Source organism: Streptomyces sp. NPDC041191, from assembly GCF_055591945.1.
The window spans coordinates 55,685-96,923 of sequence record NZ_JBVIZC010000017.1; the positions used below are offsets into that span (position 1 = coordinate 55,685).

35 protein-coding genes and 2 pseudogenes (1 of these 37 only partly in view) are annotated in these 41,239 nt (G+C 75.4%); 10 read left to right on the forward strand and 27 right to left on the reverse strand.

Annotated elements, in window-relative coordinates:
- The 3 genes from ACZ6AQ_RS27530 to ACZ6AQ_RS27540 form a co-directional block, all read left to right on the forward strand.
- On the forward strand, positions 1 to 20 hold the end of the coding sequence (locus tag ACZ6AQ_RS27530) for a phytoene desaturase family protein (protein WP_468763321.1). 1,561 nt of this gene lie to the left of the window's left edge; the window shows 20 of its 1,581 coding nt (coding positions 1,562-1,581); the start codon falls outside the window, past its left edge; it ends in the stop codon at positions 18 to 20.
- A 171-nt stretch (positions 21 to 191) separates the two neighbouring features.
- A complete protein-coding gene (locus ACZ6AQ_RS27535) occupies positions 192 to 482 on the forward strand; it encodes a hypothetical protein (RefSeq protein ID WP_468763323.1) in 291 nt (96 codons plus the stop codon).
- A gap of 167 nt (positions 483 to 649) precedes the next feature.
- Positions 650 to 937 (forward strand): WhiB family transcriptional regulator, encoded by a 288-nt coding sequence (locus ACZ6AQ_RS27540; protein WP_468763324.1) that lies wholly within the window; start codon positions 650 to 652, stop codon positions 935 to 937.
- Positions 938 to 1,165: 228 nt separating this feature from the next.
- On the opposite strand, the gene ACZ6AQ_RS27545 is transcribed toward ACZ6AQ_RS27540, so the two are convergent.
- Positions 1,166 to 1,534 (reverse strand): PRC-barrel domain-containing protein, encoded by a 369-nt coding sequence (locus tag ACZ6AQ_RS27545; RefSeq protein ID WP_388697989.1) that lies wholly within the window; start codon positions 1,532 to 1,534, stop codon positions 1,166 to 1,168.
- Positions 1,535 to 1,954: 420 nt separating this feature from the next.
- Between ACZ6AQ_RS27545 and ACZ6AQ_RS27550 the strand changes: the two genes are divergently transcribed.
- Positions 1,955 to 2,848, forward strand: coding sequence for an SDR family oxidoreductase (locus ACZ6AQ_RS27550; RefSeq protein ID WP_468763326.1), 894 nt, complete (start codon positions 1,955 to 1,957; stop codon positions 2,846 to 2,848).
- Between the two features lie 60 nt (positions 2,849 to 2,908).
- Here the strand turns inward: ACZ6AQ_RS27550 and ACZ6AQ_RS27555 are convergent, their stop codons facing one another.
- The 9 genes from ACZ6AQ_RS27555 to ACZ6AQ_RS27595 form a co-directional block, all read right to left on the reverse strand.
- Complete coding sequence (locus ACZ6AQ_RS27555; RefSeq protein ID WP_468763328.1) at positions 2,909 to 3,751, reverse strand: metallophosphoesterase family protein; 843 nt, start codon at positions 3,749 to 3,751, stop codon at positions 2,909 to 2,911.
- Positions 3,748 to 3,999, reverse strand: a complete 252-nt coding sequence (locus ACZ6AQ_RS27560) for a BON domain-containing protein (RefSeq protein WP_388697997.1) — start codon at positions 3,997 to 3,999, stop codon at positions 3,748 to 3,750. The genes ACZ6AQ_RS27555 and ACZ6AQ_RS27560 overlap by 4 nt, the downstream gene beginning before the upstream one ends.
- Positions 4,000 to 4,186: 187 nt before the next feature.
- A complete protein-coding gene (locus ACZ6AQ_RS27565) occupies positions 4,187 to 5,452 on the reverse strand; it encodes a cation:proton antiporter (protein ID WP_468763330.1) in 1,266 nt (421 codons plus the stop codon).
- Positions 5,449 to 6,393 (reverse strand): NrfD/PsrC family molybdoenzyme membrane anchor subunit, encoded by a 945-nt coding sequence (gene nrfD / locus ACZ6AQ_RS27570; protein WP_468763332.1) that lies wholly within the window; start codon positions 6,391 to 6,393, stop codon positions 5,449 to 5,451. Before nrfD ends, ACZ6AQ_RS27565 begins: the two co-directional genes overlap by 4 nt.
- Entirely contained in the window at positions 6,390 to 7,361 is a 972-nt protein-coding gene (locus ACZ6AQ_RS27575; RefSeq protein ID WP_468763334.1) for a 4Fe-4S dicluster domain-containing protein, read from the reverse strand. The genes nrfD and ACZ6AQ_RS27575 overlap by 4 nt, the downstream gene beginning before the upstream one ends.
- Positions 7,358 to 10,636, reverse strand: coding sequence for a formate dehydrogenase (gene fdh, locus ACZ6AQ_RS27580; protein ID WP_468763336.1), 3,279 nt, complete (start codon positions 10,634 to 10,636; stop codon positions 7,358 to 7,360). The genes ACZ6AQ_RS27575 and fdh overlap by 4 nt, the downstream gene beginning before the upstream one ends.
- A gap of 226 nt (positions 10,637 to 10,862) precedes the next feature.
- Positions 10,863 to 11,090, reverse strand: coding sequence for a hypothetical protein (locus tag ACZ6AQ_RS27585; protein ID WP_388698010.1), 228 nt, complete (start codon positions 11,088 to 11,090; stop codon positions 10,863 to 10,865).
- Between the two features lie 153 nt (positions 11,091 to 11,243).
- Positions 11,244 to 12,497, reverse strand: a complete 1,254-nt coding sequence (locus ACZ6AQ_RS27590) for a cytochrome P450 (RefSeq protein WP_468763371.1) — start codon at positions 12,495 to 12,497, stop codon at positions 11,244 to 11,246.
- Positions 12,498 to 12,623: 126 nt separating this feature from the next.
- Complete coding sequence (locus ACZ6AQ_RS27595; protein ID WP_388698012.1) at positions 12,624 to 13,814, reverse strand: zinc-dependent alcohol dehydrogenase; 1,191 nt, start codon at positions 13,812 to 13,814, stop codon at positions 12,624 to 12,626.
- Between the two features lie 180 nt (positions 13,815 to 13,994).
- On the opposite strand from ACZ6AQ_RS27595, the gene ligD reads away from it, so the two are divergent.
- Positions 13,995 to 14,915, forward strand: a complete 921-nt coding sequence (gene ligD / locus ACZ6AQ_RS27600) for a non-homologous end-joining DNA ligase (protein WP_468763338.1) — start codon at positions 13,995 to 13,997, stop codon at positions 14,913 to 14,915.
- Here the strand turns inward: ligD and ACZ6AQ_RS27605 are convergent.
- The 3 genes from ACZ6AQ_RS27605 to ACZ6AQ_RS27615 all read right to left on the reverse strand — a co-directional run bounded on the left by ACZ6AQ_RS27605 (position 14,863) and on the right by ACZ6AQ_RS27615 (position 17,258).
- Positions 14,863 to 15,258 (reverse strand): DUF6213 family protein, encoded by a 396-nt coding sequence (locus ACZ6AQ_RS27605; protein WP_468763340.1) that lies wholly within the window; start codon positions 15,256 to 15,258, stop codon positions 14,863 to 14,865. The genes ligD and ACZ6AQ_RS27605 overlap by 53 nt on opposite strands.
- 372 nt (positions 15,259 to 15,630) lie before the next feature.
- Complete coding sequence (locus tag ACZ6AQ_RS27610) at positions 15,631 to 16,233, reverse strand: cysteine hydrolase family protein (RefSeq protein WP_468763342.1); 603 nt, start codon at positions 16,231 to 16,233, stop codon at positions 15,631 to 15,633.
- A 38-nt stretch (positions 16,234 to 16,271) separates the two neighbouring features.
- Entirely contained in the window at positions 16,272 to 17,258 is a 987-nt protein-coding gene (locus ACZ6AQ_RS27615) for an AraC-like ligand-binding domain-containing protein (RefSeq protein WP_468763344.1), read from the reverse strand.
- A gap of 528 nt (positions 17,259 to 17,786) precedes the next feature.
- Between ACZ6AQ_RS27615 and ACZ6AQ_RS27620 the strand changes: the two genes are divergently transcribed.
- Positions 17,787 to 19,259 (forward strand): serine/threonine-protein kinase, encoded by a 1,473-nt coding sequence (locus ACZ6AQ_RS27620; RefSeq protein WP_468763346.1) that lies wholly within the window; start codon positions 17,787 to 17,789, stop codon positions 19,257 to 19,259.
- A 171-nt stretch (positions 19,260 to 19,430) separates the two neighbouring features.
- Here the strand turns inward: ACZ6AQ_RS27620 and ACZ6AQ_RS27625 are convergent, their stop codons facing one another.
- Positions 19,431 to 19,994 carry an SRPBCC family protein gene (locus ACZ6AQ_RS27625; RefSeq protein WP_468763347.1) on the reverse strand — a complete coding sequence of 188 codons (564 nt, stop codon included), beginning with the start codon at positions 19,992 to 19,994 and terminating at the stop codon, positions 19,431 to 19,433.
- Between the two features lie 359 nt (positions 19,995 to 20,353).
- Here ACZ6AQ_RS27625 and ACZ6AQ_RS27630 point away from each other — a divergent pair, with 359 nt between their 5' ends.
- Positions 20,354 to 20,647, forward strand: coding sequence for a hypothetical protein (locus ACZ6AQ_RS27630; protein WP_468763349.1), 294 nt, complete (start codon positions 20,354 to 20,356; stop codon positions 20,645 to 20,647).
- 73 nt (positions 20,648 to 20,720) lie between these two features.
- On the opposite strand, the gene ACZ6AQ_RS27635 is transcribed toward ACZ6AQ_RS27630, so the two are convergent.
- Complete coding sequence (locus ACZ6AQ_RS27635) at positions 20,721 to 20,900, reverse strand: hypothetical protein (RefSeq protein ID WP_468763351.1); 180 nt, start codon at positions 20,898 to 20,900, stop codon at positions 20,721 to 20,723.
- 445 nt (positions 20,901 to 21,345) lie between these two features.
- On the opposite strand from ACZ6AQ_RS27635, the gene ACZ6AQ_RS27640 reads away from it, so the two are divergent.
- Entirely contained in the window at positions 21,346 to 21,831 is a 486-nt protein-coding gene (locus ACZ6AQ_RS27640) for a flavin reductase family protein (RefSeq protein ID WP_468763352.1), read from the forward strand.
- Between the two features lie 61 nt (positions 21,832 to 21,892).
- On the opposite strand, the gene ACZ6AQ_RS27645 is transcribed toward ACZ6AQ_RS27640, so the two are convergent.
- The 8 genes from ACZ6AQ_RS27645 to ACZ6AQ_RS27680 all read right to left on the reverse strand — a co-directional run bounded on the left by ACZ6AQ_RS27645 (position 21,893) and on the right by ACZ6AQ_RS27680 (position 37,264).
- Complete coding sequence (locus ACZ6AQ_RS27645; RefSeq protein ID WP_468763354.1) at positions 21,893 to 23,767, reverse strand: hypothetical protein; 1,875 nt, start codon at positions 23,765 to 23,767, stop codon at positions 21,893 to 21,895.
- Entirely contained in the window at positions 23,764 to 27,705 is a 3,942-nt protein-coding gene (locus ACZ6AQ_RS27650; protein ID WP_468763355.1) for a vWA domain-containing protein, read from the reverse strand. The genes ACZ6AQ_RS27645 and ACZ6AQ_RS27650 overlap by 4 nt, the downstream gene beginning before the upstream one ends.
- Positions 27,702 to 28,856: an ATP-binding protein gene (locus ACZ6AQ_RS27655; protein WP_468763357.1), complete on the reverse strand. Its 1,155-nt coding sequence runs from the start codon at positions 28,854 to 28,856 to the stop codon at positions 27,702 to 27,704. Before ACZ6AQ_RS27655 ends, ACZ6AQ_RS27650 begins: the two co-directional genes overlap by 4 nt.
- 168 nt (positions 28,857 to 29,024) lie before the next feature.
- Positions 29,025 to 33,980 (reverse strand): DNA-binding protein, encoded by a 4,956-nt coding sequence (locus ACZ6AQ_RS27660; RefSeq protein ID WP_468763359.1) that lies wholly within the window; start codon positions 33,978 to 33,980, stop codon positions 29,025 to 29,027.
- On the reverse strand, positions 33,977 to 34,834 hold the full coding sequence (locus ACZ6AQ_RS27665) for a DUF4132 domain-containing protein (RefSeq protein ID WP_468763360.1): 858 nt from the start codon (positions 34,832 to 34,834) through the stop codon (positions 33,977 to 33,979). Before ACZ6AQ_RS27665 ends, ACZ6AQ_RS27660 begins: the two co-directional genes overlap by 4 nt.
- Positions 34,835 to 35,985: 1,151 nt before the next feature.
- Entirely contained in the window at positions 35,986 to 36,477 is a 492-nt protein-coding gene (locus tag ACZ6AQ_RS27670) for a DUF5709 domain-containing protein (protein ID WP_388698050.1), read from the reverse strand.
- Between the two features lie 66 nt (positions 36,478 to 36,543).
- Positions 36,544 to 36,780, reverse strand: a complete 237-nt coding sequence (locus ACZ6AQ_RS27675; RefSeq protein ID WP_388698052.1) for a DUF6480 family protein — start codon at positions 36,778 to 36,780, stop codon at positions 36,544 to 36,546.
- Between the two features lie 301 nt (positions 36,781 to 37,081).
- Positions 37,082 to 37,264: a hypothetical protein gene (locus ACZ6AQ_RS27680; RefSeq protein WP_388698055.1), complete on the reverse strand. Its 183-nt coding sequence runs from the start codon at positions 37,262 to 37,264 to the stop codon at positions 37,082 to 37,084.
- Between the two features lie 249 nt (positions 37,265 to 37,513).
- On the opposite strand from ACZ6AQ_RS27680, the gene ACZ6AQ_RS27685 reads away from it, so the two are divergent.
- A complete protein-coding gene (locus ACZ6AQ_RS27685) occupies positions 37,514 to 38,278 on the forward strand; it encodes a nucleotidyltransferase family protein (protein ID WP_468763362.1) in 765 nt (254 codons plus the stop codon).
- Positions 38,279 to 38,352: 74 nt separating this feature from the next.
- Here ACZ6AQ_RS27685 and ACZ6AQ_RS27690 read toward each other — a convergent pair.
- From ACZ6AQ_RS27690 to ACZ6AQ_RS27705, 4 genes and pseudogenes are all read right to left on the reverse strand, one after another.
- Positions 38,353 to 38,454 (reverse strand): annotated as a pseudogene (locus ACZ6AQ_RS27690) (IS5/IS1182 family transposase); the annotation flags it as partial.
- A gap of 91 nt (positions 38,455 to 38,545) precedes the next feature.
- A complete protein-coding gene (locus tag ACZ6AQ_RS27695; protein WP_468763363.1) occupies positions 38,546 to 38,791 on the reverse strand; it encodes a hypothetical protein in 246 nt (81 codons plus the stop codon).
- A 982-nt stretch (positions 38,792 to 39,773) separates the two neighbouring features.
- On the reverse strand, positions 39,774 to 40,349 hold the full coding sequence (locus ACZ6AQ_RS27700) for a type 1 glutamine amidotransferase domain-containing protein (protein WP_468763365.1): 576 nt from the start codon (positions 40,347 to 40,349) through the stop codon (positions 39,774 to 39,776).
- A 137-nt stretch (positions 40,350 to 40,486) separates the two neighbouring features.
- Entirely contained in the window at positions 40,487 to 40,831 is a 345-nt protein-coding gene (locus ACZ6AQ_RS27705; RefSeq protein ID WP_468763366.1) for a DUF3040 domain-containing protein, read from the reverse strand.
- Positions 40,832 to 41,035: 204 nt separating this feature from the next.
- Here ACZ6AQ_RS27705 and ACZ6AQ_RS27710 point away from each other — a divergent pair.
- Positions 41,036 to 41,239 (forward strand): annotated as a pseudogene (locus ACZ6AQ_RS27710) (hypothetical protein); the annotation flags it as partial.

A 41,239-nucleotide genomic window follows, 5' to 3' on the forward strand; every position in this document is an offset into this window, starting at 1 on the left:
TCCCCCGCCGGCGCCGCTGACGCGGGCCGGAGCCGGTGTCCGGGTGCCGTCCCTCCGCGCTTCCGGCGGCGGTGGACGCGCTCGGATGCCGTCCGGGGCGGGTCGTGATGTGCTGGCAGGGGGACGGTTCGCCGCCGCCCCGCCGCCGGGGAGGGCACGAGGCCCTGCCCGCCTCACGAGGAGGCACCGTCATGGCGCTCTTCGTCCACGCCGTCGTCCCGGGAATCACCACCGGGCAGTACGACGCCCTCCATTCCGCGCTCCAGGAGAAGCCCGGGATCTTCGAGGGGTGTCTGGCCCACGCGTGCGTGCCGACGGACGAGGGGATCGAGGTCTTCGACCTCTGGGAGTCCGAGCAGCACATGAACGCGTTCGTCGAGAAGATGATGCCCGTGGCCGTCGAACAGGGCTGGCCCGGGGCGGAGGTCGCCCCGCGCGTCCTGCGCGTCCACAACCACTGGGTCCCCGGCGCCGCCGGCTGACCCGCGCGCGCGAACGGCGCGCGCGTCCACCGCCCGTGGACCGGCCGGTGGCGGGGGACGTCGCGTGTTTTTTCCTTCACCGGGCCCCGGACGCGTTTCGAGGAGGACATCGCGGCCAGACGTTCCCCGAGACCGTCGGACGAACCGGCTGAAGGAGGACAACAGGGATGGCGAAGGTGTCGCGTCTGCCCGGCCGGGCGGAGCACCAGTGGAACTGGCAGATGTCGGCCGCGTGCCGGGGCGTGGGGACCGAGGTGTTCTTCCACCCCGAGGGCGAGCGGGGGCCGGACCGGGCCGCGCGCGAGGAGGCGGCCAAGGCCGTCTGCGCGACGTGCCCCGTACGGGCCCGCTGCCTGGAGCACGCTCTCAGCGTGGCGGAACCCTACGGGGTCTGGGGCGGTCTGACGGAACAGGAGCGCGAACTGCTGCTCCGCACCACCGCCACCGCGGCGTAGCGAGAACGCCCCGGAGCGGCCCACGGGCCCGATCCCCCAGGTGCGCCCCCGGTCCACGGACCGGAGACGCGCCTGGGGGATCGGGTCGTGTGCGTGACGGACACGACCACGTGGGCGGACACGCAGATCATCCGCAGATCCTCGGACATGCGAACACGCGGGCACGGCGGCACAGGACGGAGCGGGCCCGGACTCGGTGAGTCCGGGCCCGCTCCGTCCTCCGGGCCGTCAGACGACGCGGCCCCCGAACGGGCCGCCCAGGCCGTAGTACGTGCCCAGCTGCTCGCGGTAGGCGGGGTCCTCCAGGTGCTTGTCGCGCTGGAACTCGGGAGCGTCCTTGATCTGCTCCTTGGTCCGGTCGACGTAGATCTTCCGCTCCTCCGGGTCGATCCGGGTCACGGTGATCGCCGGGAGGAGGACCTCCTTGCCGAAGATCCACACCCCGGTGTCCACGACCAGATAGGCGTCGTTGACCTCGTCGGAGTGCTTGTCGACCTTGCCGATGCTGCCGTCGGTCGCCTCGACCTTGTATCCGGTCAGGTCGGCGCCGGCCAGGTGCCCCGCGGTCGACCGGTAACTCCACGCGTGCTCAGTCATGCGAAAACAACTCCTCCGATGGGGAAGGACGGCCGGTGTCCCGTCGCCGTCCTTCTGCTCCGTACGCGGTGCGCGGTGTCGTGCGCCGTTCCGTACGCGATGCCTCACTCGACGGAACCGTTCTCCGTCCGCACTCCGCCTGCCCCGGGCCCCGCGACTCATTCCCACGGACGCGGCGCGGGATGTTCCCGGCGGTACGGCACCCCGTTCGGCCCCTGTCCGGGGAGGAGGCGGGATACGGGCCGGGCGTCCGGGTAGCCGGACACCGTGGACGCCGTGGAGACCGAGAGGAACACCGCCCCGCGCCGTCGCGGGCGGGAACGGCGTCCGCGGGACCGGTGACGCACGACGGCCCGCGGCCCTCCCCCGGCCGCCCGCCGCCCGGTCCACGCTCATCCGCACCGCACGAAGGAACGGTTCATGTCACCTCAGGAAGCCCCCCGTCTGCCCGACCCGACCTCCCTCCACCCCGTCCCCCCGTTCCCGGAACAGGAGCAGGAGCACCCCGGCTCGACCGAGCGGATGGACCCCCGGCCCGACCACGGGGAGGACTCCTACCGGGGCCACGGCCTGCTCCCCGACCGCGCCGCGGTCGTCACCGGCGGGGATTCCGGGATCGGCAGGGCCGTCTGCCTGGCGTTCGCCCGCGAGGGCGCGGACGTCGTCTTCACCCACCTCCCCGAGGAGGCGGACGAGGCGGACGAGACGGCGCGCCTGGTCCGCGAGGCGGGACGCACGGCGGTGCCCGTCGCGTGCGACATCCGGGACGAGGAGCAGTGCAAGGCCCTGATCGGCCGGGCGGTGGACGAGCTGGGGCGCGTCGACCTCCTGGTCAACAACGCCGCCTACCAGATGTCCCAGCCGGACGGGATCGAGGCCGTCACCACGGAGCAGTTCGACCGGGTCATGAAGACCAACCTGTACGGGATGTTCTGGCTCACCCGCGAGGCGCTGGCCCACATGCCGCGCGGCGGATGCGTCATCAACACCACCTCCGTGCAGGGCTACCAGCCCAGTCCGCACCTCTTCGACTACGCGATGACGAAGGCGGCGATCGTCTCCTTCACCCACAGCATGGCCCGGCTCTTGGCCGAACGCGGCATCCGCGTCAACGCGGTCGCCCCCGGCCCGGTGTGGACCCCGCTCATCCCCGCGACGATGCCGAGCACGGAGGACTTCGGCGCCCAGTCGCCGCTGGGGCGCCCCGCCCAGCCGGCGGAACTGGCACCCGCGTACGTCTTCCTCGCCTCCCCCGGGGCGAGCTACATCACCGGCGAGGTCGTCAACGCCACCGGCGGCACCCCGCTGCCGTAGACCTCCGGACGTACGGGTGCCCCCGCCGGCGGCCGGCGGGGGCACCCGTACGTCCGGAGGTCACATGGGGGCGTCCACGGCCGGGGGCGGGGCGATCCGCCCGGTCCCCTCCCGGTCTCCCGTCCCCTCCCGGTCTCCCGTCTCCTTCCGGCCCCCCGCGAGCGGCAGGTGGTAGAGGGCGAACGCCTTCCGGATGACCGGCTGGGCGACGTTGCGGACGCGCACCCCGCCCGCCGTCATGCCGTGCTCGGTGCCCAGGTGGGCGTGGCCGTGCACCGCGAGGTCGGCGCCCGCGCCGTCGATGGCCTCGGCCAGGAGGTAGCTGCCCAGGAAGGCGTGGATCTCGACCGGTTCGCCCGCGAGCGTGTCGGGGACGGGCGAGAAGTGGGTGAGGGCGATCCGCGCCTCGCAGCCGGACAGGTCCTCCAGGGCACCGTGGAGGCTCTCAGCGGCGCGGCGCGTGGTGCGGACGAAGTCCTTCATCTCGCGTTCGCCGAACTCCCCGGCGCTGCGGCCCGCGAACCCGCCGCAGAAGCCCTTCACACCGGCGACGCCGAGCCGCCCGCCGTCCACCGGCAGGACCGCCGTGCCGCCCTCCAGGACGGTGACCCCCGCCTCGGTGAGGACGCGGGCGACGTCCGCCTCCCGGTCGGAGTGGTAGTCGTGGTTGCCGAGGACGGCCACGACGGGGACGCCGAGGTCGCGGACCTCGTCGGCGACGACCTCCGCCTCGGGGACCGTGCCGTGACGGGTCAGGTCGCCGGCGAGGAGGAGGACGTCCGCGCAGAGCGGCAGCGTCTCGAAGGAGGGGCGCAGCAGGCCCCGGCAGTCCGGGCCCAGATGGATGTCGCCGACGGCCGCCACCCGGACGGCGGGCCCCTCGGGCCGCTCCGGGGCCGTCACAGCAGCTCCTCGGGCCGCTCGGGGGGATCGACGCAGGCGACCACCAGGTCCGCGCGGACCGGGAGCCCGGCCAGTTCCTCCCGGGCGAGCCGGAGGACGGCCTCCCGGCCCTCGGCCGTCGGAACGGTGCCCGTCAGGAGCACGGCCGCGCCGCGCGCCTCGACGCGCACGCCGAGTTCGGCCGTGTCCTCGCGTGCGAGCCGGTCTCTGAACCTGGCGATCCGGTACTCGTTCTCGCCGGTGTCCATCGTGGTCCTCCGTCCTGCTGTCCCTGTCGCGTCCCCGTGGGCCCGGTCGCCGCCCGGGACGGACGTTCTCACCGTCGCGTCTCCCCCGTCCCGACCGCACCATTCCTCCCGTTCCGTCGCGGTGGGGAGGGCGGCGCAGCGCCTGCCCGACCGCGCCCCGCAGCGGTGCGTACGGGCCGACGGGCCCTCACGGGGGCGCGTGGGACGGCCGGATCTCGCGGAGGCGGTCCAGGTGACGGATGACCGGGGTGGCGCTCGCGCCGTGCAGCAGGACGGAGAGCGCCACCGTGGTGGCGGTCAGCACCCACAGCTCGTGGGCCCGCGCCTCGAACCCGTGGTGCCCGAGCGCGTACGAGAGGTAGAAGAGGGAGCCGATGCCGCGCAGGCCGAAGACGGCGGCGACGACGCGTTCCCGGGGGCCGGTGACGAAGCCGATCTGCGCGATCCACCCCGTCAACGGGCGGACGACCACGATCAGGGCGAGGGCGAGCAGGACCGTCCGCCAGGTCAGCGCCTCGATCCCGGTGGTGACGAGGTAGCGGCCGAGGAGGAAGAGCAGGGCGGCCGTCAGGAGGCGCTCGACCTGCTCGGTGAATCCGTGCAGCACCTTGTGGTAGCCGTGGCCGCGCTCGGCGGCCCGGACGGTGCAGGCGGTGACGAAGACGGCCACGAAGCCGTAGCCGTGGGCGAGTTCGGTGATTCCGTAGGAGAGGAAGGTGGCCGCGAGCGCGACGAAGCCCTCCATGTGTTCGGACAGCCGGAGCGAGGAGGTCCCGGCCCTGAAGAACATCCAGCCGAGGAGCCGCCCGAGGATCACCCCGACCGCGACGGCGACGGCCGCCCTGGCCAGGAGGTCGACGCCGAACCAGCGCCCCCAGTCCACCTCCGTGAGGACGCCGCCCGCGCCGGCGAGCGCGAGGGCGGCGAGGACGAAGGGGAAGGCCAGTCCGTCGTTGAGGCCGGCTTCGGCGGTGAGCGTGAAGCGGACCTCGTCCTCGTCGTCCTCCTCGTCGGTCGGCTCCCCCACCCGCACCTCCGCCGCGAGCACCGGGTCGGTGGGTGAGAGGAGGGCTCCCGCGAGCAGCGCGGTGGCCGCCGGCCAGTCGAGGAGCCACCACGCGAGCGCGGTGGTCGCGGCGACGGTCAGGGGGAGGGTGATGCCGAGGAGCCGCCAGGGCCCGGCCCAGGCGCGCAGCCCGAAGCGCCGGTTCAGCGCGAGTCCGGCGCCCATCAGCGAGACGATCACGCAGATCTCGGTGACGTGCTCGATCCAGACCCGGTCCGCCACGGGGTCGACGTCGGGCAGGGGGATGGGCAGCAGGCCGGAGAGGGCTCCGGCCGCCAGGAACACCATGGGCATGGACAGGGGTTTGCCGCTGACGAGCCGCGGCACCACCGCCGCCGCCAGTGCTCCGAGGCCCAGAACCGCGAACGTTATGTCGGAAGGGGTCATGGAGTCCTTGTGTCGGCGTCCGCTTCGAGGCGTGCGCGTTGGGGAACGACGGTGTACTTGGGGTCCTCGGCCGAGGCGATGCCCGCGGCGAAGACGCCGAAGCGGGTGCAGGCGGAGCCCGCGAGCAGCGCCAGGCCGCTCGTCAGGGCCGCCGTCCGGCTCCGGCCGGCGAAGAGGGCGGCTCCCGCGGCCCCGCCGGCCGTCAGGACCCGCGCGGCGCGCAGGAGCCGGCCCGCGCGCCCGGTCTTCCAGGTCTCGGCGACGACGGGGCCGAGGCCGCGTTCGGCGGCCCGGCTCGCCAGCCCCTCCCCCACCGCGGCGAGGACGGCGGCGCGGCGCGCGGGCCCGTTCTCCCCGCGGGGCCCGGCCGCGAGCGCCATGCCGGAGGCGGCGGCGGTCGCGGACGCGGCGAAGAGGTAGGGCAGTTCGCGGTGTGCGCCGTGCCAGGCCGGGACGGCGGTGTCCGCGACGAGGACGGCGGTGTACGTGGTCAGGAGCGGTCCGAGGAGCGCCGCCGTGCCCGTGGCGGCGGCTCCGGCCCGGGGCATCCGGCCGGTCACCGCGCTGAGGGCGGCGCCCCCGGCGGCGGGGCCGTACGCGGACAGGAGCCAGGAGCCCATGCTCATCGGGGAGGTGGGCTTGGCCACGCGCAACATGTGGGTGAAGCGGGCGGGCCGGCCGAGGTCGTGGACGAGGGCGGCGGCGGAGAGGGAGACCGCCGCCAGGGACGAGACCTTGAGCGCCTTCGCGGTGGTCTCCCGGCCGGTGAGCTGGGCGCCGGCGGCAAGGACCGAGCCGGCTCCGGCGAGGCCGCCGAGGAACAGGTAGCCTGCGATGTCCCGCGCGGACCAGGAGGGGGCCTTGATGACCGGCTTGCCGTAGTACGAGGTGAACTCGGCCCGCTCCACCATCAGCCGCTCGCCGCGCCGTCGTCCGCTCATCGGGTCGCCTTCTTCCGTGCGAGGGCCGGCAGGGCGAACGTGACGGCGCAGCCGGCGAGGAGGGAGAGGGCGGCCGCGCCGGCGTGCCGCCACATGGAGGGGAGGTCGCGGGTGGTGACCCGCGGGTCGGGCGGGAGTCCGTAGACCTCGGGTTCGGCGAGCAGCAGGAAGAACGCGCCGTCGCCGCCGACCCCGTCCTCCGGGTCGTGGCCGTACAGACGGGCGCCCGTGACACCGGCCTCCCGCAGCTCCTCCACACGGGCGGCGGCGCGTTCGCGGAGGTCGTCGAGCGGTCCGAAGGCGATGGACTCGGTGGGGCACGCCTTGGCGCAGGCGGGTTCCTGTCCGGCGCCGAGCCGGTCGTAGCAGAGGGTGCACTTGAAGGCGCGGCCGTCCTCGGGGCGTTGCTCGATGACTCCGTACGGGCAGGCGGGGACGCAGTAGCCGCAGCCGTTGCAGATGTCCTCCTGGACGACGACCGTGCCGAACTCGGTGCGGAAGAGGGAGCCGGTGGGGCAGACGTCGAGACAGGCGGCGTGGGTGCAGTGCTTGCACACGTCCGACGACATCAGCCAGCGCAGTTCGCCGGGTCCGGTCTCCCCCGCCGTCCTCCCGGCGCCGTCGAGGGGGCGTCCGGCGGGGGCCTCCGGCCCGTCCGCGAGGGGCAGTTCGGTGCGGCCCTCGGGGGCCGGGACGCGCTGTTCGACGAAGGCGACGTGGCGCCAGGTGGAGGCGCCGAGGGCCTGGGTGTTGTCGTACGACATGCCGGTGAGGGCCATGCCGTCCTCGGGGATCGCGTTCCACTCCTTGCAGGCGACCTCGCACGCCTTGCAGCCGATGCAGATCGAGGTGTCGGTGAAGAAGCCGACGCGGGGCGGCGGGTCGGGGTGGCCCGCGTCGCCCGCCGGGTCGGGTTCGGGTCCACTGAGCCGGTTGCCGGAGAAGAGTCCGCTGTCGAAGAGGTTCACGGGCGGGGCTCCGTTCCGGTGGTGGCGGTGATGCCGGCGCGGCGCCGGTAGTCGGCGACGAGCGCGGGCAGTGCCGGGCCGCGGGGACGGCGGCCGGGGCGGATGTCGGCGGTCAGCGCCTTGTCCTCCTGGATGTGGGCGTCCGGGTCGAGGGCGATGGCGACGAGTTCGTTGGCCGCGTCGCCGGTGGCGATCCCGTTGGGCCCCCAGTGGAAGGGGAGGCCGATCTGGTGGACGGTGCGGCCGTGGACGGTCAGCGGGACGATCCGCTCGGTCACCATCACCCGGGCCTCGACGGCGTTGCGGGCGGTGATGATCGTGGCCCAGCCGCCGTGTTCGAGGCCGCGTTCCTCGGCGAGCCGGGGCGAGACCTCGCAGAAGAACTCCGGCTGGAGTTCGGAGAGGTAGGGCGACCAGCGGCTCATGCCGCCCGCGGTGAAGTGCTCGGTGAGGCGGTGGGTGGTGACGACGTACGGGTACACGTCGGCGCCGGGCTCCCCGCCGCTGGGGTGGTAGCGGTTGCCCTCGCGGCTCTTGAGCTGCCGCACGGGTGACCGGGAGCGGTCCGGGTGGAGGGCGTTGGTGAAGGGCGAGTCCTGTGGTTCGTAGTGCGTGGGCAGGGGCCCGTCCTCCAGGCCGGCGGGGGCGAAGAGCCAGCCCTTGCCGTCGGCCTGCATGATGAACGGGTCGTCGCCGCGCAGCGCGTCGGGTCCGGTCGCCTCTTCGGGGGGTACGTGGTCGGGCGGCAGGTCCGGGATGAAGTCGGGCACGTCGGGCCCGGTCCAGCGTCCGGCGTCGGCGTCCCAGCGGAGGTACGCCTTCCGTTCGCTCCACGGGGTGCCGTCCGGGGCGGCCGAGGCCCGGTTGTAGAGGATGCGCCGGTTGGCGGGCCAGGCCCAGGCCCAGTCGGCGGCCACCCAGTCCTGCTCCGTGTGGGGGGTGCGGCGGGCGGCCCGGTTGACGCCGTCCGCGTACACGCCGCAGTAGATCCAGCAGCCGCAGGCGGTGGAGCCGTCGTCCTTCAGCTGCGTGTAGGCGTCGAGCGGGGCGCCGTCGGGGCCGCGTCCGTTGATCTCGGCGAGCACGGCCTCGGCGATCGGTTCCTCCAGGGGGCCGTCGACGGGGTAGTCCCAGGTGAGGTCCTGGATCGCCCGGTCCATCGGGTCGTCGGAGGAGGCGAGGCGTTCCTTGACGCGGCGGCCGAGGTGGTAGGTGAACCAGAGGTCGCTGCGGGCGTCGCCGGCCGGTTCGACGGCGGCGTGGTGCCACTGGAGCCAGCGGTTGGTGTTGGTGAAGGAGCCGGACTTCTCCGTGTGGGCGGCGGCCGGGAAGAAGAAGACCTCGGTGCCGATGTCCTCCGTGCGCAGTTCGCCGGTCTCGATCTCGGGGCCGTCCTTCCACCAGGTGGCGGACTCGATCAGGGAGAAGTCGCGGACGACGAGCCAGTCGAGCTTCGCCATGCCCAGGCGCTGCAGGCGGGTGTTGGCGGAGCCGACGGCGGGGTTCTCGCCCATCAGGAAGTAGCCCTTGCAGACGCCGTCGAGCTGGGCCATGACCGTGTCGTAGGTGCTGTGGGAGCCCGTCAGGCGGGGCAGGTGGCCGAAGCAGAAGTCGTTCTCCGCCGTGGCGGCGTCACCGTAGTAGGACTTCATGAGGGAGACGAAGTACGCCCGCATGTTGCCCCAGAAGCCCTTCTCGGTGCGGCCGGCGTCGATGAAGTCGTCCAGCGTCTCGTGGGCGTGGGCGTGCGGCATCGGCAGGTAGCCGGGGAGCAGGTTGAAGAGGGTGGGGATGTCGCTGGAGCCCTGGATGGAGGCGTGGCCGCGCAGGGCCTGGATGCCGCCGCCGGGGCGGCCGATGTTGCCCAGGAGGAGCTGGAGGATGCTCGCCGCCCGGATGTACTGCGAGCCGGTGGTGTGCTGCGTCCAGCCCACGGCGTACACGAAGGCGCTGGTCCGTTCGCGGCCGGAGTTGGAGGTCAGGGCGGAGCAGACCTTGCGGAAGGTCTCCTGCGGGACGCCGCAGACCTCCTCGACGAACTCCGGGGTGTAGCGGGCGTAGTGGCGCTTGAGGATCTGGTAGACGCAGCGGGGGTGCTGGAGGGTGTCGTCCCGCCGGGGCCAGGGATGGGCCTGGGGCCCGCCGGAACCGTGGGCCTCGGACTCGACCGGTTCACCGGTCTCGCCGGTCTCCCCGTCCCGGCCGCTCTCCCCGCGCCGTCCGTACTGCTCGTCGACCTCTCCGGTGGGCTGCTGGACCCGGCCGCCCTCGTACTGCCAGGAGGCCGGGTCGTAGTGCCGGTTCTCCTCGTCGAGGCCGGAGAAGATCCCGCCGAGGTCCTCGGTGTCCCGGTAGTCCTCGCCGATCAGGGTGGCGGCGTTGGTGTAGGCGAGGACGTACTCGCGGAAGTCCTTCTCCTCGCTCAGGACGTGGTGGATGATCCCGCCGAGGAAGGCGATGTCGCTGCCGGCGCGGATCGGGACGTGGAGGTCGGCCAGGGCGCTGGTGCGGGTGAAGCGGGGGTCCACGTGGATGACGGTGGCGCCGCGCGCCTTGGCCTCGGTGACCCACTGGAAGCCGACGGGGTGGGCCTCGGCGTAGTTGGAGCCCTGGATGACGATGCAGTCGGCGTGCTGGAGGTCCTGCATGAAGGTGGTCGCGCCGCCCCGGCCGAAGCTGGTGCCGAGGCCGGAGACGGTCGCGCTGTGGCAGACCCGGGCCTGGTTCTCCACCTGGACCACCCCGAGTCCGGTGAAGAGCTTCTTGATGAGGTAGTTCTCCTCGTTGTCGAGGGTCGCCCCGCCCAGGCTGGCGATGCCCATCGTGCGGGCGGTGCGCACCCCCTCGTGCTCCCACTCCCAGGTGCGCCGCCGGGTCTCGATCACCCGGTCCGCGACCATCTCCATCGCCGTGTCGAGGTCGAGCCGCTCCCAGTCGGTCGCGTACGGGCGCCGGTACAGCACCTCGTGGCGGCGGGCGGAGCCCGTGGTGAGCTGGAGGGTCGCGGAGCCCTTGGGGCAGAGGCGGCCCCGGCTGATCGGGGAGTCCGGGTCGCCCTCGATCTGCACGACCCGGTCGTCCTTCACGTACACCTGCTGGCCGCAGCCGACGGCGCAGTAGGGACAGACGGAGGGGACGACCCGGTCGGCGGTCGCGGTCCGGGGACGCAGTCCCTCGGTGCGCGGCGAGGTGGCGGCCCGGCCGCGGCCGAGGGGGTCGGCGCCGGTGAGCTGGCGGTATACGGGCCAGCGGCGCAACGGTTCGAACGCACCCATCTCCGTGTCCTCACGTCCTGACGTTTTCGCGCCTTCGCGCCTTCGCGTCCCGGCGCCTTCGCGTCTCGCGTCCGGGGCCGGTCTCCCTGGCGAGCACGGCTCCGGTCCAGGCTGCCCCGGCGGCGGGACTCCCGCGACCCGGAGGGCGCGGCCCGGTGACGGCGGCCCGGCCGGGTCGCGGTCCGGGGCCGCCGGGAGCGTCCCGGGCGGGCCCGGGACCGTCCGGTCAGTCGGCCGGTTCGTCGGGGGCGGGCTGCTCGGGATCGACGCCGCCGGTCTCCGGACGGCCCCGGGGCCCCGTACCGGACTCCTCGGTGTCCGGCAGGCCGCCGTCGCCACCCGGAACCTGGGGAAGGGGGATGGCCGACGGGTCCTCGCCCTCGACGGCCTGCTGGTCCTCGCGGTCGCGGGGGATCGGTTCCTCCGACTCCCCCGGCGTGTGCGGCTCGCGCATCCTGGTCTCCTCTCACCGGCCGCGACGACGGCGGCCTCGTACGGAAGGCGGGGCGGTCCGGCGCCCCGGGCACGGCCCGGGGCGCCGCCACCGGGTCCGCTGCTACCTCCGGTGTCCGGAACGCCGCCGGCCAAACGTCCGGCGGCCTTGCCGTCAGCCCACCGGGGCCGACGCCTCCGCGCGGACGCGCTCCATGACGTAGCCGCTGCGCGGGAGGGTCGGCACGCGGCTCAGGGGGATCGACAGGTCCTGGTCGGGCACCTCGTGGGGCAGCCGGGCGAGCCGCGGGACCAGGGCGGCCAGGAGGGCGAGGGTGATGTCCTCCCCGGGGCAGCGGTGGCCCGCCGCCGGGTCGCCCCCGCCCTGCGGGACGAGGTCGTCGCGTCCGATCACCACGCCCTCCCGGGTGAACCGGGCCGGGTCGAAGGAGTACGGGTCCGGCCACAGGTCCGGGTCGTGGTCGTGGCCGTACAGGTCGAGGAGGACCAGGCTGCCCTCCGGGATGGTGACGCCGCCCCACTCGGTGTCGGTCGCGGCGAGGCCGCCGGTGAACGGCGCGAAGGGGTAGAAGCGGCGGACCTCCTGCGCGAAGCCCCAGGCGTGGTGCTCGTCCGCCGCGAGGAGCGCGCGGTGTTCGGGCCACCGGTGCAGGGCGTGGGCGGAGAAGGTGAGGAACCAGGCGACCGCGACCGTGGGGCGGAGGACGTTCAGGAGTTCCACGGCCGCCGTGTGCGGATCGAGCCGCCGGCCGTCGGCGTCCACGTGCGCGGCGACCGCCCGGGCGATCGTGGCGTGCTCCGGCTCCGGCGGGAGGCCGGCTCTCCGGAGTTCCCCGATCAGCCGGGCGAGCCGCCCTTCCTGGCGCTTCCTGGCCAGCCGGGCGCGGACGTGCCGGGGGCCCACGGAGGCGAAGCCGTCCACCATGGCCACGAGGTCCCGGGCGGTGGCCTCCTCCTCGTCCGCGGGCAGCGGGACCCCGGCCCAGTCGTGCACGGCCCGGGTCAGGACGCGGGCGGACTCGTGGAAGAGGACCACCCGGTCCCGCCCCCGCCAGTCGGCCTCCGCCCGGTCCCACTCCTCCTGGGCCTTTCGCGCGAGGGCCGCGACCCGCGCCGGGTCCTTGAGCGTGTCCAGGAAGAGGGCCTTGCGCGCGCGGTGCGCCTCTCCGTCGAGGGTGTGGACGGCTCCGCGCCCGAAGAGGGTGTCCAGGACGGGCCCCGGCATGGCGTCGTGCCGGCGGACGTGCCTCTCGTCGTAGAAGAAGTCCACCGCCTCCTTGCCGTGCAGCGCGGTCCCCCGCTTCCCGAGGAGCCGTACCGGCACGGCCGGGGCGTCGTGGGCCCGCCGGCGCAGGTCGGGGAGCCATGCGTACCCCTTGAGGAGCAGAGGCGCGGTGCTGTCGGGCAGGGGGGTGCGCGTGCGGCCGGTCGTGTCCTGGGGTGCCGTGTCGAGGATCTTCATGAAGGACGACTTCCACGAAGTCATGACTTCACACCGTTTCTCCGGCGGACGGGTGGGCCGCGCGGGGCCCGGTCAGCGGCCGGGGGTCAGCACCGCCTTGACCATGCCGTCCTCCTTGGCCTGGAACGTCTTGTACGCCTGGGGCGCGTCCTCCAGGGGCAGGGTGTGGGTGGCGAAGCCGTCGACGCCGAGCGGGTCGGCGTCGTCGAGGAGCGGCAGGATGTCCTTCACCCACCGCCAGACGTTGGCCTGGCCCATGCGGAGCTGGATCTGCTTGTCGAAGAGGCTGAACATCGGGACGGGGTCCACGGCGCCGCCGTAGACGCCGGACAGGCTGATGGTGCCGCCCCGGCGGACCACGTCCACCGCCGTGTCGAAGGCGGCCATGCTGTCCATGCCGGCCCTGGTCATCAGCTTCTTGCCGAGGGCGTCGGGGAGGAAGCCCGGGATCTTCTGGGCTGCCTTGGTGAGCGGGGCGCCGTGCGCCTCCATGCCGACGGCGTCGATGACCGCGTCCGTGCCCCGGCCGTCCGTGAGGTCGCGCACCCGGTCGCCGAGGCCGTCGCCGAGCTCCTTGAGGTCGAGCGCCTCGACGCCGCGGTCCCGGGCGCGCCGGAGCCGGTCGGGGACGAGGTCCACGCCGATGACCTTGCTCGCGCCCCGGTGGAGCGCGATGCGGGCGGCCATGTCGCCGATGGGGCCGAGCCCGAGGACGGTCACGGTGCCGCCGGGCGGGACGTCGGCGTAGGCCACGGCCTGCCAGGCGGTCGGCAGCACGTCGGAGAGGTAGAGGTACCGCTGGTCGGGGGCGTCCCCGGACACCTTGACGGGCAGCGTGTCACCGAAGGGGACCCGCATGAACTCCGCCTGGCCACCGGGAACCTGCCCGTAGAGCTTGGTGTACCCGAAGAGGGAGGCGCCGGTCCCGTACTCCCTGACCTGGGTGGTCTCGCACTGCGACTGGAGCCCCTGGCCGCACGTCCAGCACGTGCCGCAGGAGACGTTGAACGGCACCACCACCCGGTCCCCGGGCCTGAGGTTCCTCACCTCGGGGCCCACCTCCTCCACGATGCCCATGGGCTCGTGGCCGAGGATGTCGCCGGGGTCCAGGAAGGGCCCGAACACCTCGTACAGGTGCAGGTCCGAGCCGCAGATGCCGCTGGAGGTGACCCGGATGATCACGTCCGTCGGATCGACGATCCGGGGGTCGGGCACGGTGTCCACCCTGACGTCGCGGTGTCCGTGCCAGGTCAGCGCCCTCATGGTCAAACTCCTCACGTACGGCTGCCGGGGACAGGTCGCGGCTGCCCCGGACGGCGGGGTCGTATGCGCTCCCCGGCCACGGCGTCCGGGGGAACACCGGTAGCGGCGCGTCCTCGCGGGTAGCGGTCCCACGGGGGCCCGCCCGTGGCGGACGGCGGAAGACAGAAGAAGGAGGACGCGATGGCGGACACGCGGAAGGTGCGGGCGGGCAGGCGCACCGTCACCATCGGCCGTCCGGAGAAGGTGCTCTTCCCCGGGGACGGCATCACCAAGGCCGGTCTCGCGGAGTACTACCGGGCCGTGGCGCCGAGGATGCTGCCGCACCTGCGGGGCCGACCGCTGACGATGGAGCGGCATCCGAACGGCATCGGCGACCGGGGCTTCTTCCAGAAGGAGGTGCCGGACCACTTCCCGGACTGGGTGCGGCGTGCCGAGATGCCGAAGGAGGACGGGACCGTCACGTACGTCCTGGGCGAGGACGCGGCCACCCTGGTCCTCCTCGCCGACCAGGGCTGCGTGACCCTGCACCGGTGGCTGTCCAGGATGGACCGCCCGCACCACCCGGACCGGCTGGTCTTCGACCTCGACCCGGCCGGGGAGGAGTTCGCGCCGGTCCGGGAGGCCGCGCGGTGGCTCCGCGGCCTGCTGGACGAGGTGGGGCTGCCGTCGCTGCTCATGGCCACCGGTTCACGGGGCCTGCACGTCCTGGTGCCGCTGGACCGGAGCGCCCCCTTCGACGACGTGCGCGCCTTCGCCTCCGGCGTCGCCGGGGTGCTCGCCTCCCGCCACCCCGACCGGCTCACCACCGAGGTGCGCAAGAAGGCGCGGGAGGGGCGTCTGTACCTCGACGTCCAGCGCAACGCGTACGGGCAGACGGCCGTGGCCCCGTACACGGTGCGGTCCCGGCCGGGCGCGCCCGTGGCCGCCCCGCTGGACTGGGACGACCTGGACGACCCGGAACTCGACGCGCGCCGCTGGCGCCTCGCGGACGTCGACGCGCTCCTGGCGAGGAACGATCCGTGGAGCCCGGCCCCGCGCCCCCGCTCGCTCAGGGCGGCGGCGGACCGTCTCCGTCGTACGGATCGCCGTACCGGTCCCTGAGGGGGTCGTCACCGGGAGAACCGGGACCGGCGGAGGGCCCCCCGCCGCCGAACGGGCCCCCGTGGCCGAAGGGCCCCCCGTCGTCGAAGGGGCCCCCGTCGTCGAACGGGTCCTCGCCCCCGGGCGGCGCGAGCGCGATGCACTCCACGTCGATCCGGTCGGCGACCTCCGTCAGGGCGCCCGCCAGGACCGCCACCGTCTCCGGGGCGAGGCCGGGATCGTCTTCCTCGCCGGTCGACTCCAGCCACCCGGCCGCGAGGTGCCGGAGCAGCCCGGTCACCTCGTCGGCGGGAAGCACGAGGTGGCCGTCCGGCAGGAGCACCAGGGACATGGACGCGTTCATGAGGATCCGACCTCCGTGTCGCCGACGTGTATCGGGGTGGGCCGCCCGCGGGCCGGACGCACCCGGCCGCCTCCGGGCGGACGGCGGCCCGGCAGGACGCGTGCGCGGCTCACCGCCGGCCCGCCCGGAAGGGCCGGCGCGGGAGCGCGTGCGACGTGCCGATGCCGGTGTTCATGCCGTACACCTTCTCCCTCGTGTGGGGGAGGACGGTCCGGTGGCGGCCGTGTCCGGCCCGCCCGCCGCCGGGAAGGATCTCTTCCGGTCCTCCCCGCCCCTACCCGGCGCCGCGTGCCGTACGCGCGGGCCCGCGCTCCCGTGTGGGAGCGGTCGTCCCCCGTGCCGTCCCGGCCCGGAAAACCGGGCCGGCGGCCGTCACCGGTCCGGGGCGTCCGTGGTGTCCGCCGTGTCCGCCGTGGCTGCGGTGTCCGCCGTGTCCGCGCTCTCCAGGGCTTCGTCGGCGGAGCAGATGCGCGCCCCCATGTTGACCTCCATCATGCGCAGGGCGGCGTCGGCCAGGTCCTCGTGGATGTGGGCCACGGCGTCCCGGGGGATCGTGACCGAGAGGTGCCGGATGTGGGCGTCGAGGGCGGAGTAGAGCACGCACTGCTCCGTGACCTGTCCGCAGAGCACGAGGTGGTCCACGCCGAGCGTTCCCAGCAGGTAGGTGAGCGGCGTCTCGAAGAAGATCGAGTGGCGCGCCTTCACGACGAAGTAGGACGTCTCGTCCGGCCGGACCGGATCGACCAGGTCGGCGCGCGGGCCGTCGAGCGCCGCCTCCAGGATCTCCCCGTGGTGGGAGCGCCATTTCCCGAAGTTGTCGTTGACGTAGATCACCGGGAGGTCCCGCTTCCGGGCGCGCTCCAGGAGGCGTTCCACCGCGGGGAGGGCCCGTTCCACCGAGGGGACGAGGAGTTCCGCGTCGGGGTGGTCGTAGGCGTTGAGCATGTCGATGATCACGAGGGCGGTCTTCGTCATGCTCCCCAAGTAACCAGATCTCCGGCCCGCACGCGTGTTCAGCCGCCTGCCGGGGAGCGTCCGCCGAGCGCGTCCTCCCGGTACTGGCGGGGGGTCGTCCCGAAGGCCCGGCGGAAGGAGCGGGTGAAGTCGGCCGGCCGGGGGAAGCCCCAGCGCGCCGCGACGGCCTGGACGGTGACGTCCCGGAGGGCGGGGTCGGCCAGGTCCCTGCGGCACTGCTCCAGACGGCGGCGCCTGATGTACGCGGCGACCGTTTCGCCCCGCTGCTGGAAGACGCGGTGGAGGTAGCGGACGGAGATGCCGTGGACCCCGGCGACGGCGGGCGGGGTGAGGTCCGGGCTGCCCAGGTGGCCGTCGATGAACGAGGTGATCCGGAGGAAGAGGACCTCCTGCCGGGATTCCCCGGGCACGGCGCGTTCCCGGTCGGCGTGATGGGCCAGGAGGGTCACCGCCAGGTCCACGAGGGTGGTGCCGAGGCGGGCCAGGTCGCCGGGGGTGCACCGGTCCTGCTCCTCGACGAGTCCGGTCACGAACCGGGCGTACAGGCTGCCGACCCCCTCCCTGCCGGACAGGGGGGTGGCGAGGAGCCCGCCGATGTGACGGCCCTGGAGGGGGACCATGCTCTTCGGGAACTGCAGCAGCACCGAGTCCGCCGCTCCCCCGTCCGTCTCGGCGCGGGCGTCGAACGGGAGGGAACTGTCGTAGAGCACCAGGTCCCCCGGCACGAGGAGGGCGCTGCGCCGGTCCTGTTCGATCGCCTGGCGCCCGGAGGTGATCAGGGCGAGCTGGTACTGCTCCGGGTCGCTCTTCCGGATCAGCGCGGGGCTGCGCTGGGAGACGAGCTCCGAGTACGACATCACCGTCAGGTCCGCCGCCCCGAGCGACACCCCGCGCAGGCGGCCGCCGAACCGCTCCGGGTCCGTGAAGCGGAACCTGGTCGGCACCAGGGCGAGGGCCGTGGTCTCCACCCAGGCGTCGATCCGTTCGTGGACGGGCAGCTCGAAGCTGTCGAAGATCGTCTGCATGCCGGCCCTCCCCCTGGCTCGTACGGTTCGCCCCCGCGATCCGCGCACCCCGGGCCAAGTGCACGGTGTGCCAACTGTAGTGCGCCGAATGCTAAGGACAAGCCCGTCCATGATCAGGCAGGCTCGGAACCGGGATGCGGAGCGCGGGGGTGCGCACTCCGGAACGGGTCCGGGCGGAGAGAGGCCCGGCTCCGGACCCGGGGTGCGGAACGCGCACCCCGGTGGGACGAAAGTGGAGAGTGGCTCATGACGAGCAACGGGGAACGGCCGCAGGAGCCGACGAGTTACGGGCTCCGACCGCCGGTTCCCGCGCCGCGGCCCGGCGATCCGGCCCGGCCGGCGCCCGCCGCGCCGCCGGGGTTCGGGACCCCGGTCGCGCCCGGCGCCCCGGCGGCCGAAACGGCCCCCCGGGCGCCGGAGCGCCCCCCGGGGGCGTCCGGGCGGGGTCCGGCGGAGCACGGGGGTGCCGCCGGCCCGCGCCCGGGGACGAAGGACGGCTCCCCGCCGGACACCGGGGCGGGCCGCCTCGTGGGCGGCCGCTACCGCCTGCTCGAACGGCTGGGCGCGGGCGGCATGGGCACGGTGTGGCGCGCACGCGACGAGGCCGTCGACCGCGACGTGGCCGTCAAGGAGCCCCGGGTCCCGGAGCACTTCTCCGCCGCGGAACGCGGCACCGCCCATCAGCGCATGCAGCGGGAGGCGCGGGCCGCGGCGCGGATCGACCACCCGTGCGTCGTCACCATCCACGACGTCGTCATGGAGGACGACCGGCCGTGGATCGTGATGGAGCTCCTGCGCGGAAGGTCGCTCGCCGAGATCCTCGACGAAGGCACCCTGGAGCCCCGGGAGGCGGCGCGGATCGGGCAGGCCGTCCTCGGCGCGCTCCACGCCGCCCACGAGGCCGGGGTCCTGCACCGGGACGTCAAGCCCGGCAACGTGATGGTCTGCCACCACCACCGGGTCGTCCTGACCGACTTCGGGATAGCCCAGGTGGAGGGCGAGCAGAAGCTCACCGAGACCGGGGCCTTCATCGGCTCCCCCGAGTACATCGCCCCCGAGCGGGTCCTGGGGCGCCGGCCGGGCCCGGAGTCCGACCTGTGGTCGCTCGGGATCATGCTCTACCAGGCGGTCGAGGGCGTGTCGCCGTTCCGCCGGCAGACCACTCCCTCGACCCTCCAGGCGATCCTGCTCTCGGAACTTCCGCCGCCGCAGCGTTCGGGCGAGATGACGGGGCTGATCACCGGACTGCTGCGCAAGGAGCCGGAGAACCGGCTCACCGCCCAGGCGGCGCAGCCCCTCCTGGGCGCCCTCGCCGCTCCTCCGTCCCGCCCCGTCCCCGAGAGGACGCCCACCGTCCTGGCGACGGGGACGGCGACGGAGACCGGCGGTCCTCCCGCTCCGCCCCTGGTCCGGTTCGCCCGGAGCCGCCGGGGGATCGCGGTCGGCGCGGCCGTCGCCCTGGCCCTGATCGCCGCCCTGGTGTTCCGGTTGACGGGCGACAAGGTGCCCGAGGGCTGGAAGCGGTACGACGAGTACCGGATGCGGCTGTCCGTCGCGGCCCCGTCCGACTGGAAGATCACCGTGTGGGAGGACCTGGACCCCACGAAGGAGGCGTACCGCAGCACGCGGTACACCTCGCCCAAGGGCGACCTGTGGATGGAGGTGGTCAGGAAGGAGAAGGCCACCGAGACCCCCCTGGCCATCGTGGACCGGTGGAAGAAGGAGCACGAGACGGCCTCCGTGCCGTCCGGGGGCACCGCCAGTGTCGCCGCGGTGGAACCGGCCACCCACCAGGGCCGTGACGCGGCGTTCCTCACCGAGAGCTACAGCAAGGAGGGCGAGGGCACGCCGCGGCGGCTGCACAAGGTCCTCGTCGTGGTCACGTCCCGGCAGGACCGCCTCAGCCTGGAGGTGGACGTGCCCGCGGGGGACGGCGCGGAGAAGACCGTCACGGACCTCATGAACAAGGCGCGCGCGACCTTCGAGATCCGGGACCTGTGACCCGGCACCCGTGACCCGTTCCCGGGGAATCGGGCGGGGATCCGTTGGGGGTCGTGCGGAGAGCGGCACGGGGCCGCCTCGTACGGGGCGGTTCGCCGAGTGCGGCCCGCGCGGTGCGGACAGCGGCGGGGCCGGTCACGGACCATCGTCCGTGACCGGCCCCGCGCCCGTTCAGCGCTGTCCGGGGACCCCGGGACCGGCCGGGGGAACCGGCGGGGTCCCGAAGCCGGGCGAGGAGGTGCCGGACGGCCCCTGGGCGTCCGCCGGGCCCGCCGCGTCCGAGGGCCGGACGCGGCCGCGCCAGCCGCCGGTCGCCCGTCCGCGCTCCTCGATGAACTCCTTGAACCGCTTGAGGTCGCCCTTGACCCGCAGGTCCAGGATGCCGAGGGCGTCGCCGGCCTTCTCCACCACGCCCTCCGGCTCCACCTCCATGGCGAGCCGGACCCGGGTGCGGTCCTCGTCGAGGCGCTGGAAGGTCACGACGCCCTTCTGCCGGACCTCGCCGCCCACGGTGCGCCACGCGACGCGCTCGTCCGGCAGCTGGTCGACGATCTCGGTGTCGAACTCGCGCCGCACCCCGGCCACCTTGGTCCGCCAGTGGGTGTGGCGGTCGTCGATCTGCCGGATCTCCTCCACTCCTTCCATGAAGTGGGGGAACTCCTCGAACTGCGTCCACTGGTCGTACACGTTCCGCACCGGAACGTCCACATCGATGGTCTGCTCGACCGTACTCACGGGTCGGCCTCCTCCGTGTCGTCGTGGCTCGTCTGTGGTCGTGGCCCGCGTACCCGGCCTTCCCCGTCCCAATCGGGAGGCGGCCGCGCGGACCCCGGACGGGAAAGGTGCAGGCAGGCGCGTTCCTTGCATAATGGGGGTGGCAGTCCCCCGTCGAGCTGCCTCGGGCTGGACACAGGGCGCCCGGCGAAGAGCGGCCCCGCGGGCCGGCTCACGCGAGGAAGCGGCGCCCACGGTGCCCCTCCCGATCCCCGTGAACCTCTCACCGTGCGCCGCACCGGGGCCGTTCGCCGGTCCCTCCCCACCGATCACGGCCCTGCGCCGCGCCCACGGCGCCCGCCAGGTCCGGGAGGTAGACCATGCTCATGAGCCACGCCTTCGAGGACGGCACCCTGCGCCTGAGACTCCTGCGCGAGCTCGACGTCACCAGCCGCGCCGCGGCGGCCCTGGAGATCGAGGCGATCGTCTCCGCCTACCGCCCCGCCCGGGTGTTCCTGGAGTTCCCGTCGGCCTGCCCGTCCCCCGCCTCGTTCAGCGCGCTCGCCAGGGCGCGAAGGATGTGCGCGAGCCTCGGCATCCCCCTGACGGCGAGCGGTCCGGCCGCCGCCCCGCTCCAGGCGCCAGGGAGCGCGCCTCCCGCCGTGAGCGCCTGAGGGGCCGGCGTACGACGTGCGCCCGGGGGCCGTGAGTTCTCACGGCCCCCGGGCGCGCCGGTTCGGGTCTTCCCTACGCGTCCTCGTGGCGACCGCCCGAGATCTCGTCCCCGTCGGCGCCGTCGCTCTCGCCCGCCTCGCCGACGACCGCGTCGGCCGCCTCCTCGCGTGCCTCCCGGTCGCCGCTCTCTCCGGGAGCCTCGGAGGGCGGAGTGGTGCGCGGGTCCGATTCTTCGTTCCGGTGGTGGGTCATCTGGCACTCCCTGGTCTCGTTCGGGGCGGTGGACACGGTGCGGACGCGAGGCGGTGGGCCGGTCGGGCCCTGCCGGCCCCGGGGTGACGGCGGCGCCCCTCGGGGTCCCGGGCCTCTCGTCGGGCTCCCGGCGGGCCGGGGCCCGCACGGCTCCGCCCGCACGGCGGGAGCCGCGGGCCGGAACGGACCGGCGGGGACGGGGCGCGGACCGGGGCGACGGCGCTCGGGTCTCGTGTCCATGGGTCTGCCGCTACCCCGCGCCGAGGACGTTATGTCGTACGGGCGGCCCGTGTCGCGCGTTTGCCGGGCGGCCATCGGGGGACACGGGGTCCCCCCGGGCCGCCTCTCCGAGGGGCCCGGGCGACAGGGCGCTTCCGGGAACGGGGGGTGCGGGGACGCGTCCTTTCCGCGTCCCGCCCCTCACCGCCCCTTCCGGGAGTTCACCGTGGCCGACACCGACGGTTTCACCGACGCGCTCGACTATCCGATGTACGTCGTGACGGCCTCGGCCGGGAACGACCGGTCGGGCTGTCTGGTGGGGTTCGCCTCCCAGTGCTCGATCGACCCGCTCCGCTTCGTGGTGTGGCTCTCCACCGCCAACCACACCTGCCGCGTCGCCCACCGCGCCACCCACCTGGCGGTCCACGTCCTGCGGAGCGACCAGAAGGGGACGGCGGCGTGGTTCGGGGAGCGGACGGGCGACGACACCGACACGTTCGCCGGGGTGGACTGGCGGCCGGGGCCGGGCGGAGCACCGGTCCTCACCGACTCCTGCGCCTGGTTCGTCGGCCGAATCGCCGGGCGCGTCGGGGGCGGGGACCACGTCGGCTTCCTGCTCGCCCCCGTCGAACAGGGCCCGCCCGACACGGTCCGGCCGCCGCTCCTCCGGTTCGGTGACGTCGTGGACCTCACGCCCGGACATCCGGCCTGAGCCCACCGGCCGTCCCCTCCGGGCGCGGGCCTCCTCGCCCGTACCGGCTCCGGGCCCCGCGTCACGACCAGGAGGCCACCACCAGCGACCTCTCCGCCGCCGCCAGGTGGACCGCCGAGGCGAGCCACGCCCGCGCGTAGCCGTCGGCCGAGGCGTCGGTGAGGCGGCCGAAGACGTCGCGGGGGCGACGGTCCGCCTCCGCCGTCAGGGCCTCCGCGAGCCGCGCCGCTCCGCCGAGTCCCGCCCGGCGCAGCGGCGCGAGGAGGGCCGCCGCGTCCGTCCCCCGCCCGGCCTCGGCCACGGCGCGCCGCCCGCCCGCGACCCCCGTCTCCAGGAGCCGCCGCACCCGCCACAGCGGCGCGTCCGCCAGTGGGTCCGGCACGGCGGCCGGCGGGCCGGGCCGCCCGGCGGCCGTCCCGCGCGGGACGTGCTCGCCCTGGAGCCGGTCGTAGCCCAGGTCGGCCCGTCCCAGCCACTCGTCCGGCAGCCGCAGCGTGTACGGGGCCCCCGGCACCGGGCCGACCGCCAGCGGCGCGAGCGTCGCCGCCCGGTCCGGGTCCGGACGGCCCAGGACCCGCAGCGCGAGGCCCGGGTGCTCCGCGATCCGGCGCAGGTTGGCGGCGTACGGCAGCTCCGGGTGGGGGTGGGCGGGGCGCAGCCGCAGCAGCGGCCCGTCCCCGGCGACACGGACCACGAGGTACTCCCCCACCGCACCGGCCACTTCCACGTCGCACCCCAGGAGCGCGGTTCCGGGCCCGTCGCTCTCCCCTGTGCCCCGGTCGAGCGCCGCGGCCGCCGCCTCGCCCACCGGCCGGGCGAACAGCGCCGCTGCGGGCTCCCGCGACCAGTCCGTCCCGCGCAGCGGCGTGGCGCTCACGCTCCGGCCCGCGCCGAGCCGCCCGTCCGCGGAGACGGTGGCGCCGACGATCAGCAGTCCTCCGCGCGCGAGGCCCGCGTGGTCGAGGACCGCCCCGCCGAGCGCCACGGACGCGGTTCCCGCGCCCCTGGCACGGGCCAGTCCCCCGGGCCGCACGTCGGACACCGTGTAGGGGGTGCCGTCCGGGCCCAGCAGGTGGGTGGTCACGCCCCCGTACCCGGTGGCGGACAGGACCGGCTCCCGGCACAGGCCGTACACCCGGAGGCTGCCGCCCTGTCCGTAGGCGCGGCGCGCCGTGCCGGTCGCACCGGGAACCGCCGTGCCCGAGGCGAGCGGTGCGGCCCCGGCCAGCAGGTCGCGGAAGGCGTCCGCGAGGTCGCCGAGGCGCTGCCCCCGGCTCCGTTCCCGCGCGGCGCGCAGTCCCCGCACGACGCGCAGCGCGGCGGCCTCGGCCCTGGGGAGCCCGGCGAGGCGGGCGGAATGGGCGGCGCGCAGCAGTTCCGCCTGGACGACCGCCCCGCCGGCCGTGACCCCCGCCGCCAGGGCCTCGGCGGCGGCTTCCCACAACGCGGTCGCGGCACGGACCTGCGCGGGGGTGGGCGGGGGCGCGGTGTCCCGGGCCGGCGCGGGGGTAGCGGAGGCGGGCGGGGTGCCGTGCGCGCTCCCGGAGGGCGCGGCCCGTCCGGTTCCGGTGTCCGTCGCCCCGGAGGGGTCGGAGAGGTCGGAGGATCCGGAGGGGCCGGGCGGTTCGGGCGGGGCCTGCGCGTCCGCGAGCGGCGCCGCGCCCAGGACCGCGGCGCGGTGGAGACAGCGCGGGGCCAGCAGGCAGGTGCAGCGCGCCTGTCCGGCGTCGGTGACCGTTCCGGAGGGGCCGGGGTCCAGGGTGACCACCGTGTCCTCGCCGAAGCGCACGGACAGGGCTCCGCCGGCGGTCCGGACGGCGCGTCCGGCACAGTCCGCGATCGCGGCGTCGAGTTTCCCGCGCAGCCGGGCGCTGAGCCGCTCGACGGCTTCGGCGAGGACGTCGGGGGCGACGGGCGGCAGGGGTTCGGGGCTCAACGGGGTTCTCCACGGAGGCGGTCGCCCACCCAGCGGGCGAGGGCGAACGGACTGAGGGCGGCCACCGGCATGCCGGCGGCGACGAGTTGGCGCGCCACCGGGACGGAGTAGCGGGGCGCCCCGGCGTCGTCGAGCGCCGCGCAGCCCAGCAGGTGCGCGCCGGAGGAGGCCAGCGCGCGCACCTCGCCCAGGAGGCCGGCCAGCGGCGCGCCCTCCTCGAAGTCGCTGACCACGACGACGAGGGTGCGGCTCGGCACGGTGATCAGGGAGCGGGCGTGCGCGAGGCCCGCCGCGATGTGCGTGCCTCCGCCGACCCGGACCTCCAGGAGCAGCGACAGGGGGTCGTCGACGCGGTCGGTCAGGTCCACCACCCGCGTGGAGAAGGCCAGGAAGTGCGTGGAGAGGGTCGGCACCCCGCCGAGCACGGCGGCGGTCAGCGCCGACCAGATCACCGACGCCTCCATCGAACCGGAGACGTCGACCACCAGGACCAGCCGCCAGTCCGCCTCCCTGCCCGCCCGGGTGCCGAACACCGGCCGTTCCGGCACGACGACGATCCGGCCGTCGTCCGCGCGCCGGGTGTGGGCGAGGTTGGCACGCAGGGTACGGGCGAGGTCGAGGCGGCCGCCGGGCCGGCGGGTGGGGCGCGGGGTGGCGAGCCCGGAGAGCGCGGGCCGCAGCCGGGTGGCCAGTTCCCGGGCCAGTTCGTCGACGAGCCGCTTCACCAGCGGGCGCAGCCGGGCGAGTCGGGCCTCGGGCATGCCGCCCGCCAGGGAGAGGACCGAACCCAGCAGCTCCACTGAGGGGCGCACCGCCGCCGGGTCCAGCTGGGTGAGCACGTCGGCGCGCCCCGCGTCGGCCGCCTCGGCCAGGACCTCTTCGCGCACGTCGGCCCCGAAGAGGGCCTCCAGTTCCCGCGACCACTCCCGGGCGGTGGGGAAGGACGGTTCCTGTCCTCCGCCCCGGCCGGACCCGCCGCCCTCCAGGTCGTCGGCGCCCTCGCCGCGTCCGGTGCCGTAGAGCTCGTCCAGGGCGCGGGCGTAGCGGCGGGCGCCGGTGGACAGCCGGTCCTCGTGGCGGCCGAGGAGGAGGCGCCACCGGTCGGCCGGGCCGAGCCGCCGGTCCCCCGGTGCTCCGGCCGCGTGCGCGTCCGGCGGACCGGTCACGGGTGCGGCGGCGCCCGGGGCGGAACGGAAGGCTCCGGAGGCGTCCGGCGCGGAGGGGAGTTTCCCGGGGGCGTCCCGGTCCGGGCCGGGAGACCCGGAGGCGTCCGGGACGGGCAGGGCCGACGCCTTCAGCGCGGCCAGGCCGGCCGCGTCGGCCGCCGTCCACAGGGCGAGCAGTTCGGGCGGGACGTCGAGGGAGAGGTCGAGCCGGTCCCCGAGCCGTTCGGTCACGGTCGTCAGGAGGCGCTCCCGGGCGGCCGGGGCCAGCGCGTCGAAGCCGCCGCGCAGGGCCGGGAGCCGGTCGAGGAAGTCCCGGTCGGACAGGGCGTCGATCCGGTCGAGGAGCGGGGTGAGCGCTCCCGGGGACACCTGGAGCAGGGGGCCCGCGGCCGTGAGCAGGCCCGTGAGGCGCTTCACCAGGGCCCGCCGTGCGGCAGGAGAGGTCGCGCCGTCGATCCAGCCCGCCACGCGCTCCCCGAGCCCGGTGGCCGGGTCCAGGTCGAGCATCACCCGTGCGGCCAGGGCCGCGCCCTGGATCAGCGGCGAGCCCTCGGCGGCGAGTCCGGCGAGGGCCCGGTCCATCCGGAGGCCCAGGTGCCGGGCGGCCGACCGGTCCGCGAGCGCCACGAGGGCGCCGGCGTCCGCGGGGGTGTCGCTCCCGGCGAGTCCGGGCAGCGACCGTACGGCGGCCTCCAGGAGGTCGCCCGTGAGCGCGCCCGCCGTGGCGCGGGCGCCCCGGGTGGTGCCGGGGTGGTGGCCGCGCCGCAGTCCCTCCAGGAGGTCCAGCGCCCGGAGGAGGTCGGGGAGGCCGGCGGTGCCGGGCAGCACGGCGGCCGCCTCGGCCAGCCGCGCGTCGACCAGCTCCGGCAGGTCGCAGCGGGCGGCGGCGGTGAGGCCGGTGAGGATCTGGTCCGGGGTGGGGCCGCCCTCGGCGGCTTCGCGGCGCGCGATCCCGGCCAGGGTGCCGGCGGCGGCCCGGTCGGCGGTGACTCCCCGGACCCCGGCGAGGTCGAGCCGCGCGGGCACGGACGGGTTCCAGGCCAGACGCCACTTGGTGCCGAGCGCCGTGCCGTCGCCGGTGGCCGCCACGGCGAGGGGTTCGCCGTAGGAGGCGCCGATGACGAGCAGGCGTTGCAGCAGGATCTCGCGGCGGCCGTCGAGGGGGGAACGGAGCGGGTCGAGGCGGACCTCGCGGGGTTCGGGGTCCGCCGGGCACGGCAGCTTCAGCCGGGCGAGTTCCTCCTCCACCGAGGGCCCGAGGCCGGAGCGGGGAGCCCGAGGGGCGGTCCGGCCGCGCGCGGCGCCGACGAACACGGTCTCCAGGGCGCGGGCCAGCGCCCGGCCCCGGCCCAGGGGTTCGCCCTGTCCGAGGACGGTGGTGACGGCTTCCAGGAGTTCTCCGCGTCCGGGCGCGGGGAGCCCGCGCAGCGTGGCCAGGTCGCAGGCCAGCCGCAGCGTCTCGGCGGCCTCGCCGGTGCCGGCGGTGTGGCCGGCGCGGCGCAGCTCCCGGCACAGACCGGTCACCGAGGCGGCGGCGGCCTCCCGGATCCGGCCGGGGTCGCCGGCGGCGGTGAACACGGCCTGCTGCCACAGCGGGTCGCGGATTCCGGCGGGGTAGCCGGACCGGGAGTCGAGCAGGTCGAAGGAGTACGGAACGAACGAGGTCACCGCTCCGTCCGTGGTCGCGGGGGCAACCTCGACCACCGGGGCCTCCGGGGGCGCGGGAGCCGTCCGGGCGCGGCCCCGGCCGGTCCCGGACGTCCCGGCGGCGCCCGGTCCCGCCGGGACCTCCGCGTCCGCGCCCGGACCCTCGTCCGGACCCGTGCCCGGGTCCTCGTCCGTGACCCGGCCCGCGTCCGTACGCGCGTCCGCGTCCCGGTCCGCGTCGGCAGCCGCCGGTGCGAGCAGGGCGGGTGCGTGGAAGGCGCCGATCACGGCGGCGACCCGGCGTCCTCCGGCCGAGGCCCCGGCGATCACCCGGCGCATCCGGGCTTCGCGGGCGAGGTCGGTGGCGGACACCGGGGCGTCGTCGCGCAGGGCCCAGCCCACGCCGAGGGCCGCACGGCGCACCGCTTCGGGGGAACAGCCGGGCGCCAGCACCTCCACGGTCCGGTCCCACATGTCCTCGCCGTCCCGGCCGGTGCCGGCGGCGGCGAGCGCCCCGGCGAAGGAGCGGCGCCCCTCCGCGTCCGGCCCGGTCCGGCGGGCGCTTCCGCCGGCCCCGCCCTCCGCGTCGGCGGCGGACGCGGGGGCGCTCCCCCCGTCCGTACCGTTCCCGGGGCCGGCCGCCTCCGGTCCGCGGCCGGTTTCCGCGCCCGCGGTCCGCTCCGCGCCGGGGTCCGGGCCCGCCGGCACGTCGATGCCCGGGAGGCCGTCCCCTCCCCCGTCGTGGCCGGCGTCCGGGTCCGACGGCGACCGGCCGGGGTCGGTCAGGGGGAGGTCGCAGCAGACGACCTCCGCCCCGTGGGCCCGTGCCCATCGCAGCGCCGCGAGTTCCGGCGAGAAGTCCGCGAAGGGGTAGAACGACAGGCGTCCGTGCCCGTCCGTCCCGGCCAGCGCGACGGGGGCGACGGTCTCCGGGTCCGTCAGGTGCTCCAGCCAGGGCTGGAAGTCTGCCGGCAGCTCCACGCAGACCACCTCGGCGCCCGCCTCGTCGAGGAGCGCGGGCACCACGGCCGCCAGGGCCGGGCTGTGGTGGCGTACCCCCAGCAGGTACGGGGTGCGCGACGCGGCCAGCGCGTCCACGGCCGCCCGGGGATCGGAGAGCGTCACCGCAGGCTCCCGCGCAGGTCCCAGAGGCGGCGCCACATGGCCGAGCCGTTCTCCGCCCGGCGGCGGACCGGACCGTCCCAGTAGCCGAGGAGGCGCGCGTGGTCGGCCGGGTCGTCCTTGCGGACGACGCCGAGGAGGTGGCCCGGCAGGAGGTCGAGGACGTCCCCGCCCGGGAGGTACGCGGCCGCGACCCCCAGCGACGCGGCGACCTGCACGGCTTCGGCGGTGGACATGACCGTGCCGGGCCGTTCCACGTCCCAGCCCTCGGTGGAGCGGCCGGACCGCAGGTCCCGGAAGACGGTGACGAGGGCGTCCAGGACCGCGTCGTCGACGCCGAAGGAGGCGCCCGCGCGCCGGACCGCCGCGACGGCCTGCCGGCGGACCAGGGCGGCCTCGGTGTCGGCGTCGGCGATCGGGTCCACCGTCTCGAAGTTGAACCGGCGCTTGAGCGCGGCGGACATCTCGGAGACTCCCCGGTCGCGGAGGTTGGCGGTGGCGATGACGGTGAATCCGGGCGCGGCGGCGACCACCGCGTCCTCGGTGGAGGTCAGCTCGGGGACGGTGATCCGGCGGTCGGAGAGGACGGAGACCAGGGCGTCCTGGACTTCGGGCAGGCAGCGGGTGATCTCCTCGACGCGCACCACCCGGCCGGTGCGCATCGCGGCGAGCACCGGGGAGTCGACGAGGGCCCCCGGGGTGGGGCCCTGGGCGAGCAGCAGGGCGTAGTTCCAGCCGTAGCGGAAGGCGTCCTCGGTGGTTCCGGCGGTGCCCTGCACGGTGAGGGAGCTGGTGCCGCTGACGGCGGCGGCGAGCAGTTCCGAGAGCATCGACTTGGCGGTGCCGGGTTCGCCGGTGAGCAGCAGGCCGCGCTCGCCCGCGAGGGTGACCACGCAGCGTTCCACCAGGGCGCGTTCGCCGACGAACTTGGGGGCGATCGCCAGCTTCGGCGGCAGGTCCGCGCGGCGCTCGGGCAGGGCCAGTTCCACGCCGTCGCTGCCGCAGACGAACGTGACGACCGCGCGGGGGGTCAGCGCCCAGCCGGGCGGGCGCGGGCCGGGGTCCTGGGCGGCGAGGAAGGCGAGTTCGGCGGCGTGGCGCTCCTCGGCCGGCCGGACCTGCCGGGCGGGGGCGGGCTGTTCGGTGACGGTCATGCGGGGTTCCTCCGGGGGTGGGTACGGGTGACCGGCGCGGCGCACCGGATGGGGTGCGCCGCGCCGTCGTCGGGGGCGTGGCTTCCGGCCGTGCCGCCCCCGCGGACGGCGGCGGGCGCGGGCCCGCCGTGTCGTCGCCGGGGCCGGCGGCCGGTCGGCGGCGGTCCGTCAGCGGCGGCGCCTGGTGCGCCGGACCTTCAGTTCCTCGAAGCGGGGGACGTCGCCGTCGAGGACCCGCCGCCAGGCGCGGGCGAACAGTTCGGCGGCCGGTTCGACCGGCACCAGGACGCCCAGGACCGGCCTGTCGTCCGCGACCGGTCCGTACATCGGCAGCTTCCACCGCTCGACCGGCGGCACCGGCGTCTTCTGCTCGGACCAGGCGCCGGGCAGGAACAGCGACCGTCCCGCCCTGGCCCGTACCGCCGACACCACCAGGTCGGTGGCGGCCAGTTCGGCACGGGCCGCCTTGAGCCGGGCCGGCTTCCACCCCGTCCACCGGGCGGTGTTGCGGTCGGTGGGGTCGGGCAGGGCGAGCAGCATCAGGTACAGCGCCGCCGCGTCGGCCCCCAGGCCGTGGGCCGTGGCGACCTCCGCCACCAGGCCGGGCACCGAACGGGACGGGTCCTGCGGCCACCAGGTGCCCTCACGGTCCGTCCCGCCGGCCGCGGGCGCGCCCGGGTCGGCGAGGAGCCGTGCGAACGCCGGGTCGTACGCGCGCCGCAGCGCCGTCTCGATCCCGGTCGGTTCCTGGCCGGGGCCGCGCAGCGCCGCCAGGTGGGGGTCGGAACCGGTGGAGTCCAGCAGGACGGTCCGCAGGGCCGGCCGGGGCCGGTCGTCGTGGGTGGCCATGAGGACCGCGCCGTACCGTTCGTGGTCCGGCGCCGTCTCGGTCGGGGTGCCCGCCACCTTCCGGAAGTCCGGGAGGCTGGTGTAGTGCCCGGCGGGGAGGAGGAGCGCGGGTGAGGCCAGGCGCTGTCGTACGGCGGTGAGCGCGCCGGGCAGCGCCGCCCGCACGGGGTCGCCCGCGGGCAGCCGGTGGGCCAGCCAGGCCGTCAGGGCCACCGCGCCCGTCAGGACCGCGTCGGTGAACGGGTGGTCGACCGGTTCCACGGTCGTCGGCCGGTCCCCGGAGATGTGCCAGGCCACGTCGGTGCCGAGTTCGGGCGACGACACGGGGTCGAGGAGCGCCGGGAGGGCCCGGTGGACGGGCCAGCCGCCCCGGACCGCGCGGACGGCCTCGCCCAGGAGCGCGTCGGGCACCCGGGCGCGCCGCCCCACGCGCGCGTTCCAGACGGCCGCCGCCGACGCCACGTCGGGGCCCTCGCTCCACAGGCGCGCGGGGTCGTCGGGCAGGAGGGCCGCCACCACGGCGCGCCGCACCTCGACCGGGAGCGCGCGCAGCTCGCCGCGGGCGTGGTTGGCCTCGGCCGCCTTCAGGCCGAGGGTGGTGCGCAGCTCCGTCGGCAGGAAGGCGCTCTCCCATCTGTCCACGTTCGGCATGCCGGCGAGGACGAGCCGGGCCAGCGCTCCGGAGGCTCCGGTGAGCCGGCTGAACTCTTCGGCCGCTTCCGGGAAGAAGGGGGCCGCCGTCCGGCCCTCCGCCTCCCGCAGGAAGGCGGTGAGCCAGCCGGGGTCGCGCCCGCGGTCGCCCACCGGCGCCGCGCCGCGCAGGGTGTACGGGCCGGGTGCCTCGAAGCGGCCGTCGGGGTCGTGGAACAGTGCCTCGAACTCCCGCCCGTCGGGGACACCGCTGTCGTTCTCGGTGATACCGAGGACCGCTCCGCCGCCCAGCGGGAGGACGGTGGCGTGCGAGACGGAACGCTCCTGGCCGTCGGGGGCGAGCAGGTGGGGAGCGGCGAGGTGGAGCGTCACCCGGCGCCAGTGGGCGGCCGATTCCGCCGCCGAGGCCAGTCCCAGGGCGTCGATCCGGCCGAGCACGCCGAGCAGCGCGGCCCGGTGCGCGGCGGCGCTGCCGGGTGCGACGGCCCGGTAGGCGATCAGGGCCGGCCGGTCCAGGAGGGGGACGAAGGACAGCGGGGAGTACGGCAGGGAGGGCAGGTCGTAATGGAGCCTGCCGGGCGGGGCCGTGGCGGAGGTGTCGGCCCGCGCCGCCGCCAGTCCGTCCAGGAAGCGGTGGACCACGTCCGTGCCGGCGCCCCGGCCGTAATAGCCAGAGGCGGTGAGTCCGTCGAGCGCCTCGCCGAGGAGTTCGTCGGAGGGGCCCTCGACGCGGGTCTCCGCGGGCCCGGCCGCCGGGTCGAGGCGCGCGGCCACGGCGTCCAGGTCCTTCTGCTGCGCCACGGCGAACAGCACGGTCTTCGCCACGCCCGCGACCAGTTCGGGCGCGGTGATCCCCGGGAACGCGGCGGCCACCAGGTCGGGAACGTCCGCCGCGCGCTCCGCGAGGACGGCCGCCTTCAGCAGGGTGCCGGCGGTCTCCGCGTCGGCGGCGCGCAGCGCGGCCGATCCCCGGGGGTCGCGCGGGCGCAGCGCGTACAGGTGGGACACGGGCGGCAGGGGTCCGGCGGCGGTGCGGTACATGTCGCTCCGGTCGCCGTCGGCCGTCGTGGTGATCACGCCGTCCGGGTCGGTGAGCGACAGCGTCCGCCACTGCCGGGTCAGCGCCCTGGGGCGGTCGTCGCCGGGGAAGGTCAGGAGGGCGACCGGCATCTCGGAGCCCTCGGGGAGGGAGACGCCGCGGCCCGCGGTGTCGTCGGCGCGCCAGCCGTCGCCGGGGACGCGCAGGACGCGCCAGCCCAGCAGGCCGCCGGGGAGCGTGCCCAGGGCCGAACCGTCCACCGCCGGGGCGGGCCGCATCCACGAGGAGTGCGCGGCCAGTTCGGCGCCGGGGGCGTGGCAGCGGGTCGCGTCGGCGAGGAAGCCCGGCCGGGAGCGCCGGCCCCGGGTGCCTTCGGCGGGGTCGTACTCGGTCCAGCCGCTGTCGCCGTCCCCCTCGTTCCCCTCGCCCCTCTCCCAGACCCAGTACGAGGTGCCGTCGGAGAGCACCGGTACTTCCCGGGGCAGCTTCGTGTCGCCGGCGTGCAGGACCCCGCCGCCGGTGGTGCGTCCGCCGCCGGGGAGCGGCAGGCTGGGGTGTCCGGAACGGACGGACCAGTAGCTGACGTCGCCGTCCAGGGTGAGCACGCGGTCGGGCGCGGTGTGCCAGTAGCCCTCCGCCGGGCCGTCGCCGTAGCCGGTCCAGAAGACCAGGAGGGCTCCGTCGACGTAGTGGAAGCCGTACCGGCGGGAGGAGTGTCCGGCGGGTGCGCGCAGGTCGTGCGTGAGGACGGTGGAGTCGGCGCCGACGACTCGTACCTGGTGGGCGTTGGCGACGATCAGGTGCGGCCACGCCTCGACGACGGTGAGGTCGTCGGGGCTGCCGCGTCCGGGGGCCAGTTCGGCGACCGCCTCCTCCCACGCGGGCCAGTGGAGCTCTTCCCACAGGCCGCCCCGCAGGGTGCGTGCCAGGATCGCGCCGAGGTCGGCGGAGGCCGCGGCGGCGACCTCGTCCGGTGCGAGCGCGAGGACTTCGGCGGGCAGCCACGACAGGCGCGCGATCGCCCCGGGCAGTCCGGGCAGTCCGGCCGCCACCGAGGCGCGGGCGACGTCGCGCATCCACTCGGTGAGCATCGGACGGCCGCCGGCGGTGGCGGCGAGCCGGCGCATCACGTCGGTTCCGGCGGTCCCGCCGCAGCCGTCCGCGGCGCGCCGGAAGGCGGGCCGGAAGCGCGGGTCGGCGGCGATCGCGGCCAGGTCGCGGGGGGCGTCGCCGCGCGCCCAGTCCGACAGGTTGAGGGAGGCTCCGCTCCTCTTCCGGGTCTCCGGTTCCGGGTCGGCGACCGGGATGTCCAGGGAGAGCAGCAGGTCGAGGAGGTCGAGGTCCTCGACGCCTATCCGCAGGCAGCTCCGGCCCCCGGGGCGGGCCGCCAGGTCGGCGCGCAGCCGTCCGGCCGCCCGGTCCACCAGGTCGAGGAGGGCCGGCAGGGCGGGGCGGCTGCCCCAGCCCCGGTGCCGGGCGGCGTGGAAGCGCTCCAGCCAGCCGGCCGTACCGTCGGCGCAGCGTTCCTCCGGCGGCGCGTCCGCGTCGGTCAGTCCGGCGTCCGCCCCGGACTCCGTGAGCATGTCCAGCCACAGCTCGCCGAGTCCGGCGTCGTCGGACGCCGGCATCATCCCCAGGAGCGTGCCGCGTACGGCCGGGACGCGGCGCGCCAGGGCGGTCAGCGCGGCCCGGTGCGTCTTCCACCATCCTTCGGCCGCCCGCAAAGTGGCCGGCAGCGGCAGGAGGTCGGTGAGGTAGTCCTGTTCGGCCTCGGCTGCGGACAGGCCGGCGGCACGGGCCAGGCGCCGCAGCTCCGCGGTGACCTGCGCGGAGGGGGCGAGCCCGCCCGCGGTCCGGCGCACGCACAGCCGCCGGAAGCGCTCGTACGCCTCCGCGGGGGCGAGCCGGGCGGCGAGGTCCTTGCCGTATCCGGCCAGGACCTTCACCGGGAGCGCGCCGGCCAGGGCGAATTCGAGGAAGACGGCGTCGAGCCGGTCCTCGTTGACGGGGAGGCCGTGCTGGGCCTCGCTGGTGCGGGCGCGGGCGAAGAGCTGCCCCGCGTACGTGGTGTTGTCGACGCCGAGGAAGACCCGGGCGGCCTGCTCGTAGAAGACGGGCAGGAAGTGCGGGACGGCCGAGGCGAGCCGGCCGGCGAGTTCGTGGCAGGCGTCCAGGGCGGCCTTGGGCCTGGTCCTGGCCTGCCGGGCGAGGCGGTCGAGCTCCGGTACGACCGCGAGGGCGTGGTGGCCGTCCTCGGGGTGGTGCACCAGGACCCATTCGGGGAAGCCCAGCTCCCGGCGGTGGCCGAGGCCCACGACGGCCGGTTCCCCGTGGGGTTCGAGGCCGAGGAAGCCGGCGGCGAGGTCCTCGGCGGGGCCGAGTTCGGCCGCGGCCAGCCGGATGACGACCCGGTCGTCCCCGAGGACCGGATGGCGGTAGGGCCGGGCGGTCAGTTCGACGGCCGAGGCCCCCGCTCCCCCGGTGCCGGCCGGGAGCACCGCTCCGGCCCTGAGCAGGTCCGCGCCGTCGCGGGCGCCGCCCGGGGCGGCGAGGGAGTTCCTGTCGGAAGCGGTCGTGCCGGTCACGCGTCCCCACCCTTTTCGATCGTGCGGCCGGCGTACAGCGCCGCGGCCATGCGCATTCCCTCGGACCAGGCCACCGGTCCGACCTCGTTCAGCCGTACGGCGCGGCCCTCGTCGTCGTGCCAGCCGAGCCCGCCGGTCTCCGTCTCGCCGTCCCAGTAGGGCTCCCCGATCCACACGGACGCCTCCGCGGCGCGGCCCCCGTCACGGACCCGGCAGGTGGCGTAGCCGCCGGACACCCGGTAGCCGAGCGAGGTCGCGCGGGCCGCGAGGCCGAAGCGCGAGGCGAACCTGCCGCCCGCGTAGTCCCGTACCTCCGTCGCCGTCCCGGGGTGGGCGCCGGCCGGCCGGACCCAGGTGGCCCGGTGGATCTGCTCCACCCGCTGGGTGATGCCGAGTTCGGCCGCGAAGTCCCGCACGTCGTCCAGGTCGGGGAGGAGCACCGGGTGCGGGAGCGTCACGGTGCGCGGGGAGAGGCGCACCGTCTCGCCGTCGAGGTCCACCACCTTCAGCCCGCCGTCCGGGGTGGCGTCCCGCAGGAAGCCGACCTCGTCCGGGTCGTCGCCCACCACCGCCATGTCGCGGAGGGCGGAGCGCCACGCCTCGTCCGGCCACACCCGGGCGATCAGCTCGGTGGGCACGGGGAGCGAGGACACCATCCAGGTGTCCACCTGGGCCACGCACGCGGCCACGTGCCGGTCCAGCCACTCGGCGAGCCGCCTCAGCCGGTCGACCTCGGGATGGTCGCGCAATGCCTTCGGCAGCGTCTTCAACTGCCGTCCCCCGGCGCGTCGTGCCACCACGCGTCCGTCCTCGAGGGTGATCTCGTACCCCTCGTCCGCCGCAAGCCATGCCATCGGCCGTGCCCCTCCGCCTGTCCGTCGGAAACCGCGCAGCCCGGACCACGGGGACGACGCCCCTGGACTGCGGTATGGCGGGGAGACTAGCCAGGGCCACTGACAACGGGCTCCGGGCTCTCTCCGCCGGGCGGCGGCGGGACCGTTCCCGGGCGTACGGCGCGGGGACATCCGGACGACGGCCGGGAGCAGTTGGGGGGGTGGGACACGGTCGTGCGAACGGACCTCGGCCGAACGGAGGCCGCCGCGCGGGAAGACCGTGCGGAGTGTGGACGCGTACGGTCGTCGGGCTCTGCTCCGGATGGACGGCGAGACGCCGTTCCTGTCGCGGTTCGACGACGGGTGGCGGTGGGTCGGTGCCGCCGGGTGCGTGCCGGAGGAGGACGACTCGCCCCATCGCCGCGCGCTGAAGGGGGCGTGACGCGCGGACGACGTTCGCCGCGTACGTGCTGGCCGTCCTGCGAGGTCTCGGCTGCTTCACCGCGATCGGGCCGAGGGGTCGAAGCCCGTGGGCGCCGCGCACGACGCCACCGGCGCGAAGGGCTGACGGGCGGGTCGGGCCGTAGGGGGAAGAGACCGCTGTCCGGGCAGGAGGGGAAAGACCCGGACAGCGGCACCCGGCCCCTGCCCGGTCGGACGGGGTCCACTCGTCCGGGCCGCACGTCGTCTGCGCCGGGCGGGCGCGGGGGCGCCGTCCCCCGTGGGCGCCGGGCCGTGCCGTGCCGCCCAGGGCGGCCCCGGGCCGCTCACCCGGGTCACGGCCCTGGAGCTGGGCGAGTGCGGCGTCACCGTCGGCTCCGTCGCGCCGGGCGAGATCGTCCCTCCGACGACCGGCCGGGGGACGAGGACGTGCGGTCCGTGCCCCGGCCCGGCGTTCCTCTCGGCCCGCCGGGGGACGCCCGCGAGGGGGCCGCCGCGGTGGCCATCCTGGCCAGGTCCGGCGCGTCGTACGTGACCGGGCGTCCCGGGCGGCGGACGGCGGATGCTCCTCATGGGGCCGATGGCCGGCTCATCCCTGACGTCCGACGACCGGCGCCCCCCTGGGGGCCGCCCGCTCCGCCCGTCCGTCCCGTGGACGGGCGGGTGCGGGACGGACGGGTGCGGGACGGGTGGTCGGCAGGACGGCGCCGGACCGCCGGCTTCCCGGCTTCCTAGGGCTCGTCCACCGTGGCGTCCGCCCCGGTGTCCACGTGCATCGCCGCCTCCTCGGCCGGCGCGGCCCAGTCGTCCGGGCCGACGTCCCGGGCGACCGTGCGGTTGCCCGTCTCCCTCGGGGTCTCGACCGGGGTGAGCCGTCCCGCCCTGGTGGCACCGGCCTGCTCGTCGACGGGTTCGCCCGTGCCGCCCGGGAGGTCGCCGATGCTGTCGCCCGCCGGGGGCTGCGCGTCGGGAACCTCCTGGGCGAGGCGGTCGTCGAGCGGTTCGCCCTCCCGCTGCTCCCGCTGGGTGGTGCCGAAGCGGTTCACTCCGCGCGGGCGCTCGGGCGGCGAGTAGCCGGGGCCGGACATGTCCTCCAGCGGGTCCGTCAGGATCGCGTTCTCCGGATCGAGCTCGTCGGTGGGAGGGTTGTCCACGTCGGAGTGGGTGGGCTGGTAGACATCGTCGCCGCGGGCCTCGTCCGTGTCGGGCTCGTTGCGGTCCATGACGGTTCCTTTCCGGTTCTGCTGTCTGTACGAGTGGCCCGGGCGGTCCCGGGAGCGGCCGACCGCTCAGCGAGCGATCAGGACGATCGCGTACACGAGGAAGAACAACGCGCACAGGGCGACCACCACCCACAGGGCGACGAGCGGGCCGGCCGCCCATCCGCGCCGGAGGGGCCGGTAGGGGCCGGTCCCCGTTCCCGTTCCGGACTCGGCCGGTGGCGTCTCGCCCGGTGCGACTCCGCCACCGGCGTCGACGCCGGGTGTGTCCCGGGGGTCGGGGTCGGGATTGCTCGGACTGGTCATGGCGTCGATCTCCCTCCGGAATGTCGCACGGCCGATACGCGACTACCCGACCGATGGGGCCTTATCCCAGGTACGGGGGTCCTTCGCGTCGCGGACGGGGGTCCTCCGCTTCGCGGACGGAGGGCGGGAAGCCGCCGGGGCGGGTGCTCGGGGCGGGGAGGCACCGGCACGGAAACGCGCCGGAGCGGGAACCCGGGCCCCTCTCCCCCACCCGCGTGCCCTTCGGCGGCCCGGGACGGCCGTCCCCGAAGCGCGCCGCGGCCCCGGGCCCGGAGGGCGCGGGGCCGGGGTGGCGGGCCGATCAGTGGGCGGCGGCCCCGAACTCGGCGTGCTGGGCGCGCAGGGCGAAGTCGGACTCCTCCCCGAGCGGTTCCCCGAGCGAGCGGCGGCGCGCTTCGGCGCTCGCCTCCCGCATCAGCGCACGGAACTCCTCGTCCGTGAGCCGACGCCGTTCACCGGTCGTCCGCCGGTCGGTCTTTCTCATGCCGGGCCTCCTTGCGGTCGTGTTCCTCCGTCTCCGCGACTACCCCGTGCGACGCCCGGCAGACGGTCCGGCCCGTCGCGCAACGGGCGGGACCCCGTGCTGCCGGGGCGGGGCACCGCCCGCGCCGGGCGTCTTCGTACATCCGGAGGAGCCGGTCACGGGAGGCGTATGACCGGGCGCTCTCCGGGTAGACGCGGCCCCACCCCTCGAAAGGACCGTCGCGCCCAGTGGCGAGGACAGGAGCAGGCGATGAACCTCATGGAAGACCCGGCCGCGCCCCGGCCGACGGAGGCCGGGGCGGGCCTCGCGCCCGCCGGTCCGGACGGTGTGTCCGCGGGCTCCGGATCTCCCGCGCCCCGGAAGGCTCCGGACACGGCGGACGCCGGACCGCGAGGAGCCCACGAGGGCGACGCGACCGCACTGCCCCCCGACCACACCCAGGCGATCCTGGAGACGACGAAGCAGGTGGGGGCCGTCCTGAAGACGACGGGGTGTCCCTTCGCCCTGATCGGCGGCGTCGCCGCCTACGCCCACGGCATTCCGGTCCGGCTCCAGCACGACACGGACTTCGCGGTGCGGCGGGAGGACGCCGAAATCGTCACGGAGGCCCTGCGGAAGCACGGCGTCCGGATCGTCGATCCTCCGGAGGACTGGCTGGTGAAGGCCCGTTCGGGCGGCGAGGAGATCGATCTGATCTTCGCGCTCGCGGGGCGGCCGGTCACGACCGAACTCCTCGAACGGGCCCAGACGCTCCCGGTGGACTCGGTCCACATGCCGGTGCTCGCGCCGACCGACCTCATGGTCTCCCGACTGCTGGCCTTCTCCGAGCACCACTGCGACTTCGGCGCCCTGCTGCCGGTCGCACGGGGGCTGCGCGAGCGGGTGGACTGGGAACAGGTGCGCCGGGAGAGCGAAGGCGCCCCGATGGCCGAAGCCTTCCTCCACCTCCTCGAACTGCTGCACGTCCTGCCGACCCATGGCCCCGCAGGTCACGGGGGGACGGGCCACTCGTAGGTCGCCACACCGCTGCACGTGTGCCCGAGTGCCCTTCTTGGATGCGCCACGAGACTGCTGAAGCCGTCGCTTCCCGGGATCGGGGTGCCGTCGACGATGACGCGGTCGCCTTCACCGAGACCGGCGAGCCCCTCGTGGAGGCCGGGAACCCGGTCGGCCTCCACGTCCAGGGCTTCGTGGAGTCACCGCACCGACGACGCGGGCCCCGCCTCGTCACCGCACCCACCGAGCAGCCCGTTTCGCCTTCCAGTACAGGAGGAAAGAGGCTCAGCCGATCCGTCGGTCTGCGTCCTCGTCGGCGGTCGTGGCGCTCCATTCGGCCTTGGTGGCGGCGGGCTCGCTGCGACTGCGCACGTAGTCGGCGAAGGACTGCGGATTGTTGAGGTGCTCCAGCTGGCCGGACGGGACACTGTCGGCGTCGACGAACTCGTAGGTCTTCCCTCGGACGGGCCCGGAGGGCGGAGGCGGGCCGGCGTGCGTGCTCGTGGTGGCGGTGGTGAGCAGGACGGTCACGGTCGTGAGTGCGGTTCTCCGCGGGAGAGGGAAGCGGGCCATGGTGAGGGGAGCCTTTCTGAGGGGAATCGCGCGGACGGTCGCCGCAGGCCGAGGGAGAGGACAGGAATTGTCCACCGGCCGGGTCGTGGGCAGCCGGGGCGGTCGCCCGGACCCCCACTCGAAGGGCCGGGAGCTGTCGTACAGAACGATCTCGCCGGGCCGCATGACCGCGCTTCGCCTCGCCTGGTCGACGCGCTGCCGTCCCGAGACGATCACGGCGAGCCGGTACAGCTCCGGGTCCGACTGCCGTGTCAGCCGCGGCGAACGGTAGGACACCAGGGCCGACGCGGTGGTCTCCGCCCGGGCGTTCGTCCTCTGGCCGGGGGCAGGCAGGTGGTCTCCAGGACGGTCAGCATGACGGTTTCCCCGTGACGTCATCGGTGGTGCGGTGGTCACCCCGCAGTGTCGGCCGTCCTTCCGGTCCGCAAAAGAAGTTTTCGCGTCAATCGGGTTGTGCGCCGTACGCCGAGCAGTGTGCGCCGCACGCTCACGCCGGGGGGCGGAGGACGGGCAGGCTCGGACCACGCCATCGGCCTCCAGACGGACGGCTCCACCGACGAAGGAGGAGAACGTCCCGTGCGGACCTCGTACAAGTTCGGTCTGGCAAGCGGCCTCCGCGATGCCCGGTCCGGTCGGCGTGCTCGCCCCCACCTCGTCGGCCCAGGCCCGGACGGTCGCGGCGCCGTCCGACAGGACGCGGGCCCGCATGGGCAACATGAGCAAGCAGCTCATCTTCACCACTCGGGGCGCCCCCTCGTCGGACGCGTACGGCGACCGGGCACCTGTCCGGTTCTGGTACCTCGACGCCTGCCAGGACGACCGCCGTGCGCCCTGGTCGCGAGCGCCGTGGACGCCGGATCGCGGTCCCGGCCCGCCCCTCGACGGTCTCGTGCCCGGTACCCCGCGCACTCCGCGGGGTACCGGGCACGAGGCCGTACGGTTACGACGCGTTCCCCGAGCCGTCCTGGCCCCCGAGGGCCCGGATGATCGCCGTCGAGAAGGCGTCGAGGTCTCCCGGGTTGCGGGAGGTGATCAGGGGGTGGCTCCCGGAGGTGTCCACGACGACCTCCTCGTCCACCCAGGTCGCGCCCGCGTTCTCGAGGTCGGGGCGGAGCGACGGGTAGGAGGTCAGCCGCCGCTTCCCCGCGAGTCCGCTGTCCACGAGGAGCCACGGGCCGTGGCAGATGGCGGCCACCGGCCGGCCCGCTCCGGCGAGGGCCGAGACCAGACGGCGTGCGTCGCCGTCGGTACGGAGCTGGTCGGCGTTGACGGTACCGCCCGGCACGACCACGGCGTCGAACTCGTCCGGGGTCACCTCGGCCAGGGTCGTGTCCGGCTGGACGACGGAGCCCGGGTCCTTGTCCGAGACGAGGGTCTGGACGCCCTCGTCCTTCTGCGCGGCGACCGTGACGCGGGCCCCCGCCTCACGGAGGGCGGCCACCGGCTTCTCCAGTTCGTCCTGCTCCGTTCCGTAGTTCGTCGTGAGGACGAGTACGTTCTTTCCGTCGAGCGACACTGTCTGTTCCTCTCTGAACTCTCTGAAAATCTCCGAGCCCGAAACTCTCCGAGCCCTTGGGACCGGGTCTCCCCCGTCCGTGCGCCTCACCCTGACCCGCAGGTCCGAAACCTCGCATACCGGGCGGGCCGCCCGGGCTATTCGATGTCGCGGGACTCCGCGGTCCTGCGCCGCACCCAGTGGGCGAGGGCGCCGAGGACGGCGAGGAGGGTCAGGGCCCACACGACGGCGAAGGCCCAGACGAACGCCGTGGCCCCGGTGGTCGCGGCGAGGACGAGGAGGACGAGGGTCAGGGCCACCAGGGCGGCCAGGCCGAGGGCGGGCAGCCGGCGGCGCACGCGGACCGCCCGGGACGGGGACGACCGGAGGCCCCGGCGCCCGGGGGCCGGCCGCCGGGGAGGAGCGGGATCGTCCCGTTCGAGGCGTGCCTCGATCTCCGCGAGGACACGTCGCTCGTACGCCGAGAGCCGGACCTCTCCCATCGCGGACACCTCCTCCTGGGTGGCGCTTGCAGCATGGGGTTCCACGGCCGAAGCGGTCGCGTCAGAGCCCTGCGACTACCCTAGAGAACTGGGTCAAACCACACAAAACCGGGCATCATTCTTGAGGATGTCCGCCCGGTGGGCACCCGCCGTCGCTCACGCGCAGAGGCGGTGGAGGCCCGCCGTCATCGTCGAAGGAGCCCCATGTCCACCGCCGGAAACCGCTCCGCCCGCCCCCTCGGCGCCGGCCCGGGACCCGAACCGGGGACCTCCGGGAATCCGGGGGCGGCGGTGCGTCGGGCGGCGCTGGGCGACCTGCCCGAGCTCACCCGCCCCACCACCATCTCCACCGACGACGCCCAACCCCTCTCCGCCGCCCTCCTCACCCGCCTCAACCAACTCCCCGAA

What these genes read in the sequence shown, in the direction of transcription:
- ACZ6AQ_RS27705 (WP_468763366.1), bottom strand. Translation starts at nt 40,831, where the DNA reads ATGGGAGAGGTCCGGCTCTCGGCGTACGAGCGACGTGTCCTCGCGGAG.
- ACZ6AQ_RS27595 (WP_388698012.1), bottom strand. Translation starts at nt 13,814, where the DNA reads ATGAGGGCGCTGACCTGGCACGGACACCGCGACGTCAGGGTGGACACC.
- ACZ6AQ_RS27550 (WP_468763326.1), top strand. Translation starts at nt 1,955, where the DNA reads ATGTCACCTCAGGAAGCCCCCCGTCTGCCCGACCCGACCTCCCTCCAC.
- ACZ6AQ_RS27655 (WP_468763357.1), bottom strand. Translation starts at nt 28,856, where the DNA reads ATGACCGTCACCGAACAGCCCGCCCCCGCCCGGCAGGTCCGGCCGGCC.
- ACZ6AQ_RS27670 (WP_388698050.1), bottom strand. Translation starts at nt 36,477, where the DNA reads ATGGACCGCAACGAGCCCGACACGGACGAGGCCCGCGGCGACGATGTC.
- ACZ6AQ_RS27615 (WP_468763344.1), bottom strand. Translation starts at nt 17,258, where the DNA reads ATGCAGACGATCTTCGACAGCTTCGAGCTGCCCGTCCACGAACGGATC.
- ACZ6AQ_RS27605 (WP_468763340.1), bottom strand. Translation starts at nt 15,258, where the DNA reads ATGAACGCGTCCATGTCCCTGGTGCTCCTGCCGGACGGCCACCTCGTG.
- ACZ6AQ_RS27585 (WP_388698010.1), bottom strand. Translation starts at nt 11,090, where the DNA reads ATGCGCGAGCCGCACACGCCGGGGGAGTCGGAGGAACCGATCCCCCGC.
- ACZ6AQ_RS27680 (WP_388698055.1), bottom strand. Translation starts at nt 37,264, where the DNA reads ATGAGAAAGACCGACCGGCGGACGACCGGTGAACGGCGTCGGCTCACG.
- ACZ6AQ_RS27540 (WP_468763324.1), top strand. Translation starts at nt 650, where the DNA reads ATGGCGAAGGTGTCGCGTCTGCCCGGCCGGGCGGAGCACCAGTGGAAC.
- ACZ6AQ_RS27610 (WP_468763342.1), bottom strand. Translation starts at nt 16,233, where the DNA reads ATGACGAAGACCGCCCTCGTGATCATCGACATGCTCAACGCCTACGAC.
- ACZ6AQ_RS27675 (WP_388698052.1), bottom strand. Translation starts at nt 36,780, where the DNA reads ATGACCAGTCCGAGCAATCCCGACCCCGACCCCCGGGACACACCCGGC.
- ACZ6AQ_RS27535 (WP_468763323.1), top strand. Translation starts at nt 192, where the DNA reads ATGGCGCTCTTCGTCCACGCCGTCGTCCCGGGAATCACCACCGGGCAG.
- ACZ6AQ_RS27545 (WP_388697989.1), bottom strand. Translation starts at nt 1,534, where the DNA reads ATGACTGAGCACGCGTGGAGTTACCGGTCGACCGCGGGGCACCTGGCC.
- ACZ6AQ_RS27665 (WP_468763360.1), bottom strand. Translation starts at nt 34,834, where the DNA reads ATGGCATGGCTTGCGGCGGACGAGGGGTACGAGATCACCCTCGAGGAC.
- fdh (WP_468763336.1), bottom strand. Translation starts at nt 10,636, where the DNA reads ATGGGTGCGTTCGAACCGTTGCGCCGCTGGCCCGTATACCGCCAGCTC.
- ACZ6AQ_RS27630 (WP_468763349.1), top strand. Translation starts at nt 20,354, where the DNA reads ATGCTCATGAGCCACGCCTTCGAGGACGGCACCCTGCGCCTGAGACTC.
- nrfD (WP_468763332.1), bottom strand. Translation starts at nt 6,393, where the DNA reads ATGAGCGGACGACGGCGCGGCGAGCGGCTGATGGTGGAGCGGGCCGAG.
- ligD (WP_468763338.1), top strand. Translation starts at nt 13,995, where the DNA reads ATGGCGGACACGCGGAAGGTGCGGGCGGGCAGGCGCACCGTCACCATC.
- ACZ6AQ_RS27565 (WP_468763330.1), bottom strand. Translation starts at nt 5,452, where the DNA reads ATGACCCCTTCCGACATAACGTTCGCGGTTCTGGGCCTCGGAGCACTG.
- ACZ6AQ_RS27635 (WP_468763351.1), bottom strand. Translation starts at nt 20,900, where the DNA reads ATGACCCACCACCGGAACGAAGAATCGGACCCGCGCACCACTCCGCCC.
- ACZ6AQ_RS27560 (WP_388697997.1), bottom strand. Translation starts at nt 3,999, where the DNA reads ATGGACACCGGCGAGAACGAGTACCGGATCGCCAGGTTCAGAGACCGG.
- ACZ6AQ_RS27685 (WP_468763362.1), top strand. Translation starts at nt 37,514, where the DNA reads ATGAACCTCATGGAAGACCCGGCCGCGCCCCGGCCGACGGAGGCCGGG.